The organism is Caulobacter sp. P4_E5 (genome assembly GCF_056401555.1).
Map to the genome: position 1 here is coordinate 1 of NZ_JBFUJD010000033.1, position 49138 is coordinate 49138.

A 49138-nucleotide genomic window follows, 5' to 3' on the forward strand; every position below is an offset into this window, starting at 1 on the left:
AGGTAAGGCACGAGCGTTCAGCCTCTTTCATCCTCCCCCTCAAAACCTCGCTTATTCTCTCTTCACCTCGTCGCGAGGAAAGGGCGCATGGCCAGCGACCGATTGCGGCGGCGGGGGGCGATCGAGCGGTGAAGGTCCGAGGGGGATACTCGGACGATCCGGGGACCTGGTTTCGCTGCCAGGCCCGCCCGCCGTCGGCGTGGTCGAGGATGAAGAGGCGTGTCTTGGCCTTTTGGCCCGTCTCCCTCGACCTCCGGGACCTTCCGGAAACGGAAGAGCCCGGGTCCCGGTAAGGCCTGAACAGGGCCACCCGGCRGGACGCTGGCGATTAACGGTCGCGCGGAGCGTCTGGCTTCGTCGAAACGGTACTTACAAACTCACACTCCGGGCGTTGCCCGGCGCTCCGCGTCCCTTTCCATCCCTTCAGCGGCCAGCCGCGTGAGGACGATGAAGCGCGCTTTTATCGACGACGAAGCCCTAGGTCCGTCGCTCCATTACCACGATCGGCGCGCCCTTGTAGTTGGCGTGGGTCTTCAGGGTGAAGCCGACCTTGGTGGCCAGGGCGATCGAGGGGGTGTTCTCGACGTCGATGATGCAGGGCACCACCGGCGGGGTCAGGGCTTCATCGATCCAGGCCAGGCCCGCGCGGACCGCTTCCGTGCCGAAGCCGTGGCCATGGGCCCAGGCCGCCAGCACCCAGCCCATCTCGGGCAGGCCATAGAGGCTGGGCTCGAGGTCGCGGCGCAGGTCGCCGAAGCCGACCTCGCCGACATAGCGGCCGGTCGAGGTCTCGCGCACCGCCCAGTAACCGTAGCCCAGCACCTCCCACAGGCCCCGGGCCCGCATCAGCCGGGTCCAGCTTTCCTCCTCGGTGAAGGGCCGGCCGCCCACGTGGCGGATCACCAGCGGATCGGCCCACATGGCCAGGCTGTCCTCGAAGTCGGCGAGCGTCGGCGGGCTCATCGTCAGGCGGGCGGTGGTCAGGGTTGGGACGCTCATGACGACTCGGGTTTGCGGCGGGTGGGCGGGGCAAGCTACACGGGCTGGCCGAGCAGGGAAGATCATGACTAAGCCCGAAGACGCCATCGCCGCCCGCCGCAAGCTGACCAACAAACTGATCGCCGCCAAGGACGCCGCTCGCCTGCGGCCGTTCTTCGACCCGCGGATCACGCTGATCGCCGGCGACGGCTCATTGCTGCTGGGGGCCGAGGACGTGCTGGCCGCCTTCGCCAGCCAGTTCGCCGAGAAAGGCTTCGGAGCCTATGTCCGCACGACCGAGGAGATCGCGCTGAACGCCGAAGGGACGCGCGCCGCCGAACGCGGCCGCTGGGTCGGCTCGTGGACGGATGCGCCGGAGCAGTCCGGGACCTATCTGGCCACCTGGAAGAAGGTCACCGGCCAATGGGTGATCGAGAACGAGCTGTTCGTGACCTTAGCCTAGCCAAAGACAGCTGGATTTCGTCGCATGACTCGGAATTAATTTCGCCAACTCCGACGGCGGCCTTACGCCTTCGTCCTCCAATAAGGGTCCTGGGAGGGAAAGCCTTGCTCAATCGCCGCCATATGATGTTCGCCACCGCCGCCGCGGGTTTCGCCGCCGCGGGCGGTCTGCCCTCGCTGGCCCTGGCCCGCGAAGGCGAAGTCGCCAAGCTGAACGCCCTGTTCGATGAGATCATGGCCAAGCAGCTGCGCCAGTCGCCCGAGACGGCGACCAGCCTGGGCCTCGACAGCGGCGACCTGGCCTGGACCAAGGGCCTGCTGACCGATCGCTCGTTCGCCGCCGTCGAGGCCGGCAAGGCCGAGACCGCCCGCCAGCTGGCCGCTCTGCGTGGCATCGACCGCCGCGCCTTCAAGGGCATGGACGCGGCCAACTACGACACCGTCGAGTTCGTGCTGGCCGTCCAGGACGAGGGCAACAAGAAGTTCAGCTACGGCGGCGGCGGTTCGGGCGCGCCCTACGTGCTGAGCCAGCTGACCGGCAGCTATCAGCAGATGCCGGACTTCCTCGACACCCAGCACAGCATCGAGACCAAGACCGACGCCGACGCCTATCTGACGCGGATGGAGGGCTTCGCCCGCCTGATGGACCAGGAGACGGCCCTGGCCAAGCAGGACATGGCCGACGGCGTGATCCCGCCGGACTTCATCATCGACAAGACCCTGATCCAGATGAAGGCCTTCGCCGACACCCCGACGGCCGACGCGCCGCTGGTCAAGTCGATCGCCCGCCGGACCAAGGAAAAGAACATCGCCGGCGACTGGGCGGGCGAGGCCTCGAAGGTCTACGAGAACTCGGTCCTGCCGGCCCTGAAGCGCCAGATCGCGCTGATGGAGAGCGTCCGCGGCAAGGCCGTGCACGACGCCGGCTGCTGGCGCCTGAAGGACGGCGGCGACTACTATGCCGTGTCGCTGAAGAACTACACGACCTCGACCCTGACGCCGGACGAGATCCACCAGCTGGGCCTGGACCTGGTGAAGTCGATCTCGGTCGAGGCCGATAAGCTGTTCAAGAGCATCGGCATGGCCAAGGGCAGTGTCGGCGAACGCATGGCCGAGCTGGGCAAGGACGTCTACGACAACACCGACCCGGCCAAGGAGCAGCTGATCAAGGACCTGAACGTCAAGGCCGCCTGGATCCAGAAGCAGCTGCCCGCCTATTTCGGCGCGCTGCCCAAGGCTCCGCTGGAGATCCGCCGCGTGCCCAAGGCCATCGAGGCCGGCGCGCCGGGCGGCTACTACAATTCGCCCTCGCTGGATGGAAAGCGCCCGGGCATCTACTGGATCAACCTGCGCGACACCAAGGAACAGGCCAAGTTCACCCTGACCACCCTGACGGTGCACGAGGGCGTCCCGGGTCACCACCTGCAGCTGTCGATCTCGAACGAGGCCAAGGGCCTGCCGATGATCCGCAAGGTCATCGGCTTCTCGGGCTACACCGAGGGCTGGGCGCTCTATGCCGAGCAGCTGGCGGTCGAGATGGGCATCTACAAGACCGACCCGCGCGGTCACCTGGGCATGCTGCACGACGCCCTGTTCCGCGCCGTCCGCCTCGTGGTCGACACCGGCATGCACTACAAGAAGTGGAGCCGCGAGCAGGCCATCAAGTACATGGCCGAGACCATGGGCGACGAGGAAAGCGGCGCGACCACCGAGATCGAGCGCTACGTCGTGTGGCCGGGCCAGGCCTGCAGCTACATGATCGGCAAGATCACCTGGCTGCGCGCCCGCGCCAAGGCCCAGAAGGCGCTCGGTAAGAAGTTCGACATCCGCGAATTCCACGACGCGGGCCTGCTCTCGGGCATGACCCCGCTGACGGCGCTGGAACGGGTGATCGACGACTACATCGTCAGCAAGGGCGGCAAGGCCTGAGGCTGAAGGACGACGCGTTTCTCCTCCCCCTCTGGGGGAGGGGGACCGCCGAACGGCGGTGGAGGGGCCCTGGGCGTTTCAGCTGCCCTACGCTTCGCGACCCCCTCCGTCTCGGCGCGTATTCGCGCCGATCCACCTCCCCCTAATGGGGAGGAGAAAAGCTTGACTACCCCCAGCTCTCCGAGGCCCCCGCCCGCCGCGCCACGGGTTTGATCGGCGCGCCGGGGCGCAGGGCGGGGCCGGGCTTGTCGACGGGCTTGCCGTAGAGCCAGCCCTGGGCGAAGTCGACGCCGGCCTGACGGACGATCTCCTCGACCTCGACGGTCTCGACCATCTCGGCCACGGTGCGGATCTTCAGGTCGCGGCACAGCTCGACCAACCGCCGCACCAGCGCGCCGTCGCGGCCGTTGTCGGCCAGCTCGCGGACGTAGCGGCCGTCGATCTTGACGATATCCAGCTGCAGCTGTTGCAGATAGGCGAACGACGAGGAGCCCGCGCCGAAGTCGTCCAGGCAGACCAGCGAGCCCATCGCCCGCAAGCCCTGGATATGCTGGTTGGCGACGGCCAGATTGTCGATCGCACAGGTCTCGGTGATCTCGAAGATCAGCCGGCCCTTGGCCTCGTCATGCTTGGCCAGCAGCCGGGCGACATGGTCGACGAAGGTCTCGTTGCCGATCGTGCGGCCCGAGACATTGACCGCCAGCCTCAGCTTGCCGTCGGGATCGTTGGCCAGCTTCTTGACCACCTGCTCGACGATCGCGTGGTCCAGCTCCTCGATCAGGTCGAATTCCTCGGCCATGCGGATCAGGGCGAACGGGCTGCCGCCGTCCTCGAACCGCACCAGGGCCTCATGGTGATGGGCCAGGCCCGTCGTCAGCGACACCACTGGCTGATAGGCCAGGGTGAAGCGCCGCTGGCTGACCGCCACGCCCAGGGCGCCGGCGCGGGCCAGGGTCCGCTTGACGGAGCGGTTCATCGCCTCCGACAGCGTCATCGGCGGCATGTCCTTCAGGCCCTCGCGCAGGAAGTCGTCGAGAGCGTAGCGCAGGGCCCGCATGGCGCGCGCCGAACTGGCGCCGCCTTCCAGCGGTACGACATGGGCGCTGGCCTCGGCGCTGACCATGCGGGTCAGGCGCTTGATCATGTTCTCGGGCCGGTCGTCCTTGGCCCGCAGCAGGGCGAAGCGGTCGGGGGAGAGGCGGGTGGCGGCCGAACCGCCGTGCGACTCGGCGCGGATGGCGCTGGCGACGCGGATGTCGAGGGCGGCGGCCTCGCCGGGCGTCAGGCCTTCGCGCATGACCCCGAGGCCGGCGAACTCGACCATGGCCAGTTCCAGCTCCAGGCCGGTGACGCGGGCGGCCTCGAACAGGCCCCTGGCGATGTCGTCGAACGACTCGCGCGGCGACAGGCGGCCGGCGGGCAGGGACGGGCCCGTCGCCTGGGCGGCGGTGGCGGCGCACGAGACGCGGCCTTCGTTCTCGGGCAGGGCGCGCAGGATGACGCGGACGTGGCGCTCCTCCTGGCCGGCCAGGCGCAGCACCACGGGGCCGCGCCGCACGCCGTCGTCGGCGCAGCTGACCATGGCGTCCATCAGCGACCGGTCGTCGGGATGGAACAGGTCGGACCAGGCCTGGCCCATCAGGCCGGTCTCGTTCAGGCCCATGACCTTCTGGGCCGCGCCCAGCGCCAGGCGCACGCGGCCGCTCTGCAGCTCAACGAGAAGGTCGGCGCTGGCGAATGCCAGGCCGAGAAGGCGACGCGGATCGATCGACAAGACGGCAGTCCCCCAAGACGCGGCCACGCTGGCACGAACGGGCTTAAGGACCGGTTGCGGTCGTGAAGGGCGGCGTCCGAAATCCGGATCTCGGCGCGCGGCCTTTTAGCCTACGTAAGAAACGGTCGTTTCTATGGATGAGAACATCTTGCGAACCTGGAACAAAGCATGTACGCCTTTGAACATGTTCCACAGGTCGTTGGGACGCGGCGCGGGAAGCGCCGATCGGGCGGCCGGAATCATGGGATAGAGGGCGGACAACAATGACCAGTCAGGCGGCTTTGAAACTCGTGGGCAAGGATGAAGGCGACAAGCAACGCGCGCTAGAGGCGGCTCTCGCCCAGATCGACCGCGCGTTCGGCAAGGGCTCGGTGATGAAGCTGGGCGAAAAGGGCAAGGTCGAAATGGAGTCGATCTCCACCGGCTCGCTCGGCCTCGACATCGCCCTTGGCATCGGCGGCCTGCCCAAGGGGCGGGTGATCGAAATCTACGGTCCCGAAAGCTCGGGCAAGACCACCTTGGCCCTGCACGTGGTGGCCGAATGCCAGAAGGCTGGCGGCACCGCCGCCTTCGTCGACGCCGAGCACGCCCTGGACCCGGGCTATGCGTTCAAGCTGGGCGTCAATCTCGACAACCTGCTGGTCTCGCAGCCCGACAACGGCGAGCAGGCCCTGGAGATCACCGACACCCTGGTGCGCTCGGGCGCCGTCGACATCGTGGTGATCGACTCGGTCGCCGCCCTGACGCCGAAGGCGGAAATCGAAGGCGAGATGGGCGACAGCCTGCCGGGCCTGCAAGCCCGCCTGATGAGCCAGGCGCTGCGCAAGCTGACCGCCTCGATCAACAAGGCCAACACCATCGTCATCTTCATCAACCAGATCCGTCACAAGATCGGGGTGATGTACGGCAGCCCGGAAACCACCACGGGCGGCAACGCGCTGAAGTTCTACGCCTCGGTGCGTCTGGATATCCGCCGCACCGGCTCGGTGAAGGTCCGTGACGAGATCATCGGCAACAACGTCCGCGTGAAGGTGGTCAAGAACAAGGTGGCCCCGCCGTTCCGCGAGGTCGAGTTCGACATCATGTACGGCGAGGGCATCTCCAAGCTGGGTGAGATCATCGACCTGGGCGTCAAGGCCGGGATCATCGACAAGGCCGGCTCGTGGTTCTCGTACGGCAGCCAGCGCATCGGCCAGGGCCGCGACAATGTCCGCGAGTTCCTGAAGACCAATCCCGACGTGGCCAAGGACATCGAGGCCGCCGTCCGCAAGTCGTCGCAGAAGATCGAGGAAGAGCTCCTGGTCGGCGGCCCCGAGGACGGCGAAGAGGAATAGTCCTCTTCGAGGGTTTCGCGGCCTTCGCCCGACCACGGGGCGTTCCCCGCCTTCAACACGCCCGCGGCCGGACCGCCGCGGGGGCCGCGATTTCAGGCCGCCTGGACCCCATGCCAGGCGGCCTACTCTTTGGGGCCCTTCGTTCGAGAGAGCTGGGCCAAAGGGCCGAAGAACCGGAAACCGGCGTGAGACGTGGCGAACCCGCGCCCAGCCCTGTCATCCCGGCCGAAGCGCAGTGGAGAGCCGGGACCGCCGGAAGCGCCGCGCTCGTGACGGTCCCGGATCGGCCTTCAGGCCGTCCGGGATGACAGCGGAGTATCCGCCCGCCACCCTTTTCCTCCCCATCCCGGGCCCCCATCTGCGAGTCGGTTTCCCCTTCGCGAAAAACCGCGCTATGCAGCGCCCGACTTCCGGCCCTTCGCCGGCGCCTAGACTTGAGACGCTCATGCCCAGCCTGAACGAGATCCGCAGCACCTTCCTCGACTACTTCGGCAAGGCCGACCATGCCGTGACGCCGTCGGCGCCGCTGGTGCCGCAGAACGATCCGACCCTGCTGTTCGTTAATGCCGGCATGGTGCCGTTCAAGAACGTGTTCACCGGCGCCGAGACGCCGCCGCATCCGCGCGCGGCCAGCTCGCAGAAGTGCGTCCGCGCCGGCGGCAAGCACAACGACCTGGACAATGTCGGCTACACCGCCCGCCACCACACCTTCTTCGAGATGCTCGGTAACTTCTCGTTCGGCGACTATTTCAAGGAACAGGCGATCCACCACGCCTGGACCCTGCTGACCCGCGACTTCGCCCTGCCCAAGGACAAGCTGCTGGTCACGGTCTACCACACCGACGACGAGGCCGCCGACCTGTGGAAGAAGATCGCCGGCCTGTCGGACGAGCGCATCATCCGCATCCCGACCAGCGACAACTTCTGGTCCATGGGCGACACCGGCCCGTGCGGCCCTTGCTCTGAAATCTTCTTCGACCATGGTCCCCACATCGCCGGCGGCCCTCCGGGCAGCCCGGACGAGGACGGCGACCGCTTCATCGAGATCTGGAACCTCGTCTTCATGCAGTTCGAGCAGCTGGCCGGCGGCGAGCGCGTCTCGCTGCCCAAGCCCTCGATCGACACCGGCATGGGCCTGGAGCGCGTCGCGGCCGTTCTGCAGGGCGTGCACAACAACTATGACGTCGACCTGTTCAAGGCCCTGATCGCTGCCAGCGTCGAGCTGACCGGCGTCAAGGCCGAAGGGGCCGAGGCTCCGTCGCACCGGGTGATCGCCGACCACCTGCGCTCGTCGTCGTTCCTGCTGGCCGATGGCGTGACGCCGTCGAACGAAGGCCGCGGCTACGTCCTGCGCCGGATCATGCGCCGGGCCATGCGCCACGCCTATCTGCTGGGCGCCAATGAGCCCCTGATGCACCGCCTGGCCCCGACCCTGGTGGCCGAGATGGGCCAGGCCTATCCGGAACTGCGCCGCGCCGAGGCCTCGATCGTCGAGACCCTGCGCCAGGAGGAAGAGCGCTTCCGCGTCACCCTGGGTCGCGGCATGGGCTTGCTGGACGAGGCCACCGCTAACCTGTCCGAAGGCGGCGTGCTGGACGGCGACACGGCCTTCAAGCTCTACGACACCTACGGCTTCCCGCTGGACCTGACCCAGGACGCCGTGCGCGCCAAGGGCCTGACCGTCGACACCGACGCCTTCGACGCGGCCATGGAAAAGCAGCGCCAGATGGCGCGCGCCAACTGGGCCGGTTCGGGCCAGCAGGCCGGCGCGGCCGCCTGGTTCGCGATCAAGGAAAAGGCCGGCGCGACCGCCTTCGTCGGCTATGAGAACACCGAAACCACCGGCGTGGTGAAGGCCATCGTCGACGGCGGCGTCGAGGTCGAGTCGGCCCGCGCCGGCCAGACCGTCGAGGTGCTGCTGGACCGCACCAGCTTCTACGCCGAGAGCGGCGGCCAGGCCGGCGACACCGGCGTGATCGAGGCCAACGGCCGCGAAAACCGCGTGATCGACACCCAGAAGCAGGCCGGCGAGCTGCACGTGCACCGCGTCGAGCTGTCGGGCGATCTGAAAGTCGGCGACCAGGTCGTGGYCTCGGTCGACGCCGAGCGCCGCCACACCACCCGCTCCAACCACTCGGCCGCCCACCTGGTGCACGCCGCCCTGCACCACGTGCTGGGCCCGCATGTCGCCCAGAAGGGCCAGCTGGTCGATGGCGAGCGCATGCGCTTCGACTTCAGCCACGGCGGCCCGCTGACGCCTGAGGAGCTCGACCGGATCGAGGCCGAGGTCAATGCGGTCATCCGCCAGAATGTCCCGGCCGAGACGAAGGAAATGGCCCCGCAGGAGGCCATTGAGGCCGGCGCTGTGGCCCTGTTCGGCGAGAAGTACGGCGACAGCGTCCGGGTGCTGACCCTGGGCAAGTCGCTGGCCGATGACGCCAAGGCCTATTCGGTCGAGCTGTGCGGCGGCACCCACGTGGCCCGCACCGGCGACATCGCCCTGTTCAAGATCGTCTCGGAGCAGGGCGTCGCCGCCGGCGTACGCCGCATCGAGGCCCTGACTGGCGAGGCGGCTCGCCGCTTCCTGCTGGACCAGGCCGGTGTGGCCAAGGCGCTGGCCGACCAGTTCAAGACCCCGGTCGCCGAGGTGCTCTCACGCGTCGACGCCCTGGTCGCCGAGCGCAAGAAGCTCGAGAAGGAACTGGCCGAGGCCAAGAAGCAGCTGGCCCTGGGCGGCGGCGGCGCGGCCTCGGGTCCCGAGGACGTCAACGGCGTGGCCCTGATCGCCCGCGTCCTGGACGGCGTCGGCGGCAAGGAGCTGCGCGGCGTGGCCGAGGAGTTCAAGAAGCAGCTGACCTCGGGCGTCGTGGCCCTGGTCGGCACGTCGGACGGCAAGGCCGCCGTCACCGTGGCGGTCACCGCCGACCTGACGGGCAAGTTCAGCGCCGCCGAGTTGGCCAAGGCCGCCGTGCTGGCCATGGGCGGCCAGGGCGCGGGCGGCAAGGCCGACTTCGCCCAGGGCGGCGCCCCGGACGACAGCAAGGCCCAGGAAGGCCTGGCGGCGGTCAAGGCGGCGTTGGCCGGCTGAGCTGATCGCCTAGTGCTGAAATGATGAGGGGACGCTGGTAGGCGTCCCCTTTTTCATGTCCGAAATGGCAGGTGCGTCGCTACCGACGATGTCCGCGTTCGGCCCTGAGTCGACGCTAGTGACTTCCGCTTTTGAGGCGTGCTGGCTTGCCGGATAACCTTCAGGGGCGCTGAGAACGCACCAACGGCGCTAGCGAGAAGCCTTGCCGTAGGCGTTGATCGCAGCCGCCATCTCGGGGCTTGCGTCAATGACAGGTGCGGCCGATGGCGCATTCCCCGCCAACCGGGCCTCCGCTTCCGCTGACAGCGTGACGGTGTCGCGCGGGTTAGGCGAAGGGGCTTCCACCTTGCCGAGGTCAGCCTGGAGGCGACCGCGATAGTCTTCGACCGAGCTCGGGCCCTTGCTGTCAGGAATACCGACCTGCAGCGAGGCGACGATCGCCTGGTCAGTCTCATTTAGGCCGTCGAACGCTTCGAGCGCGCGACGCTGCGGGGCCGGCGGAACAGCGTCGGATCCGGGCCACGCCGCACGGGTGAATGTGTTGAGCGCGGACTGGATCGTCTTCGCGAACGGAGATTCGGTGAGCGCGGGCGCCAGGGTCGCTCGTTCGGCATGCCCGGCCTGCACGTAGCGATTGGCCAAGGCGTGGTAGGCGCCCAGCTGCTGATCCACGCCGACCGAGCCCGAGGTGTCGTTCAGCGCTGCCGCGGCCGCCGCTACGCCGCCGGGATAGGCGATGCTGGACTGCCCAGCGGCGGAGGTCGAAATCTGCGATATGTGCATCCTGAGGCGAGATTCTCAGGCGCCGGTGAAGGCAAGGTGAAAGAACGCTACCGTGGACGTTTTGCCGCAGACGTTCCGGCAATTGCGAAGCTTCGCTGCTCCCCGTTAAGGTGGCGCTTTGTTGAGGGGAGCGCCACGTGGGAAGTTTGGGCCTGGTCCATTGGACCATCTTAGTCATTGCTCTGGCGACGTATGTTGTTCCGACCGCCAATATCCTGAAGCGCACGGGCTTCAGCCGATGGTTCACGCTGCTTGCTTTGATACCGTTGGTGAATGTCATTTGCTTCTGGATCTTCGCCTTCGCGCAGTGGCCGCGAGATCGGGCCTAGCCACCCTCAGACGCTGGCCCCAATCCACGACCGCCCGCGCAGCGACGACCGTGACGCCGCGGCTTGACGAAACCTCGGCTTGCGCCTCAATTGAATTACGGCTGTAGTTTTATTCTGGAGAGGCACATGATGTCGATGACACGTCCGTGGCGCAGGGCGGCCGTCGCCGTCGGTCTATTGCTGGCCATCGCCGGTTGCGGACCAAAGGGCGGCGAGGCCCAATCCCTGAAGGACCGATCGCTGGCGCCGCCGTCGCTGTGGCGGGTCGAGGTGGTCGAGGACTCCGGTGGCAAGACGGGCGCGATCGACGTCTGCGCGCACCCGGAACTGATCAGCTCGTTCTCCCGTGTCGAGCCGCGGGTGAACGGCGAGGATTGCCGGCCCTACGGCAAGGCCGCCAAGGACAGCGCCGATGAGCATGTCAGCCGCTGCGAGGCGGGCGGCGCGCGCTACGGCCTCTATGTTACGACGACGCGCAAGACGCCCGACGACTTCACCGTCCGCTTCGCCCTGCAGCCGCTGCAGGCCGCCGGCGGCAAGGTAGTCCAGGCCCGCCGCTATCACCGCCTGGGCGCCTGCCCGGCCGGCTGGAAGGCCGGCGACCAGGGCAAGTCCGGCGGTCCGCCCAGCTCCAGCCTGCTGACGGGACAGGGGCCGGTGACGCGGTAGTGACGAGCTAGAGCGGATGTCATCCCGGAAGCCTCGCAGAGGCTATCCGGGACCGCCGGAAGCGCTGAGTTCGTTGTGGTCCCGGCTCTCCGCTACGCTACGGCCGGGATGACACGGTTCCTCGATGTACCGTCAGGCCCTCGCGCCCCGCCCCACCCGCGCCTTGCGCTTCTTCCACCAGATCACCACGCCGGTGACGCTGAGCGCGGCGACGACCAGGCCGGTGAGTGAAATGAGAATCCGACCCGGCAGACCCAGGATCCGGCCCGAGTGCAGCGGGAACTGGGCCTGGACGAAGATGTCGGCGGCCGTGCCCACCCAGGGCAGGCGCTGGCCCGCGAGCTGGCCGGTCTGTCCGTCGAAATAGAGATAGGGCGGTCCGACGCCGGCCGCGCCATGGTCGCCGCCCGGCTCGAAGAAGCCGACGCCATAGACCCCATAGGCGGGAGCGTAGAAGGCGTCGCCGGCCGGCGTCGTCCAACCGCGCCTGGCCGCTTCGGCCTTGGCTGTGGCGATCACCTCGGCATAGGTCTTCCTGGCCAGGATCGGCTGGTCCAGCGGCGCGGGCGTGCGCAGCTCGAACGGTCCCGGCGTGGTCTTCGAGACCTTGGACAGCACGGGATAGAACACCTCGCTGTAGAGGTTCAACGAGAAGGCCGTGAAGGCCACGGTGAACAGCACGCCCCAGATCCACAGGCCGAAGGCCCGGTGGATGTCGAAGTTGATCCGATAGGCGCTGGCCTTGGTCTTGATCTGCCAGGCCGGCTTCCAGCGGCTGGCGAAACTCTTGCCGGTCTTGCCACTCTTGCCATTTTGGGCCGAGGCCCGCGAGGGCAGTGTCAGGTAGAAGCCGACGAAGCAGTCGATCGTCCAAAGGACGGCGATCACGCCCATCAGCCAGACGCCCCAGCGGTCGATGCCCCACATCGCCGGAATGTGCAGCGTGTAGTGCAGCACATAGAGGAACGAGACGAAGGTCTCGCTGGTGATCGGCCAGGCCGCGCCCCACTGTCGCCGGCCCTGCTCGACGCCGGTGACCGGGTCCAGGAACACCTGGTTATAGCCGGGGGCGAACAGCTTGCCGGTGGCCGGATCGCGCCGGGGCTCGACCCCGAAGGCGTAGGTCTCGCCGGGCTCGGGATCCAGCGGGATATAGGTGACCTGCACGCGCGGGTCGCGGGCCTCGATGCGCTTGGCCAGCTCCAGCGGCGGCAGGCGCGGGCCGTCGGTGCGGGCGTGCATTAGGTGGGGATTGAGCAGGTCGTCCAGTTCGTGGTCCCACGAGATGACCGCGCCGGTGACGCCCGAGACGAACAGGAAGCCGGCGATCAGCAGCCCCACCCAGCGGTGGAGGAAGCCCAGCAGCGGCCGGACAACCCGCCGGGGCGCGGCCCGGCCGGTCTGGCTGGCGATGGCGGGCGGGGTGCGCGCGTCCATGGGGCGGGTCCTAGAAGGCGTAGTCCAGGCGCACCGACACGCTGCGCGGCGCGGCATAGTACGACTGGGTCCACATCAGGCTGGTGAGATAGGTCTTGTCGGTGGCGTTCTTGACGTTCAGCGACGCGCGCACCTTGTCGGTCACGTCGACGCCCGCCATCAGGTCCAGCACGCCATAGGCCTTCTGCCGGATCACCACGATGTCCTGGGTCTCGACGTCGTCCTGCCAGCGCAGCTGGGCACCCAGGGTCAGGTTGCGCAGCGACGGGATGGTGTAGGTGGTCGAGGCCTTCAGCGTCTTGCGCGGGGTGTAGACGCGAGCCTTGTTCCCGTCGTCGTCCTTGATCGACAGGTCGGTCCAGCCCAGGCTGACGCGCCACTGGTCGTTGATCGCCCCGACTGCCTCCAGCTCGTAGCCCTTGGCCTTGGTGTCGACGCCCGCATAGTAGTTCTTGAGCGTGTCGGCGAAGGTCCCGGCGTACTCGGCCAGGCCGTCCTGGCGCGAGGTGAACACCGCGCCGGTCACGTAGAGGCGCTTGTCGAACCACTCGCTCTTGAAGCCGGCCTCGTAGCTCTTGCCGTGGGCGGCGGCCAGGGTCTGGTGGTTGACGTCGATCTCCGACTGCGGATTGAAGATGTCGGTGTAGTTCGCATAGAGCGAGACGTTGGCGTTCAGGTCATAGACCGCGCCGACATAGGGGCTGACCTTGTCCTCGTCGCGCGGGGTGTCGACGCCGTACGAGAAGCCCTTGGACTTCAGCTTCAGGGCGTTGAAGCCGGCCACCACCTTCAGCTTGTCGGTCACGGAGAGGTGGGCGGCGGCGTAGAAGCGGCTCAGGCGGTCCACTTGGTTGGAGGCCAGATAGGCGCCGGGGAAGGTCGGCTCGGCCACCTGGACGCGGCCCCAGTCCTGGACGGCCGGATAGACGATCGCGTCGGCCGAGAAGTCCTCGTACTCGAAGCCGTGCGAGCGCGAGGTCTGGCCGCCGATCACCAGCTGGTGCGTGCGGCCGAACAGCTGGAACGGTCCCGAGGCGTAGGCGTCCAGGATGTAGTTCTCGTAGATCGACGGATAGACGCCGGCCATGCCCTGGACGCCCAAGCCCGTCGCCTTGTCGGGATTGCCGTAGGCGTACAGCAGCTTGGCGTTCTCCTCGAACCGCTTGAACGTGCCGATCGTCTTGACCTGCCAGCCGTTGTCGAAGCGCCAGGCCAGCTCGGCGAAGGCGGTCTGGTCGCGGACGTTCCAGTGGGTCCAGTCGGCCCCGGTCGAGGCCGAGCGCGGATAGTCGATCCGGGTCCCGTCGCTATAGACCAGGGGCAGGGCGCCCCAGTTGTTGCCGCGCGCGCGGTTGTCCTGCATCGACCAACCGACCGTGGCGGTTAGTTTCGGCGTCGCGTCCCAGGCCAGCAGGGCGCCGTAGACGTTCCGGTTGACCTTGTAGTGGTCCAGATAGCTGTCGCGGTCCTGGTTGGCGTAGATCACCCGGCCGGCCAGGGTCCCCGAGGCGTTCAGCGGGCCCGAGACGTCGGCCTCGAGCCGGTAGTCGTTCCACGAACCGTATTGCGCCGCCGCCGAGGCCTGGAAGCCGTGGGTCGGGCGCTTGCGCACATAGTTGATCGTCGCCGACGGATTGCCGGTCCCGGTCATCATGCTGTTGGCGCCGCGCACCGTCTCGACGCGCTCGAACAGCACCGTGTCGAGGTCGCCGAACTGGATGCCCCAGATCAGCGGCAGGCCGATGCCGTCGGCCTGGAAGTTGGTGATGTCGAAGCCGCGCGAGTTGTAATAGGTGCGGTCGGTCTCGACCTTCTCGACATTGACGCCGGTGACCTGGGCCAAGAGCTGGTTCACGTCGGTCAGGGCGAAGTCGCGGATCCGGTCCTGGTTGATGATCGTCACCGACTGCGGGGTCTCGCGCAGACTCATGTCCAGGCCCGTGACTGCCGAGGTGCGGGTGCGCGCGCCGGTGATCACCACGCGGTCCACGTGATTGGCCTCCGCGGCGTCCGCGCTGGTTTCCTCCGCCTGGGCGAGGCTGGAAACACCGGCGGCGGCGAGGGCGGCGCCGGCCAGCAGGAGGGCGCGGAAGGAGGGGAACATGCAAGGCCTCTATGCGAACGCGAATGACTCGCAAACGCATCTATCGGCCGAGGGAAGCGGTGTCAAACGCGCGGACGGCTTAGGACGGCGATTTAGCGGATGAGGGGGCGCAGCAGCAGCGCCGCCACGGCCAGGGTGACCAGCGACAGGGCGGTGGTCAGGGCCACGGTGCGCGCCGCGCCTCGGGGGAAGACACCATAGGCGCGGGTCTGGATGAAGACGTTCACGGCGGTGGGCGCGGCCGCCAGCAAGGTCGCGCCGGCGCGGAAGGCGATCGGGGCCGGGGTCAGGCCGATGGCCAGCCAGGCCAACAGCGGGAAGGCGACCAGCTTGGCGACGGCGGCCAGGACGACCGGACCGGCGGCGGGCGAGGCCTCGCCCTCGGTCTCGCGCAGGCCCAGAGCCGCGCCCAGGGCGACCAGGCCGACCGGGCTGCCCGAGGCCGCGGCCATGCCGACGGCGCGGTCCAGCGGCTCGGGCAGGGCCAGGTCCAGCAGGGCCAGGGCGACGCCCGCCAAGGCTGCGGCGACCACGGGGTTGCGGAACGCCTGGATGGTCGAGCGCCAGACCGAGCGGCCCGCCGCCCAGCCCAGCAGGCCCACGCCGGTGGCGGCCATCACCACGAAGTCGATGGCGACGACACCAGCGACCAGACGGGCGGTCTCGGCGCCCAGGACGGCGGCGGTGATCGGCAGGGCCAGGAAGGCGCTGTTGCCGACGCCGGACGCCATGCCGGCCCCGGCCCGCTCGGCCTTGCTCCAGCCCAGCAGGCGGCCACCCGCGACGATCGCGAACATCACCGCCAAGCCGGCGCCGGCATAGGCGACCAGGCCCGCGAGGAGCTCAGGTCCGGGCCGTCCCAGTCGCGACAGCGAATGGATCAGCAGCGCCGGAAAGCCGACCCAGTAGACATAGGCCGACAGGCCCTGGGTCATTCGCGCATCCAGCAGGCGCAGGCGCGTCAACGCCACGCCCGCCCCGACCAGCAGGAAGAACGGCCAGACCCGGGAAAGGACGTCGATAACGAGGGCGGTCACGCGGAGGGCTTTAGCCCTGGCGCTCGTCGCCCGGCAAGCGGATGTGCACCAGCTTCCAGGTGAACAGCGCCTTGCGCTCGAAGGTGAAGATCGTGACCTTGCCGCTGCCGTCCGGACGCTTGACCGAGATGCGCACCCGGTTCGGGTCCCAGTAGGCGATACCCGGATAGGGGCCCTTGATCGTGTCCCGGACCTGACCGGTCAGCGAGCCGTCGCGGGTCATCGCCGGCGGGGCCTTGCCGGGAGCGTAGCCGCGGGTCAGGGCCGAAACCCCGGCCACGGTCAGGTAGCGGTCGACCTTGGGCTCGGGCGGGGCGAGCGGCTCGATGGCCTTCTTGAAGACGCTGAGCGGATCGCGCCAGATTGACGGCGACTCCGGACGAGCGGCCGGGGCGTCGATGATCAACTGGCCCGTCAGGCTGCGGCGCACGGCGGGAAAGTCGACCAGCTCGCCGATCGCCTGCACGTCCTCGTACTGGGCGGCGGCCTTCAGGGCCCGGAAGGCGAACCAGGGGGCCGTCGCGAAGGCGGCGGCGAAGACGAAGATCGCCAGAACGATCAGGTCCCAGATCCGCTTCTGCAGGGTCATGCCGCCTCCGAAAGGTTAACGCGGCCATAGATCAAGCATTCGCCCGCACGCCGCAAGGGCGCTCGCGCGTTGGGGGCGGTTGGGGCGTGGCCCAAAAAAGAACGCCGCTTCCGGGGGGCGGAAGCGGCGTGAAAGGAGATCCGGTCGGGGAGGAGTTCTCGACAGCGGATCAGGGAAGGCGACCTCGCGGAGCGACGTCGACTTAGGTGCGATTGAACGCTTCATGGTTGCATATGTCAATTATCGCCTGACGATTGTTTCGCCGCGACAACCCGCGCCTCGCCTCACGGGCGTCGGGCTGGTATTGGCGATCCTCGGGGGACGTCAGTATCGAGAGTAACGACACGTGTTGTGCCGTCCCAAGGCGCTGTTGCGCGCCGCCGCCGTCGTGGCCGCTTTCCTGATCCCCGCCATCGCCCATGCCGGCAGCCTCGACGAGGCCGTCCTGGCCGAGATCAACCATGTCCGCACCCATCCCGACGACTACGCCCGCGAACTGCGCCGCGCGCCTGACTGGGTGTTCGAACAGGAGGAGCCGGGGGCGGTAGAGGAGGCGATCGACTTCCTGGAGCGCCAGCAGAGCCTGGCACCGCTGAAGGCGGATCGTCGCCTCGACGCCGCCGCGCGCCAGCACGCCCAGGCGCAAGGCGCGCGGGGCGACGTGGGCCACGGCCCGGCCGGCGGGCTGGGCGCGAGGTTGCGGGAGAACGGCGTATTCGCCGGCCTCTGCGCCGAGAACATCTCGTACGGCCACGACGACGCCCGGGCGATCGTTCGCCAGCTGATCATCGACAGCCGCGTCGCCGGCCGGAGCCACCGGCGCAACATCTTCTCGTCCGGCTATAGCGCCGCCGGGGTGGCCTGCGGCGAGCACCGCCAATGGGGCTCGATGTGCGTGATCGATTTCGCCGGGGCGATGACCCAGCGCTAAGCGCCTGAAATGAAAAACGCCCCCGGGGATGATCCCGGGGGCGTTCTTTTTTTCTTCCCCCTCAGGGGGAGGAGCGCGAAGCGCGGAGGGGGCCAGTAGTCATCTCACTTGCCCCCACCGGGTCGCGTTCGCGACCGTCCGCCCCCGGAGGGGGCGGAAGAAATCAGGCCATCGCCTTCTTCAGGTTCTCGTCGATCTTGTCGAGGAAGCCTTCGGTGGTCAGCCAGCCTTGCTTGTCGCCGACCAGCAGGGCCAGGTCCTTGGTCATGAAACCGCTCTCGACGGTGTCGACGCAGACCTTTTCCAGGGTGTGGGCGAAGTCGGCCAGCGCCTGGTTGTTGTCTAGCTTGGCGCGGTGAGCCAGGCCGCGGGTCCAGGCGAAGATCGAAGCGATCGAGTTGGTCGAGGTGCTCTCGCCCTTCTGGTGCTGGCGATAGTGGCGGGTGACGGTGCCGTGGGCGGCCTCGGCTTCCACCGTCTTGCCGTCCGGGGTCATCAGCACCGAGGTCATCAGGCCCAGCGAGCCGAAGCCCTGGGCGACGATGTCCGACTGCACGTCGCCGTCGTAGTTCTTGCAGGCCCAGACGTAGCCGCCCGACCACTTCAGCGCCGAGGCGACCATGTCGTCGATCAGGCGGTGCTCGTAGTGGATGCCGGCGGCCTTGAACTTGTCGGCGTATTCGGCGTCGAAGATCTCCTGGAAGATGTCCTTGAAGCGGCCGTCATAGGCCTTGAGGATCGTGTTCTTCGTGGAGAGATAGACCGGATAGTTGCGGTTCAGACCGTAGGCGAACGAGGCGTGGGCGAAGTCGCGGATCGACTCATCCAGGTTGTACATGCCCATGGCGACGCCCGAGCCCGGAGCCTTGAACACTTCGTGCTCGATGGTCTGGCCGTCTTCGCCGACGAACTTGATCGACAGCGTGCCCTTGCCCGGGAACAGGAAGTCGGTGGCCTTGTACTGGTCGCCGAAGGCGTGACGGCCGACGATGATCGGCTGGGTCCAGCCCGGCACCAGACGCGGCACGTTCTGGCAGATGATCGGTTCGCGGAAGATCACGCCGCCCAGGATGTTGCGGATCGTGCCGTTCGGCGACTTCCACATCTTCTTGAGATTGAACTCGGTGACGCGTTGTTCGTCCGGCGTGATGGTCGCGCACTTGACGGCGACGCCGTGCTTCTTGGTCGCCTCGGCGGCGTCGATCGTCACCTGGTCGTTGGTGGCGTCGCGGTTCTCGACCGACAGGTCGTAGTAGTCGAGTTCGAGATCCAGGTACGGGAAGATCAGCTTATCCTTGATGAGCTTCCAGATGATCCGGGTCATTTCGTCCCCGTCCATGTCGACGACGGGGTTAGCGACTTTGATCTTGGCCATTTCGGGGTTGTTCCTCTGGCGGTGGCGCGCCTGTGGCGATCTGGCGCACAGGGCCAGGAAGCGGCGCGGACCGGGAGGCTATAGACTGTTGCATCGCGACGGAAAAGCCGATCGGTTGGGACGGCGTCAGTAACTTCAGCGTTCAAGGATGGGAATCCAGACGGTCGGCCTTGTGAGGCTGGTCATGGAGGGGGTTTGAACAATAGTCCCGGAGCGATCGCTGGGGTGACCGCGCCTTTGGCGCGGCGGCTGCTGACCATGGTGGCGATCCTGTCGATCGCCGTGACCGGCGTCGCCACCGCGGCGGCCTTCGTCTTCGTGCGCGAGAGCGCCGCCGACACCCAGACCCGGCACCTGGCCGAGTATGTCGGCGAGCGGGTCAAGACCGAGGACCGCCTGTTCTCCGACTTGGTCAAGGTGCACGACGCGGCCTCCGAGGCCCTCACGCGGCGCTTGGCCATGGAGGACGACCCCGCGGTTCATGACCAGTTCGAGCGCCTGTTCCCCGAGAAGGGCGACGGTACCCGGCGCTCGGCGCCTGGCCTGTTCGACGGCGCGCGGATCAGTAACCGCTACGTCTATGGAGTCGGGGCCTATCTGCCGGACGCCGGGACCATGAGCTTGCCCGAGCAGGCCCTGTTCGTCGCCGCCACAGACGTCGTGGCCGGGACCGGCGAGGCCGAGATCCGGCACTACGACAATTTCTACTTCTTCACGCCCAGGACACGCCTAGTAATGTTCGGCCCGCGTCGGCCGGACAGGCTGATGTTCTATCGGAGCGAGGCCCCGCCGACCCTGAACATCGCCAAGGAGGAGATGACCCTCCTGACCCTGCCGGAGAACAATCCGGACCGGGTGATGAAGTGCACCAAGCTGCGGCGGCTGATCTCGGACCCCAGCGGCCGAGGCCTGAACGCCGCCTGCATGACGCCCTTCTACTACAAGGGCCAGTTCATGGGGGCGTTCGGCACCAGCCTGTCGCTGGACTCGTATCTGCTGCGCGCCGTGGCCGACGCCCTGCCGGGCGGCCACAACCTGATCGTGGCCGATGACGGCGAACTGGTGGCCGCCCAGGGCGTGGCCCGTAACGGCGTCGTCGACGTCGGCGTGCTGCGCCGGTTCGAGGCCGAGAACGACCTCAAGCGCCTGATCGCCCATATCAAGACCCAGAAGCGCGACGTCGGCACCGTGCTCTCGCCCAAGGGCGATCGCGTGGTGGCCTATGGCCGCCTGGTCGAGCCGGGCTGGTGGTTCTTGATGACCTTCCCGTCGGGCGACATCGTCTGGTCGTCGCTGAAGACCGCCTCGTGGGTGCTGCTGTTCGGCTTTGTCGGCGTGGCGTTGCAGGTGCTGCTGCTCTACGGCCTGACCAACCGGATGGTGGCCGCGCCGCTGGAAGCGCTGGCCGAAGCCCAGCAGCAGGGCGACCCGAAGGCGGCCGAGCCGTTCGAGCGACGGCCCGACGAGATCGGTTCGCTGGCTCGCGCCCTGCGTCGCCAACGCGAGCGCAACGAGGAGCTGCGCCGCTCGCTGGAGGTCCGCGTCGCCGAGCGCACCGCCGAGCTGGAACGCGCCAACCAGGCCAAGTCGGTGTTCCTGGCCAACATGTCCCACGAGCTGCGCACACCCCTGAACGGAGTGATCGCCATCGGCGACCGCCTGGCCCACGAACAGGATCCGGAGGCCCGCCGGGAGTTGGCGGCCCTGGTCTCGTCGTCGGGACGCCTGCTGGAGCAGGTGCTGGGCGACATTCTCGACGTCTCCAAGATCGAGGCCGGTCAGTTCCAGYTGACTCCCGCGCCGTTCGACCTGACCCAGCTGGTGCGCGGCATGGCCGAGCTGCACGCCGCCGCCGCCGAGGCCAAGGCCTTGGCTTTCCGCTGGTCGGTGGCGCCCGACGCGGCCGGAACCTACGAGGGCGACGCCGGCCGGATCAGCCAGATCCTCTCCAACCTGCTGGCCAACGCCGTGAAGTTCACCGCCGAGGGTGAAGTCTCGCTGGAGGTCGACCTTGTCGGCGAGGCGGTGCGTTTCACCGTGCGCGACACCGGCGTCGGCTTCGACGGGGCCGTGCGCGATCGCCTGTTCAAGCGCTTTGTCCAGGCCGACCAGTCGATCACCCGCCAGTTCGGCGGCACGGGGCTAGGCCTGTCGATCTGCGCGGCCCTGGCCGAGATGATGGGCGGCCGCATCGAAGCCGACGCCACGGCGGGCGCGGGCGCCCGCTTCGAGGTCGTGCTGCCGCTGCGGCGCTGCGCCGACGTGGCCGAGGTCGCGGCCGAGGAGGGCCGCGAGGTCTCGCTGGAGGGCATGCGGGTGCTGGTGGCCGAGGACCATCCGACCAACCGCAAGGTCGTCGAGATCGTGCTGGAGCCGTTCGGCGTCGACCTGACGATGGTCGAGGATGGCCAGGCCGCTCTCGACGCGCTGGAAGCCGGCCGCTTCGACGCGGTGCTGATGGACATGCAGATGCCGGTGATGGACGGGCTGTCGGCCACCCGCGCCATCCGGGCCCGGGAGGCGGCCTCGGGCGCGCCGCCGATCCTGGTGGTCATGCTGACCGCCAACGCCATGGAAGAACACATCGCCGCCGCCGAGGCCGCCGGCGCGGATCTTCACCTGGCCAAGCCGCTGCATCCGGCCCAGCTGCTGGAGGCCCTGGCGCGGGCGCAGCGGCGGTAGGGCTAGAACTCTTCCAGCACCGCGCGGCCGACCTCGGCGATCAGCGCCTCGCGCTGGGTCGCGTCGGCGGACGAGCCGGTTAGGAAGATCACGAACGCGATGCGGCGGCCGTCCTTCAACTCGACGACGGCCAGGGCGCGGCTCGCGGGCGTGGCGCCCAGCTCCGACCGCGCCGAGCCCGCCGCCTGGGCCAGGCGCGCGCCCTTGGGCAAGGCAAGCGCCAGATAGCCGGCGTCGTGGCCCAGCAGCCGGTCGAAGTCGGGCGCCAAGCCCAGTTCGCGGAAGGCGAAGGCCTCCAGCAGCCGGGCCATGGCCACCGGCGTGGCGGTGTCGCGCGGATCGTCTCGGCGCTGTCGCCCGGCGCGGGCCCGGTCGGAGACGGGGACGGCCTCGATCGCCGCGCGCCAGGCCGCGTCGCCCTTCCATTCGGCGCGGAACGAGCCGAGGCCGCGCGCCTCGGTCGCGATCTGGCGGCGATAGCGATCGACGCTGACGCCTTCGATGCGCTGCACGTCCAGCCAGCCGTTGACCGCGCCCGGCCCGCCGATGCGCTGGGTCAGCACGTCGAGGGCGGTGGTATCGCCGTGCAAGGCCAGGGTTTCCAGGTCGGCGACGCTCCAGGTCTGGCGGCCGGGCCAGGCGTCGGCGACGGCGCTGGGCGGCGGCGAGAGGTCGACGTCGCGGACCGTGATGATTTCTCCCGGCGGCAGGCGGCCGACCGCGGCCTCGGCCATCACCGCCGCCAGGATCGGGACCCGCGCTGTCGGGCCGAGCGGGAAGGCCTGGTCGCCGTTGAACGTCCAGAGTTGGCGGGTGATCAGGTCCTCGACCGCCACACCCAGGGTCGCGGGCGCGGCCCGAGCGGCGATCGCCTCGATCCGACCCTGCAGCCGCTTGGGCTTCATCCGCGGCTCCTGCTGGCCAAGCATCGGCGCCTCACAGGCGGCGAGCAGCGGCAGGGCGAGAAGGGCGGTCAGGAGCGCGCGGCGTAGCATCCCGGCTAAACGCGGCCGTAAGGCTTTCGGCTGCTGAACACTTGCATCCGGCGCGGTCTCGGCGGCAAAGGACGCGGATGACCGACGAAGCCGCGACCAAGCCCGTCCCGCCCTGCGTGATCCTCAACGAGCCGCAACTGGCCGAGAACATCGGCGCGGTGGCTCGGGTGATGGCCAATTTCGGGCTCTACGACCTGCGCCTGGTGCGGCCGCGCGACGGCTGGCCACAAGAGCGGGCCTGGGCCAGCGCCTCGGGCGCGAGCTGGCCGCTGGACGACGCCAAGGTGTTCGACAGCCTGGAGGCGGCCATCGCCGACCTGAAGCTGGTCTACGCCACCACGGCCCGGCCGCGCGAGACGCGCCTGCCGGTCTACACCCCGCGCGAGAGCGCCGGCCACCTGACCGAGGAAGTCGCCCAGGGCCGCGCCGTCGGCCTGCTGTTCGGCGGCGAGCGGGCGGGCTTGGAGACCCACGACATCGCCCTGTGCCAGGCCATCGTTTCGATCCCGATCGACGAGCGCTTCCGCTCGCTGAACCTGGCCCAGGCCGTGTCGATCAACGCCTACGAATGGAAGATGACCCAGGACGACCGGCCCTGGAAGAAGTTCGAGCAGAACGTCGAGGAGCCCGCCGACCAGGCCACGCTGCTGGGCCTGTACGAGCATCTCGAAGGCGAGCTGGACAAGGCCGGCTTCTATCATCCGCCGGAGAAGAAACCGTCGATGGTCCGCAACCTGCGCGTCCCCCTGGCCCGCGCCCGCCTGACCGACCAGGAGGTCCGCACCTTCCGCGGCGTGATCACCGCGCTCAGCAAGGGCCGGGGCCGCGTCCTGGCCAAGCTGGCCGAGAAGGCGGCGAAGAAGGACAGCTAACGCCCGGCCAGGAAGGCGTTGACCGCCGCGTACAGCGCGTGGCGGCCAGTTTCCAGGTGCAGCAGGTGCGTGCCCTCGGGGATCTCGACGAAGCGACGCTCCAGGCCCGGTGGCAGCTCGGTGAAGAACCGCTCGGCGTCCTTCGGCGTCGACGAGCTGTCCCAGGCCCCGCGCACCACCATCACCGGGACACGCAGCCGCGACGGGGCGTAGGGCGGCTTGCCCGACCACGCGTCGATGACGTCGGCGGAGGGGCCTGACGGGATCTTCACGGCGGGCGGCGAACGATCGGCGGCGCCCGGGTTCGAAGCCAGATAGGTCGCGGCCCAGGTCGGGAAGTCGGCTTCTTCCAGCACCGGCGGATGAGCGGCGGGCACGTCCTTGACGAAGCGCCGGTGTTGCTGGTCGTTGGTGACCAAGTTCCAAGCGTTCGGTTCGGCCTCGCGCGGGCCGTCGCGGCGCAGGATCGGGCCGAACAGCACCAGGCGCTCGACGCGTTCCGGATGCAGCTCGGCGAACCGCGCCGCTGGCATGGTCCCCCACGAATGGGCGATGATCGAGACGGTCTTGGCGCCGGTCTCCTCGCGGATGAAGGCGACGGCCCGTTCGATTTGGCGGACGGCGTCCTCGGTGCGGCCCACTGGCGCGCCGGCCTGCGGACCAGCCATTTCCGGATAGCGTTCCGAGCCGCCATAGCCCGCGAAATCCAGGCCGAAGGCGTCGTAGCCTTGGTCGTTCAGCGCGTCGGCCCACGACCGCCCGCCGAACTTGAACATGATCGACAGGGCCGAGGGAAAGCTCGCGCCGTGGACATACAGCACCGGATGGGAACGATCGCCGGAGGCGGGCGGCTGCTCGCGAACCAGCAGGCTGGGCCGCCAGTCGGGCGCGGGCGCGCCGGGCAGGACGTGCTGACGTTCGGCGGCGGAAGCGATCGGCGCGGTCGCCAGCGCCAGGATCGCAGCGAGCATGGCGTAAGGGGCTTGGGGCATGGGCGTCTCCTTCGCCCCTCCGATGCCACGGCGCGCGCGGAAGATGGTTCGACGAAGCTTGAACTGTGGCGGTCGCCGACCGTGGCGAGGGCCTGATCGGGGCTCGACCCGGGCGGTTCAGGACGGCAAAGTCGCGCCGACTCGCTCTTGAGGAGACCCTAAGATGAAGACCCGCGCCGCCGTCGCCTTCGAGGCCAAGAAGCCGCTGGAGATCGTCGAGGTCGACCTGGAGGGCCCGAAGGCGGGCGAGGTGCTSGTCGAGATCAAGGCCACCGGCRTCTGCCACACCGACGCCTATACGCTGGACGGCCTGGACAGCGAGGGCCTGTTCCCCTCGATCCTGGGCCACGAGGGCGCGGGCGTGGTGGTCGAGGTCGGCCCGGGCGTCACCTCGGTGGCGGTCGGCGACCACGTGATCCCGCTCTACACGCCCGAATGYCGCCAGTGCAAAAGCTGCCTCAGCGGCAAGACCAATCTCTGCACGGCGATCCGCGCCACCCAGGGAAAGGGCTTGATGCCGGACGGGACCAGCCGCTTTTCGTACAAGGGCCAGACCATCCACCACTATATGGGCTGCTCGACCTTCTCGAACTACACGGTGCTGCCCGAGATCGCCGTGGCCAAGATCCGCCGCGACGCGCCGTTCAAGACCGCCTGCTATTGCGGCTGCGGCGTGACGACCGGCGTGGGCGCGGTGGTCAACACCGCCAAGGTCGAGCCGGGCGCCAACGCCGTGGTGTTCGGCCTGGGCGGCATCGGTCTCAACGTCATCCAGGGCCTGAAGCTGGTCGGCGCCAACATGATCATCGGCGTCGATCTGAACCCGGACCGCGAGGAATGGGGCCGCAAGTTCGGCATGACCCACTTCGTCAACCCGAAGACCATCGACGGCGACGTCGTCGCCCATCTGGTGGCCCTGACCGACGGCGGGGCCGACTACACCTTCGACGCCACCGGCAACACCACGGTCATGCGCCAGGCGCTGGAGGCCTGCCACCGCGGCTGGGGTGAGAGCATCATCATCGGCGTGGCCGAGGCCGGCAAGGAGATCGCCACCCGCCCGTTCCAGCTGGTCACCGGCCGGGTCTGGAAGGGCACGGCCTTCGGCGGCGCGCGCGGCCGCACCGACACGCCCAAGATCGTCGACTGGTACATGGACGGCAAGATCCAGATCGACCCGATGATCACCCACGTCCTGCCGCTGGAGGACATCAACAAGGCCTTCGACCTGATGCACGCCGGCGAGAGCATCCGGACCGTGGTGACGTTCTAGAAAAGAGACTCCCCCCACCTGACCCGCTGCGCGGGTCGTCCGCCCCCAAAGGCGGGCGGAAGGTTCGCGATCCTTCTTCCCCCTTCGGGGGAGGAGCGCGAAGCGCGGAGGGGGCGAGTGACAGGAGTGAGCATGACCGTCGAGATCCTCAACACCCACCGCCTGCATGGCGGGACCCTGCGCTACTGCCGGCACGCCAGCACCAGCACTGGCACGCCGATGAAGTTCACGGTGTGGCTTCCTGATGGTGTGGGGCCGTTCCCCTATCTCGTCTGGCTGTCGGGCCTGACCTGCACCGAGGACAATTTCACGGTGAAGTCGGGGGTCTATGAACACGCCGCCAAGCACGGCCTGGCGATCGTCGCGCCCGACACCAGCCCGCGTGGAGACGGCGTCGCCGACGATCCGGCCTATGACCTGGGGCAGGGGGCGGGGTTCTATGTCGACGCCACCCAGGCGCCGTGGGCGCCGCACTTCAAGATGTACGCCTATGTCACCGGCGACCTGCTGATGGCCGTCGACGACGCCTTCCCGCTGGACCCGGCGCGGCGGGGGATCTTCGGTCACTCGATGGGCGGCCACGGCGCCCTGACCATCGCCCTGCGCAATCCGGACCTGTTCAAGTCGGTCAGCGCCTTCTCGCCGATCGTCTCGCCGCTGAACTGCCCGTGGGGCGACAAGGCGATGACCGCCTATCTCGGTCCCGACCGCGCCGCCTGGCGAGCCCACGACGCCTGCGCCCTGATCGAGGATGGAACGGGTGAGAGCTTCGACGAGATCCTGATCGACCAGGGCCTGGCCGACAGCTTCCTGGACAGCCAGCTGAAGCCCGAACTGATCGAAGCCGCCGCCGCCCAGGCCGGCCGCAAGGTCACGGTCCGGCGGCAGGAAGGCTACGACCACAGCTACTTCTTCATCTCGACCTTCATCGGGGATCACGTGAGCTGGCACGCGCGAAGGTTGTGATTTTTTGGCGTCAGTGTGGATGAAGGTCGCCGACTCAGGCGATGATCGAACAGGTGCTTGATTGATCGCAGCGCCTGTTTCGGCGTTCATGTCGGAAGCGAGGGTGACATGTCCGTACTACGCGATGACATCGCTGCATTCGACGTCATGAAAGCTGATCTTGAAGCTCAGCACTTTGGTGAGTGGGCGGTCTTTCATGCTGGCGTCCTRGCCTTCCTCCGGAAGAGCTTCGACGAGGCGGCGACCGAAGCCATGGAGCGCTTCGAGGAAGGCCCATATCTGATCCGGCAAATTGGAGTGGCGGCGGTCAATTTGCCCGCGTCTGTCATGTATCGCCCAGCGCATGGCTAAGACCCAAGCCGGCTTCAAGGATGGGAAAGGCGAAATCGCRCCGGACCTGCTCGTCAAGTTGGGTCCAACTCTATTGGTCGACATAGGCCTCAAGCCTCTAACTCAGACGGCTGACGGACCTGAACTGCAGTTCAAAGGACTAAGAGCGCTCGTCGACACCGGGGCTGGCGACAACTGCATCGACAGCGGCATAGCGGGTCTCGCGCGATTGCCCGTGATCGACCAGCGCATCGCCAGCGGTATCGGCGATGCGACCCGCGTGAATATCTATATGGCGCGACTCTATATCCCTTCCCTGAAACAGATGCTGTTCCAGCCGTTCGCGGGCGTCGAGCTTGAGTCTGGCGGGCAATGGCATCAGGCTCTTTTGGGGCGAACGTTCCTGCGTCCATACACCCTGCGCTATATCGGTCCGACCGGCGAGGTCGAGATCTCCCACGACGATTGACTCCCCGTCGTCATTCCCTCATAAACCGCGCCTTCCCGCCGCCGGCTCGCCGGACGGCGCGGATATCGTATGACGGATTGACCCGACGCCGCCGTTGAAATCGCACCTCTTTCGAGGGGAGCCGGCACGGATCGAATAAAAGAGTGACTTATGTCCAAGCGCCATAGCGCCAAGTACAAGATCGACCGCCGCATGGGTGAGAACCTGTGGGGCCGTCCCAAGTCCCCGGTCAACTCGCGCTCGTACGGCCCCGGCCAGCACGGCCAGCGCCGCAAGCAGAAGGTTTCGGACTTCGGCCTGCAGCTGCGCGCCAAGCAAAAGCTGAAGGGCTACTACGGCAACCTGACCGAGAAGCAATTCTCGCGCACCTACGAGGAAGCCGCCCGCCGCAAGGGCAACACCTCGGAAAACCTGATCGGCCTGCTGGAATCGCGTCTGGACGCCATCGTCTATCGCGCCAAGTTCGTCCCGACCCCGTTCGCGGCCCGTCAGTTCGTCAACCACGGCCACGTCCTGGTCAACGGCAAGCGCGTCAACATCGCGTCGTACCGCTGCAAGCCGGGCGACGTGATCAGCGTCCGTGAAAAGTCGCGCAACATGGCCCTGGTGCTGGAGTCGCTGGCTTCCAACGAGCGTGACTTCTGCGAGTACGTTCCCGTCGAAGTGAAGGCCATGTCGGCGACCTTCGTCCGTGCTCCGGAACTGTCGGAAGTTCCGTATCCGGTGAAGATGGAACCGAACCTGGTTATCGAATTCTACGCTTCGTAAGCGTCGGATCCGAACCCACCGAAAAGGCCCCGGAGCGATCCGGGGCCTTTTTTGTTGCGCCCTTAAGGGGCGCGGCGCCCTTGAAAGCCCCGGCCGGCGATCCCAGCTTAATCGGGCGGGACCGGGCCCCTCTGGCGAGTGATGCAAGCACTCGTGATGTCGGACCGCATCGGGTGTTCTCGATGTCCTGGGTCCGGCCGCCTTCAGCCCCCCTCCCCAAAGGCGCCGCCGGCATCGAGGACACCCGATCCATCCTTTTGGACCGGAGGTTCTGGAATGCCCCTTTTGATGTGCCCCAACTGCGACGGCTCCATGCAGGCCGTGCAGCGCGCCGGCGTCGAGTTCGACATGTGCCCGCGCTGCCGAGGCGTCTGGCTGGACCGAGGCGAGCTGGAAAAGCTGATGGCCCTCGAGCGCGAGGAAGCGCAGGCGGCCCAGGCCGATCCGCGGCCCTATACGCGTCCCGACCACTATTCCGATCATAAGCGCGACCATGGGCGTGATGGCGATCACAAGCGCTACGACGACGATCGGCGGCCCTACGGCCAGCACGGCCAGCACAAGAAAAAGCGCTTCGACCTGTTCGACATTTTCGACTGACGATTAGACCGATGAACCACTTCAAGACCTACATGCTGCTGGCGGGCCTGACGGCCCTGTTCATGGGCGCGGGCTATCTGATCGGCGGGCCGACCGGCATGCTGATCGCCCTGGTCTTCGCCCTGGCCCTGAACGCCTTCTCGTACTGGAACGCCGACAAGATCGTGCTGCGGACCTATGGCGCGCGGGAGGTCGACGAAAGCCATCCCGAGCCGCTGATTCATTTCTATGTGAGCGATGTCGTGGCGATGGCGGCCAAGGCGGGCCTGCCGCGCCCACGCGTGACGGTGATCGACAGCGACCAGCCCAACGCCTTCGCCACCGGCCGCGATCCGGCCCACGCCGCCGTCGCCGCCACCACCGGCCTGCTGCGCCTGCTGACCCGCGACGAGATCCGCGGCGTGATGGCCCACGAACTGGCCCACGTGAAGAACCGCGACACCCTGACCATGACCGTGACGGCCACCATAGCCGGCGCGATCTCGGCCCTGGCCAATTTCGCGTTCTTCTTCGGCGGTTCGCGCGACGAGGAGGGTAACGGCGGCGGCCTTGGCGGGATGATCGGCGCGATCGCCATCGCCATCCTGGCCCCGATCGCGGCCATGCTGGTGCAGATGGCCATCAGCCGGGCCCGCGAGTACGAGGCCGACCGCATCGGCGCGGCGATCGGCGGCGACCCGGCCGCCTTGGCCCGAGCACTGGAGAAGATCGAGGCCTATGCGCGCGGCGGCTATGTCAACTATGACGCCGAGCGCAATCCGGCCACGGCCCACATGTTCATCATCAACCCGCTGAACGGGAAGGGCGCGGACAGCCTGTTCTCGACCCACCCCTCGACCCAGAACCGCGTCGAGGCCTTGATGCGCCTGGGCGTCGGGCAGGGAACGCGGCGGGAGGCGGCGACGCTGGTTCCGCCCAGCGAAGGTCCCGGCGCTGGTCCCTGGGGCTGAGCTACTATCCCTGTCATCCGGGCGAAGCGCAGCGTAGACCCGGGACCGCAAAAGGCTCTGAGCTTCCGGCGGTCCCGGCTCGGCGCGCTTCGCGCTTGGCCGGGATGTTAGTTTCTACGGCTCCACCGACGGAACCTCCCCATACTCCCACGTCCACGGCGCGCCGATGTCGCCCAGCGCGGCCTTGACCAGCGGCGGGAAGACCTTCTGGCCCACGCCGCTGTTGGTCAGCAGCACCACGCAGCGCTTGCCCTTCTCGACGCAGACCAGATGATTGTCGGTGATGTCGTTGTGGCCGCCCTTGTAGAAGGCTCGGCCCTGCGGACCGTCGAACACCACGACGCCGATCCCGGCCTTCAGGCCGATCTTGGCGTTGTCGGGATTGTCCTTGATCAGGAACGGCGGGAACTGGCTTCGGCTGACGATCGGAAAGCTGCCGTTGTCCAGCTCGGCCCGCGCCTTGGCCGACAGCCCCCAGCCCGAGACCATCGCCGCCGCCAGCTTCGACATGTCGGTGATGGTGGTGTCCAGCGAGCCGGCCGCCTTGACGCTGGAGCGGTCGTCGTGGGCCTCCCACTTGCCGTCCGCGTGCTGGCCGTCGGCTAGATTGGCCTTGAAGTCGTCGCGCCAGATCATGCTGGAGCGGGTCATGCCCAGCGGCCGGAACAGCCGCCGGTCCATCTCGTCGCCGACCTTCAGGCCTAGGCTCTGCTCGATGACGAACTGGGCCRGGTTCACGCCCTCGTTCGAATAGGCGTAGCGGCTGCCAGGCTCCAGGTTGAAGCGGAATTTGTTCTCGGGGTCGTAGAACCGCTGGTCGGCCAGGCCCGAGCTGTGGGTCAGCAGGCGACGGATCGTGATCGTCTTCCAGCGCTCGTCGACGGCGAGGTCGGCATAGCGGGGATAGTCTGGCAGGGGCTTGGGCAGGTAGTCGGCGATCGACTTGTCGAGATCGATCCTGCCATCGTCGACCAGCATCAGGACGTAGTAGGCGAACGTCGCCTTGGTGATCGAGGCGGCGTACATGATCGTGTCGGGCGTCAGCGGGGCGCCCTTCTCGCTGCGCACGCCCTTGGTGACCACGTGGACGACCTTGCCGTGGTCGATGACCGCCATGGCGACGCCGGGGATCTTGCCAGCGGCCATCAGCCGGTCGATCTCGGCGTCGAGCTTACGGTAATCGGCGGCGGAAGCGGGGGCGGCCAGGACGCTCGCCAAGGACGCGGCCAGCAAGGCGGAACGAACACGCACGATACGCTCCCCCGGAGCGCGGAGCGCTCCAAAATGTTTCAATGCCGAAGCCCGGCGGGCTTCGGGGGGCTGGTCAGGTCGCCAGCGGTGGGCGATCTTCAGCGCAGTTTAGGCGGTTCGTACAGAGGTCGATGACGGGCGGGGTTTCACGCAGAGGTTTCGTGCTCGCCGGAGCGGCCCTGGGCCTGGCCGGCTGCGCGACGACGCCCGCGCTGATGACCGCCGCGCCGGGCGAGACCTGGCCGGAGCTGGAGCCGCTGCTGGCCGCCGAGGCGGGGACCGAAGCCCTGACGATCCGCGTGAGTTCGAGAGGTTGCGCGGCCAGAGCCGATTTCGTGTTCCGGGTCGACCGCAAGGCCGGCCACGCGGTGGTCGCCTTCGCCCGACGACGGCTGGAGACTTGCAAGGGTTTGGCCGGTTGGGCGGACCTGGTGTTCGGCTATGAAGAGCTGGGCCTGACGCGCGGCGAGCGCATCGTCATCGCCAATCCCATCACCCCTTCGGCGTGAAGCGCGCAATCATCCAGGGCATCACCCGCGCCGGGCGCTTGGCGGCGATGTCGATCAGGACCCAGTCGGTGCGGCTCTGGGCGCACATTTCGCCGTCAGGGCCGTCGATGCGGGCGTAGCGTTCGAAACGCGGGCCTTTCAGCTCGCCGACCCAGGTGTAGCCGGTGGCGATCTCGTGCGGCAGCAGCTCGCGGCGATAGTCGACTTCGTGGCGGCGGCAGATCCAAGACCAGCCCGCGCGCTCTTCCGGCGTCGCCCAGGCTTCCCAATGGGCGATGGCCAGGTCCTGGACCCAGCCCAGATAGATCACGTTGTTGACGTGGCCGTTGGCGTCGATGTCCGACGCCTTGGACGTGAAGGTCAGCGAATAGGCGTCCGAAGGCGGGACGAAAACCCGGCTCACGCGCGTCCCCGCGCGTTCTTTTTTGAGAGTGAGCCTCCCGGGCGGCGAACCGCTTCGCACTTCGCCTGGAGGCTCACGCGCGTGCCCGCGTAGTCTTCACAGGCTGCGAGCTCCTAAGGCTCACGCCGCCAGAACGCCCTGTTCGGTCAGGAAGGTCTTCAGCTCGCCCGACTGGAACATCTCGCGGATGATGTCGCTGCCGCCGACGAACTCGCCCTTGACGTACAGCTGCGGGATGGTCGGCCAGTCGGTGAAGGTCTTGACGCCCTGGCGCAGGTCGTCGTCCTGCAAAACGTCGACGCCGACGAACGAGACGCCCAGGTGGTCGAGGATCTGCACGACGACCGACGAGAAGCCGCAGCGCGGCTGGTCCGGCACGCCCTTCATGAAGACCACGACCGGATTTTCGGCGACGGTCTTGGCGATGAAGTCCAGGGCGGGGGAGGAGGCGACGTCGGTCATGCGGATAGTCCTAGGGCGAAGGCTTTCAGCTAGGCGCCGCAAGGCCCTTGGTCAAGAGGGGAGGGCTCAGGTGCGACCCTCCGCCTTCTCGCGCTCCTGGGCCGAGAAGCGGGCCATCTCGATCTGGGCGCAGACGCCGTTGGGCAGGTCGCGCTCGACCACGGCGGCCAGGCGCTCGACCTCGGCGCGGGTGTCGGCGGTGATCCGGACGGTGGATAGCGACGGCTCGGTCAGGGCGTAGCCCAGGCAGATGTCCTCGCCGCTCCAGCCCTGGGTGGCGTGCAGGAACTCGTAGCCGCCGATGTCGGCCAACGGATCGGACCGGCGGCGCCACAGCGACGGCTTGGGGCCGGCCAGCTCGCCGCCCTCGCGCAGGGCCTGGGGCCAGAAGTCCTCGCCGATCACCGCGAAGTCGTGCTGGGACGCGTGGCGGATGCGATGACGCTCGGCCCAGCCGGACGACAGGTTGAACGGCGAAGAGACCGCCGTGATCAGGCCGCTCTTCAAGAGGCCGGGATCGATATCGCCACGACTGGCGATGCCCACGCCGCGCACCGCGCGGCTGTGGTGCAGCGAGCGCAGGCCCGCGTCGAAGGCGAACGGCAAGGCGGGTCCCAGCGGGTCGTTGACCAGGACGAGATCGAGGTAGGAAAGACCCAGGCCCTCGAAGGCCGAGCCCAGCAGGCTGTCGACCGCCTGCTGACCCAGGGCGGCGGCGTCGCCGCGCACGCGCCAGGTCAGGAACAGAAGGTGGCGCTCGACCGAAGCAAAGGCCTCGGCCGCGCCGCGCAACAGCTCCGGCGAGTCGCCCTCGACCTGGAAGCTGTTGATGCCGTTCTCCAAGGCCGTGAACACCAGGGCGCGCCAGTCGTTGGCCCGCAGGCGCGAGCCGTCCGCCAGGCGCAGGGTGAGCGCCGAAACCGCCATGCCGGTCGCGCCGAAGGGGCGGTAGCGCACGGGCTCTCCTATTCGGCCGGGGCGGCGGTTTCGAGGGCCAGGGCGTGCAGCGTCCCGCCCAGCACGTCGGCCAGGGCCTTGTTGACCAGCTGATGCTGGCGCACGCGATTCAGGCCTTTGAAGGCGGGGGAGACGATGCGGGCCTTCCAGTGGTCATTGTCGCCGGCCAAGTCGGTCAGCACGATCTCGGAATCCGGGAAGGCCGCGGTGAGGCGGGCTTCGAGGTCGGCATGGGACATGGGCACGGTGGCGGCTCCGGTGCTTGGAGGGTCTATGTGGCCGTGATTCCTTAAGAACGGGCGTATTTTGACAGCGCTCGTCTTAGGGGTCGCGGCGGATGTCGGAGATTTAATTGAATTCGCCGCGCGGCGCACGGCATGTAGGCGTCATGACCTGTCTTTCTCGCCGCTCCTTGGCGTTCACCGCCGCCGCCGTCCTGTCCTTTGCGATCGCCGCGCCGGCCCTGGCGGGCCCTGGAGACAAGGCGATCGACGACGTCCGCGTTCTCTCGGCCGATGACATGCAGGGCCGCGCGCCGGGCACGCCGGGATCGGAGAAGGCGCGCGCCTACATCCTGTCGCGCTTCGCGCAGATTGGGCTGTCGCCGGTCGGCGACAAGTTCGAGCAGCCGTTCACCTACGCCAAGCGCGACGGCTCGACCGTGCAGGGAACCAATCTGGTGGCCCGGATCAAGGGGACGGGCGGCGGCAAGGCGATGGTCGTCTCGGCCCACTACGACCACCTGGGCGTCCGCGACGGCCAGATCTACAACGGCGCCGACGACAACGCCTCGGGCGTGGCGGGCCTGCTGGCCGTGGCCGAGGCCTTCAAGGCCAAGCCCCCCAAGCACGACGTGATCCTGGCGGTGGTCGACGCCGAGGAGGGCGGCCTGCGCGGCGCCAAGGCGTTCGTCGCCGCGCCGCCGGTCCCGCTGGCCAGCATCGCGCTGGACGTCAATTTCGACATGCTGAGCAAGAACGCCAAGAACGAACTCTACGTCTCGGGGACCGCGCCGTTCCCTTACCTGAAGCCGATCCTGGTCAAGGTGGCCACGACCGCGCCGGTGACCCTGAAGCTGGGCCACGACACCGACGCCGACGGCAAGGACAACAACTGGACCAACCAGTCTGACCACTACGCCTTCGCCGAGAAGGGTGTGCCGTGGGTCTATTTCGGGGTCGAGGACCACCCCGAATACCACAAGCCGACCGACGACTTCGCGACCGTGCCGGAGGACTTCTTCAAGCGCTCGGTGGCGACGGTGGTCCAGGCCAGCCTGGCCCTGGAACGCGACCTCGACGATGTAGCCAAGGCGTCGGGGCGCTAAGTCCTCGGTTTTACTCCTAATTCACGGCGCGGCGAATTGCCGCCCGGGCTGGCGGGCAAGCGTCACCTCTCCTTAATCTGGAGGGCGGCAACGTCCAGCCCGAAGGAGCCGTCGACATCACCCTGGCCGTCTTCCGAGACCGGATCTTCAGGACCGCGCCGACGGTGGGCTTCATCGTGGCCGCGGCGATCACGGCCGACTATGTCTTCAACGTGCTGATCTCGCGGTCGCCCGCGGCGTTCACGCCGGTCACCACCCTGCTCATCGCCATGATCGTCGCGTCGCCGCTGTCCTATTGGCTGACCGGCCAGCGGATGCGGCTGGAGCGGATGCGCGACGACCTCGCCGCCAGCGTCGCGGCCAAACAGGGCGCGATCGAGGAGGCCGAGCAGGCTCTCACCAAGTTGCGCGAGGCCGAGCGCCTCTATCGGCTGCTGGGCGACAACCTGACCGACCACGTGGCCCTGTGGACGCCGAAAGGCGAGCGCCTCTACAGCTCGCCCAGCATCGAGCGGATCACCGGTTATTCGGCCGACGAATTCTTGGCCCTGCCGCCGACCGCGATGGTCAGCGACGCGGACTTCAAGCGTGTCCAGGGCATCATCCGAAGCCTGACGCCCGGCGGCCCGCCGATCAGCGCCGACTACGAGTGCTTCCGCAAGGACGGGACGGCGATCTGGCTCGAGAGCGCCTATTCGCGCCTCGGCGACGGCTCGAACATCCTGCTGGTCACCTCGCGCGATATCACCGAGCGCAAGCGCCTGGAGCTGGACATCGCCCAGGCCCTGGACTTGGCCGAGACGGCCTCGGCGGCCAAGTCCGACTTTCTGGCCAACATGACCCACGAGCTGCGTACGCCGCTGACCGCGATCCTGGGCTTCGCCGAGGTGCTGCGCCGGTCGCGCGGCCTGACCAAGACCGCCGCGCGGCAGGTCGGCCACATCCTCGACGCCAGCCACACCCTGCTCAGCGTGGTCAACGACGTGCTCGACTTCTCGCGGCTGGAAGCCGGCGGGCTGGAGCTGGATCCGGGACCGTTCGACCCGGCGGCCATGGCCTCGTCCTGCGCGGCCCTGGTCGAGGAGCGCGCCGCCGCCAAGGGCCTGAAGGTCGTGGTCCGGATCGGCAAAGGTCTGGAGCCCATGAGCCTGGACGGCCCACGCCTCAGCCAGGTGCTGCTGAACTTCCTGTCCAACGCCGTGAAGTTCACGGCCCACGGCGCGATCACCGTCGCGCTTAGCCAGACGGTCGACGGCGACGACGAAGGCCATTGGGCCGTGCTGCGCGCCGAGGTCAGGGACACCGGCATCGGCATCGCGCCCGAGCATCGCGAGAACATCTTCGACCGCTTCTCCCAGGCCGACGCGGCGGTCTCGCGCCGGTTTGGCGGCACGGGCCTGGGCCTGGCTATCTCACGTCGGATCATCGAGCGGATGGACGGCCGGATCGGCGTCGACAGCGTCGAGGGGCAGGGCTCGACCTTCTGGTTTGAGGTGCGGGGCCCGCTAGCGCGGCTAACCACGGCCGAGGCCGACGACACGCCCTTGTTCGACGCCGAGGCCGGGGTGCGGCTGCTGCTGGTCGAGGACAACGCCGTCAATCGCGAGCTGATCCGCGCGATGCTGGAGCCGTTCGGCGTCGGCGTAGAGACGGCCAATGACGGCGTCGCCGGCGTCGAGGCCATGCGCCAGGGCCACTACGATCTCGTCCTGATGGACGTACAGATGCCGGTGATGGACGGCCTGACCGCCACCCGCGAGATCCGCGCCATGGAAGGCGCGCGGGGCGTGGCTACGCCGATCGTGGCCATGACCGCCAACGTCCTGCCCGAACAGATCGCCACCTGCCTGGCGGCGGGCATGGACGATCACCTGGGTAAGCCGATCAACCCGACCAAGCTGTTGGAGGCCGTGGCGCGCTGGTCGGGCCGGGCCCACGCGGCCTAGGGCCGCTCGGCCTTTGAAACCGACGCGCGGCCGAGGTGTTTTCCCCTGATGCGCCGTCAAATCTCCGTCGAAGTCGGTCCTTTGCGCCTGTCTGCGCTCGCGGCGGGCTCGTCCGATCGCCCGGCTATTGTCCTGCTCCACGGCTGGCCGCTTTGCAGCGCGGTCTGGAGCCCCGTCCTGGAGCCCTTGAGCCAGGAACATTTCGTCCTGGCGTTCGACCTCCCCGGGACCGGCAAGTCGACCGGCGAGCCGGTCCCGACCCTGAAGGCCGACATCGCCAAGACGATCATCGCCGGCGCGGAAGCCGCCGGCGCCAAGACCATGATCGTGGCGGGCGTCGACGTCGGCGGCATGATCGCCTTCGCCGCCGCGCGCGATTTCGGCGATCGGCTCGCCGGCGCCGTGATCATGAACACGGTGTTGCCCGGACTCGACCCGTGGGAGGACGTGCTCGCCAATCCGCGGATCTGGCATTTCGCCCTACATCAGATTCCCGGCCTTCCGGAGACGCTCGTTTCCGGACGTGAACGGCCCTACTTCGACTTCTTTCTGGATGCTTTGGCGGGCGACAAGGCGAAGATCGACGAAGGCTTCCGCGAAGCCTGTGTTCAGCAATATTCCACACCGACAGCGCTTCGCACCGGTTTCGACTGGTATCGCGCCCTGCCTCGGGACGCCGAACACAACGCCGTCCCCAAGGCGATCGACACGCCGATCCTGTACATGCGCGGCGGCGCCGATCCTCACCCGATCGAACCGTATCTGGAAGGCCTGCGCAGGGCGGGCGCTACTCAGGTGCGAGGGAAGACGATCGCCGGCAGTGGTGAACTCCTGTCGATCGAGGCGCCGGAGCCATTCGCCGCGGCCCTGCTCGAATTCGCGCGCGACGTTTTGGAGCGACGGACGTAGAAAGGTCGTGGCGAGCCGCGACCGCTCGCCGGCGATGTAAAGGCCCGTGACTTGATCAAGCAATACGGCTGGTCCGACACGCTGCGACAGGCCTTCGAGCCGCACGCGCGCGCCGGCCATGGCCCCGGCCGTATCGTCGCCCAGCACCGTGACAGCTATGATGTGGTCACCGAGGAGGGGGAACTGCGCGCCAAGCTCGCCGGCCGTCTGCTGCACGAGGCGCGCGAGGCAGGCCATCCGGCCGTCGGCGACTGGGTGGCGCTGTCGCCTAACCCAGCGGACGGCGCCGCCACGATTCATGCCGTCTTGCCGCGCCGCACCGCCTTCGTGCGCCGGGCGGCCGACAGCGTGCAGACCCTGCAGGTCATCGCCGCCAACATCGATGTCGCCTTCATCGTCACCTCGCTGAACGCCGACCTCAATCCGCGCCGCATCGAGCGCTACCTGGCCGCCGCCTGGCAGAGCGGGGCGCGGCCCGTGGTGGTGCTGACCAAGTCCGACATCACCGACGACGCGCAAAGCCAGGCCGATGCGATCGCCGCCTTGGCGGCCGGCTGCCCGGTGCTGACGGTGTCGGCGCGGTTGGGACTGGGCCTGGACGCCCTCCTGGCCCAGGTGGCGCCCGGCGAGACCTGCGTGCTGATCGGCTCGTCCGGCGTCGGCAAGTCCACCCTGGTCAACGCCTTCTTGGGCGAGGATCGCATGGCGACCCGCGCAATCCGGGAGTCCGACGACCAGGGGCGCCACACGACCAGCCATCGCCAGCTGGTCCTGCTGCCCGGCGGCGGGCTGATCCTCGACACGCCCGGCATCCGGGAAGTTGGCCTGATCGACGCCGAGGAAGGCCTTAGCGTGGCGTTCGACGACGTCGAGCGCCTGATAGAAACCTGCAAATTCAATGACTGTGGTCACGCCAACGAGCCCGGCTGCGCGGTGCGCGCGGCGCTGGCGAACGGCGCGCTCGACCCCGCCCGCTGGGCCAACTTCCAGAAGCTGGGCGCCGAGCTGGCCGAGGTCGAAGCCCGAGCCGACCGTATCGCCAAGGACACTGAGCGTCGCCGCTTGGCCGGGCTGCAGAAGACGTACCGCGCCGCGAAAAGGGACGCCCGAGGCGGGGATTGAACGCCTCGAGCGCGCCGGAAGTGTTCTTCAGAATGTAGCCCTCGACTCGGGCGAACCGGACTAAGTGACGATTCCCACCTCATGAGAGATGCCCATGCCCGCGTTCACCATCGTTACGACCAGTGCGACCCAAGGCAGCAATGCGGTGGAGGTGAGCACGCTGAGCGACGACTTCATCAATGAAAGCGAAGCCCTGGGGTACTCGCGCCGCATGGCCGAGGAGATGGTGGGCATGGCCCATCAACTCTCGCTGGACTTCGACTTCAGCACCGTCGGCCTCTACGACGGCGACTTGATCGACGAGGAGATCGATCCGGAGCATGCCGCCTTCCTCGGCGCATGGGTTCTGGACGAAGAGGGTGTCGCGTTCGTCGGCGCGGATGAATTTCGCGAAGGTCCAGCCGAGCCGGACGCCGATTAGCGGACGCCGAGCATCCGCTCCCCGCGCGCGCTGACGCGGGTAGCGGTGAGTTCGAACCCCTTTAGTCGACGCAGATCGCCGCCGTGGCCTTGCCGTTCACGACCTTGGCGTAGCAACCGAACTGGCGATTGGTCTTCTGGCAGGCGCCGGTGACCGGGCCTTGGGGCTCCAGATTGCCTTCCAGGACACACGCGCCCTCGCACTGGCTCTTGTCGGTGCAGGCCTTGCCGGCGTCGGCATAGGGGACGACGCAGGTCGGGATCTGGGCCTTGCCCACAGGCTGGACCGCGCCGCCCTTGGCCGAGCAGGCGCTGGCCAGGGTTTCCGCCGTCGGGGCGGCCGGTTCGGCGGTCGGCGCGCAGCCGGCCAGGAGCAGGGCGGCCACGGCCGTCAGGGCGAGGATACGCATGGGTACTGGGTCTTTCCGTCAGGCCTTGGGGGCGTTCATATAGCCCGGCAGCCAGGCTTCGTGGGCCGCGCGCAGGGTGTCCAGCGGGATGCTGAACAGCTCGCGCGAGGCGAAGGCGTCGCCGCCGGCCGCGCCAGCGACGATCGCGTGGACGCCGGCTTCCTTGGCCGCTTCCAGCACCGCGTCCGGATCGGGCGTGGCGATCAGGTAGCGTGCCTGGTCCTCGCCGCACAGGTAAGGGTGGGCGTGGGTGGGGCTGGTGGCGTTCAGGGTGACGCCGACCTTGCTGGCCAGGGCGATGTCGGCCGCGGCGACCAGCAGGCCGCCATCCGACAGGTCGTGGACGCCGGCTACCAGGCCCGAACCGATCAGGCCGCGGACAAAGTCGCCGTTCTTGCGTTCGACGGCCAGGTCGACCGGCGGCGGCGCGCCGTCCTCGCGGCCCAGGATCTCGCGCAGATAGATCGAAGCGCCCAGCTCGCCGTGCGTCTCGCCGATCAGCACCAGGGTGTCGCCCTCCGCGACGTTCCCGAAGCCGGTGCGCAGGTCGTAGTCTTCCAGCAGGCCCACGGCGCCGACGGTCGGGGTCGGCGGAATGGCGACGCCGTTGGTCTCGTTGTAGAGGCTGACGTTCCCCGACACGACCGGGAAGTCCAGCGCGCGGCAGGCCTCGGCCATGCCGTCGGTGGCGCGGACGATCTGGCCCATGGTCTCGGGCTTTTCGGGGCTGCCGAAGTTCAGGTTGTCGGTGATGGCGATCGGCAGGGCGCCGGCGGCCGTCAGGTTGCGCCAGGCTTCCGCCACCGCCTGCTTGCCGCCCTCGTAGGGGTCGGCCTGGACGTAGCGCGGGGTGCAGTCGCTGGTGACCGCGATCGCCTTGCCGGTGCCGTGGATGCGCACGATGCCGGCGTCGCAGCCGGTGGCGCTGTCTTCCAGCGTGTCGGCCATCACGTGGCGGTCGTACTGCTCCCACAGCCAGCGCTTGGAGGCCATGTCGGGGCAGCCGACGATCTTTAGCACCGCCTCGTTCCAGTCGATCGGGGCGGGGATCTGGCCGGGGTCCAGGCGCGGGTCGAGCTTGGGCTGGACCCATGGACGGTCGTACAGCGGCGCGTCGTCGAACAGCGGGGCCAGCGGCACGTCGCAGACCGTCTCGCCGTGGTGCTTGAGGACGAGCCGGCCCGTGTCAGTGGTGTAGCCGATGACCGCGGCGTCCAGGCCCCACTTTTCGAAGATGGCGTGGCCGTCCTGCTCGCGGCCGGGCTTCAGGACCGCCAGCATGCGCTCCTGGCTTTCCGACAGCATCATCTCGTAGGCGCTCATGCCCTCTTCGCGCTGCGGGACCATGTCCATGTTCAGCTCGATGCCGACCCCGCCCTTGCCGGCCATCTCGACCGACGAGGAGGTGAGGCCCGCCGCGCCCATGTCCTGGATGGCGGCGACGGCGCCGGTGGCCATCAGCTCCAGCGTGGCTTCGATCAGCAGCTTCTCGGCGAAGGGGTCGCCGACCTGGACGGTGGGACGTTTCTCCTCGGAGTCCTCGGAGAACTCGGCCGAGGACATGGTCGCGCCGTGGATGCCGTCGCGGCCGGTCTTGGAGCCGAAATAGACGACTGCCAGGCCCGGCCCGGGGGCGGCCGAATAGAAGATCTTGTCGGCGTCGGCCAGGCCCACGCACATGGCGTTGACCAGGATGTTGCCGTTGTAGCCCCGGTGGAAGTTGGTCTCGCCGGCGACCGTGGGCACGCCCACGCAGTTGCCATAGCCGGCGATGCCGGCGACCACGCCGTCGACCAGGCGCTTGGTCTTCGGGTGGCTGGGATCGCCGAAGCGCAAGGCGTTCAGCAGGGCGATCGGTCGCGCGCCCATCGTGAAGACGTCGCGCATGATACCGCCCACGCCCGTCGCCGCGCCCTGGTAGGGCTCGATGTAGGAGGGGTGGTTGTGGCTCTCCATCTTGAAGATGATGGCGTGACCATCGCCGATGTCGATGACGCCGGCGTTCTCGCCCGGGCCGCAGATCACGCGCGGGCCGTCGATCGGGAACTTCTTCAGCTGGTTCTTCGACGACTTGTACGAGCAGTGCTCGGACCACATCACCGAGAACACGCCCAGCTCGACGAGGTTGGGCTCTCGGCCCAGTCGCTTCAGAACGACGTCGTACTCGGCGGGTTTCAGGCCGAACTCGGCGGCCAATTCGGCCATGGGCTTTTGGGGCGTGCTCATGGGCGCGCCTTCTACCCCGGACGTACGGATTCCGCCACAGTCCGCCTGAGACTTCTTGCCGCCGAAGCGCGTGCGAGGCTCAGAAGCTCTTGATGACCGTCTCCAGATGGATCGCGCCCACCGCCAGCCAGTGGTCGATCACCGCGCCGCCCTTCTCGACCGAACCCAGACGTAGCGAGACGCCGATCACCACCGCGCCGAACAGGGCCAGCAGCACGATCGTGGCGCGCAGCAGGGGATGAACGGCGGAGCGCTTGCGGCGCTTGGCCCAGACGGGCACGCCGCTGACATAGGTGTCGGGAAACCGGACGTCCGGATCGGTCATGGTCTTGATAACGATCGCCGCGCGGCGCCCCACCCGCGACGAACTCCCCCAAAATCTTCTGAAACGGACGTTGGATCGAATGAGACGGTAATTCCAGCGTCCTCGCCTGACTCGCGATCGTTAACCCTATGTCTCTATCCAAGGGCGCAGATTTTCGCGGCGAACGGCGCTAAGACGGGAGATCCTTCCGGAGACGCCCATGCGACCCAGCCTCGACCGCCGCGCCGTTCTCGCCGCCCTGGCCGCCGCGCCGCTGATCGCGGCCAGCAAGGATCGGGAGGTGCGGGTGCGGATGGTCACCGAGAAGGGGACGATCGTCATCGCCCTCTATCTGGATCGCGCGCCGGTCACCGCGGCCAACTTCCTGGCCTATGCCGATAAGGGGCTGATGGCCGGCGGGGCCTTCTATCGGACCGTCTCGCCGAAGAACGACAACAACCCGGCCGCTATCAGCGTCATCCAGGGCGGACTGGGCGACGGCGGGCGTCCGCTGCCGCCGATCGTCCACGAAACCACCAAGCGCACGGGCCTCTCGCACAAGGACGGGGTGATCTCGATGGCGCGCAACGCGCCGGGCTCGGCGACCTCTGAGTTCTTCATCTGCCTGGGCGACAATCCGGCCCTGGACTTCGGCGGCGCGCGCAACAAGGACGGTCAGGGCTTCGCGGCGTTCGGCAAGGTGGTGGAGGGGATGGACGTGGTCCGCGCCATCCACGACGCGCCGACGGTCAGCAAGGCCGACGACCCTTACATGAAGGGTCAGATCATCGAGAAACCCGTGCGAATCCTGGAGCTTAGCCGGAAATAAGGCGTCTTTGCCGTAGGAACGGGGCGAGTCCGGGGCCGTTTTTCCATCGTGCGCCGTGAGCGTGCGGTGAAAAAGGAGAAAGCCCGATGGCTGACAACAACCGGAACCCGCAGCAGCAACAGCAGGACCAGCAGCGCCGAGCGCCCGGCCAGCAGCAACAGCAGGGCCAGCCGCGCCAAGACGAGCAGGGCCGCAATCCGGGCGGCCAGAAGAACGACGACATGGAACGGCGCGGCGAGCGCTGATTCGAAGACCATCTCTCCGTAGGGGAAGGGCCGGCGCGGTCATCGCCGGCCCTTCTTGTTTTTGAAGATGCTCCCCCGCGACGCGGGGGAGCTGTCGCGGAGCGACTGAGGGGGCTAATGCGGCGTAGGCCGAGCTCGCCCCCTCCGGTCCTCCGGACCACCTCCCCCGCAGCGCGGGGGAGGAGCTTCCTTCTCCCTACTTCACGTCCACGATCGGCAGCTCGATGAAGCTGGCCGTGTCGCCGGCGTGGAACACCCGCTGCGTGGCCTTCACATAGTCGGCCGGTTTGGCGAAGAAGATGTTCGGCACGAAGGTCTGCGGATTGCGGTCGTAGAGCGGGAACCAGCTGGACTGGACCTGCACCATGATCCGGTGACCCGGCTGGAAGGTGTAGTTCGCGGTCGGCAGGATGAACTGGTACTTCAGCGGCGTGTTCGACTTGAGCGCCTTGGGATCGCTGAAGCTCTCGCGATAGCGGCCGCGGAAGATGTCCATGCCCACGGCCAGCTGGTAGCCGCCCAGCTCGGGCTGGTTGGGGACCTCGTCCGGATAGACGTCGATCAGCTTGACCACCCAGTCGCTGTCGGTGCCGCTGGTCGAGGCGACCAGGTTCACCTTCGGCACGCCGGCGATCTTCAGCGGCGCCTTCAGCGGCTCGGTCGTGTAGGTCAGCACGTCCGGACGGCCGTCGACACCGCGCTGGTCGGTGACCAGCCACTGGGTCCACCGGCTGCGATCGTTGAATTGCAGCGGGCGCGGAATGTACGGCACGGGCTTGGCCGGGTCGGAGACGTACTCGTCATAGGCCGCCGCGCCCTTGGCCGCCGCCGGAGCGGTGAAATCCAGCCCGCCATTGGCCTCTAGATAGAGGTTCTTGGTCGCCTTGTTCGCCGTTCCCCCTTGGGGCCAGCTGGCGTAGCGGTTCCACTTGTTCTGGCCCGGATCGTAGATCAGCACCGGCGGGGTGTCGGCCTTGGGGCCGTCCTTCAGGTACTGGTCGAAGAAGGGCCGCAGCACGTCGCGGCGGAACTGCAGGGCGGTGTCGCCGTCCCACTTGAACGGACCCAGGTTGAAGGCGTCGTAATTGACCTGGCTGTGCCGCCACGGGCCCAGCACCAGGTAGTTCTTGTCGTTGCCGGCGTCCTTGGACTCCAGGGCCGGGTAGGCGTGCACCGCACCCCACATGTCCTCCTGGTCCCACAGGCCCTGGATCCACATGGTCGGCACCTTCAGCGGCGTCTTCTCCATGGTCTTGTCGAGGGCCTGCTCGCTCCAGAAGCTGTCATAGGCCGGGTGCTCGCTGAGCTTCTTCCACCAGGGCAGCTTGTCCAGGCCATGGTTCTTGGCGTAGTCGCCGGCCGAGCCCTCGCGCAGGAAGTTGGTGTAGTCGTCATAGCCCTGGCGCTGGACGCTCTCGCCCGCGCCGCGGACGGTGGTCTGGCCGGTGAAGTAGTCGAAGTTCGGCTGGCGGAAGGCGCCGAAGTGGAACCAGTCGTCGCCCATCCAGCCGTCGACCATCGGGCTCATCGGCGCGGCGACCTTCAGGGCCGGGTGCGGATTGACCAGGGCCATGACGACCGTGAAGCCCTCGTACGACGAGCCCAGCATGCCGACCTTGCCGTTGGTCTCGGGCACGTTCTTCACCAGCCAGTCGATGGTGTCGTAGGCGTCGGTGGAGTGGTCGACCTCGGACGAGTTCAGCGGCCCCTTCAGCGGCCGCGTCATCACGTAGTCGCCTTCCGAGCCGTACTTGCCGCGGATGTCCTGGATCACCCGGATATAGCCGCCGTCGCCGACGAAGACCTCGTCGCCCATGGCGAGGGTCCCGTTGATATGCGGGCTGTCGAAGCGCGCGGTGCGCTTGGCGGCGTTGTAGGGCGTGCGGGTCAGCAGGATCGGCAGGCTCTTGCCGCCCTTGGGGATCACGATGACGGTGTACAGCTTGGTCCCGTCGCGCATCGGAACCATGACGACGCGCTTTTCGTAGTCGTAGCCGACCTTGGCGGCGACGTACTTGCCGTCGATGTCGGGGGTGAGCGGCGGGGTCTGCGCTTGAGCGGCGACGACCGCGACGGCCGAGATGGCCACGGCGGCCAGCAGGCCCGCGCGCAGGGTGGAAACGAGACTCATGGATTGGCCCTCCTACTGAGGCGGGCACCTTAGGAGCGGTTTTTCGGGAGTGCTATAGTGTAACGCTAAGGCCTGTCATCCCGGGCGGAGCGCAGCGTAGACCCGGGACCGCAAAAAGCGCCGCGTTTCCGGCGGTCCCGGCTCGGCGCGCTACGCGCTTGGCCGGGATGACAGTTTTTACGCGCTCTGGAAGATGCTGCGGAACAGCACCGCGCCGTCCTCGGAGCCGAGGTCGGCGTCGAAGGCGCGGTCGGGGTGGGGCATCAGGCCCAGGACGTTGCCGCCGGCGTTGACGATGCCGGCGATCGCGCGGGCCGAGCCGTTCGGGTTTTCCTGGTAGCGGAACACCACCTGGCCTTCGCCCTCGATCCGGTCAAGGGTTTCCTCGTCGGCGAAGTAGTTGCCCTCGCCATTGCCGACGGTCATGACCGCCTGGCGTTGCTCGCCATAGCCGGCGGTGAAGCGGGTCTGGCCGTTGACGATGTCCAGGCCGACCGGCTTGCAGACATATTTCAGGCCGGCGTTGCGCAGCAGGGCGCCGGGCAGCAGGCCGACTTCCGTCAGCACCTGGAAGCCGTTGCAGATGCCGACCACGGCCACGCCCTTGGCGGCGGCCGAGACGACTTCCTTCATCACGGGGCTCTGGGCGGCCATGGCGCCGCAGCGCAGATAGTCGCCGTACGAGAAGCCGCCGGGCAGGACGATCAGGTCCAGGTCGTCCGGCAGCGCCGTCTCCTGGTGCCAGACCATTTCGACACGCGCTCCGGCGGAGCGCTCGATGGCGACCTTGCAGTCACGATCGCAGTTCGAACCCGGGAAGACGACGACGGCGGCTTTCATGGCGCGGGCCTGTAGCATCGTTCGGGCGGGATGTCAGGCGCCGAACGTTCTTCAACTGTCATCCGGGGGAAGACCCGGGACCGCCACAAGCTCGGAGCTTCCGGCGGCCCCGGCTCGGCGCGCTTCGCGCTTGGCCGGGATGACAGGTTTTTTACGCGCACTCGTCCAATTCCGGCTCCACCGGCTCGCCCGTCGGGGCCGGGAACGGGGACTTGAACGTGAAGGCCGCGGGCGTGGGGCCGTGGGCGGCGATCAGGGCCACCTTCTCCAGGGCTTCCGCGACGGTCGGCTCGTGGCCGACCGGGACCCACCAGAGGGCCATGTAGAAGTCCATGTGCTCGAACCACTCGCGGCGGCGGCGCATGATCTCGACGTGGGCGCTGCGATAGACGTAGGCGCCCAGCGAGGGGATGTCTTCCCAGACCGACAGGTTGGGGATGTAAAGCGGGTCGCCGCCGATCGACAGGTCGGTGGCGTTGTTGCCGTCGCCCTTCAGGCGCCAGACGAAGCCCGGCGAGGATTCGGCCAAGGCGTTGATGCGGTCGAGATTGTCCGCGAAATCCTTGATCATGGGGTGGTCGATCGGCGCCCGCAGGCGTCCGACATTGACCTCGGCCAGGTGGAACTTCGCGATCATCGACGGTCTCCCTTTCGCCATCTCGCCGAACATCGTGTGGCGAAGCTGCGATCGGAAGGGGGGGGCGGAGAAAAATTCAGAAGCGAAGCTTGTCAGAAAAGAGAGGGCGGCTGACGCGCCAACGGTTGCACATGTTCTTCAGCATTGGCCAGTCACGTCCGACATCGAGATTCATCGTCTTCATGATATCAGGCCTAAAATAGGTGTCTTCGTATTCTCTTATGATGTTTTGCAAGTGATCGCGGGCTAAATTATCAATCAGAAGGCCTTGCTCAACGCCAACGGCGATCATGTCAAAATAGTTGAAGATCGTAGCGATGTCGGACCGAAAGGCATTAGGATCGCTTTGAAACGCGCCGTCTTGATGTGCTTTGCGCAAGCTTCGCGCGCTTGCATCGATGATCGGATCGATATTGTAATCAACACACATGCGTAGAGTGCGGTCACGTTTATTCTCTTGGCGAATCCTTATGATCTGCCAGGTACCGATTCCCACACCTGTCACGGCCRCCAAGGCAGCCAGCGCATTCCAGACGGCCATACCGTCAAGCTTAACGCCTAGATTGTGGCGATGTCGATGCGGTAGCTTTCGATGACCGTATTGGCCAGCAGCTTCTCGCACATGGTCTTGACCTCGGCCTTGGCCTTTTCGGCGTCGGTCTCGGCCAGGTCGAACTCGATCACGCGGCCGACGCGGGCGTCCTTCACCGAGGGCCAGCCCAGGCCGTGCAGGGCGTTCTCGACAGCCTTGCCCTGAACGTCGAGCACGCCGGGCTTCAGGAACACGTGGACAGTGGCTTTCATCGCGTCTGACCTTTTCGCGACCCTCTCCCGAAGGGAGAGGGTGGGGCCCATGCGCGAGCATGGGAGGGTGAGGGGTTACGGGGCCGTCCGGACAGGGTGAAACCCCCCATCCTCCCACGCGCCAGGGCGCGCAGGCCCCTCCTTCTCCGCTGGGAGAAGGGGTCTCTTCTAGTGCACGCCGCCCTGAATGACGGTCGGCATTTCCTTCATGATACCGAGGCGGCGGGCCACCTCGGTATAGCTCTCGATGACATTGCCCATGTCGCGGCGGAAGCGGTCCTTGTCCAACTTCTCGTTGGTCAGGGCGTCCCACAGGCGGCAGCTGTCGGGGCTGATCTCGTCGGCCAGGATGATCCGCGAGAAGTCGCCCTCGTAGATGCGGCCGAACTCGATCTTGAAGTCCACCAGCGTGATGCCGACGCCGCTGAACAGGCCCGACAGGTAGTCGTTCACCCGCAGGGCCATGGCCATCATGTCGTCGATCTCCTGGGTCGCGGCCCAGTTGAACGCGGTGATGTGCTCTTCCGACACCATCGGGTCGTTGAGCTTGTCGTCCTTGTAGTAGAACTCGATGATCGAGCGGGGCAGGGGCTGACCCTCGGTCAGGCCCAGGCGCGTGGCGATCGAGCCGGCGGCGATGTTGCGCACCACGACCTCGAGCGGAACGATCTCGACCTCCTTGATCAGCTGCTCGCGCAGGTTCAGGCGGCGGATGAAGTGGTTCTGGACGCCGATCGTGTTCAGGCGAGTCATGATGTACTCGCTGATCCGGTTGTTGATGACGCCCTTGCCTTCCAGCACGGCCTTCTTCTGGGCGTTGAACGCCGTCGCGTCGTCCTTGAAGTACTGGATCAAGGTGCCCGGTTCGGGGCCCTCGTACAGGATCTTGGCCTTGCCTTCGTAGATCTTCTTGCGACGGGTCGTCATGGCTCTCGTCGAGGCCCTTCTGGAAGCGCGCGCCCGGCCCTGGCGGGAAGAAAGTTCCCGGAGAAACGAAAAGCGCGCGCGGCGGATAGCTGCGCGCGGCGTTCGACTCAAGGCCGCTCACTAAAAAATGTCCCTTGGAACCTACCTGAATGAGCGCGGCCGCGCAAACAAAGGACAGTTATTTGGTCTATGGTTCGAACGGAAACATCGGCTGCGGCCTATCCGCCGATTGCGGCGGAGACCGCCACGGGATATGCAGCCGGCGTAGGAGCATTGATAGCCGAAAGTGGACGCCGGTTTCGGCGGCCATCATGCTCAAAATGTTTAGAATTATGGCCTGTCGCGGCCGGATGAATTCATCTGGCCGCGACAGGCTGGCGACTTTGGGGCCTTCATGACCACCTTCGACGAACGCGAACAGGGTTTCGAACGTAAGTTCGCGCACGACAACGAACTGGAATTCAAGGCGACCGCGCGCCGCAACCGCCTGCTGGGCGAATGGGCGGCCGGCCTGATGGGCCTGGCGACCGTCGAGGAGTACGCGCGCGCCGTGGTGAAGTCCGACTTCGAACAGCCGGGCGACGAGGACGTGCTGCGCAAGGTCTTCGAAGACCTCAAGGGCTCGGGCGTCTCGGTGTCCGAGGGCGAGGTCCGCATGAAGATGGACGAGCTGCTGTCCCATGCCCGCGAGCAGATCAAGGCCGGCGAGTAACCGCCACCTCTGATACGTTCCGAACGAGGCCGCCCCACCGGGCGGCCTTTT

The 49138-nt window shown here is 67.6% G+C and carries 48 protein-coding genes and 1 pseudogene; 24 read left to right on the forward strand and 25 right to left on the reverse strand.

The features are described 5' to 3' along the window. Positions 1 to 477: 477 nt before the first annotated feature. A complete protein-coding gene (locus AC1DSO_RS12110; RefSeq protein ID WP_477069054.1) occupies positions 478 to 999 on the reverse strand; it encodes a GNAT family N-acetyltransferase in 522 nt (173 codons plus the stop codon). Between the two features lie 64 nt (positions 1000 to 1063). On the opposite strand from AC1DSO_RS12110, the gene AC1DSO_RS12115 reads away from it, so the two are divergent. Both AC1DSO_RS12115 and AC1DSO_RS12120 read left to right on the forward strand, forming a co-directional pair. Next, the gene (locus AC1DSO_RS12115) at positions 1064 to 1441 is read left to right on the forward strand and encodes a nuclear transport factor 2 family protein (RefSeq protein WP_477069055.1); all 378 of its coding nucleotides are present in this window, start codon (positions 1064 to 1066) and stop codon (positions 1439 to 1441) included. Between the two features lie 104 nt (positions 1442 to 1545). Then, entirely contained in the window at positions 1546 to 3369 is a 1824-nt protein-coding gene (locus AC1DSO_RS12120) for a DUF885 domain-containing protein (RefSeq protein WP_477069056.1), read from the forward strand. On the opposite strand, the gene AC1DSO_RS12125 is transcribed toward AC1DSO_RS12120, so the two are convergent. Together AC1DSO_RS12125 and AC1DSO_RS12130 are read right to left on the reverse strand one after the other, a co-directional pair. Continuing rightward, positions 3347 to 3451, reverse strand: a complete 105-nt coding sequence (locus AC1DSO_RS12125) for a hypothetical protein (protein WP_477069094.1) — start codon at positions 3449 to 3451, stop codon at positions 3347 to 3349. The two genes, AC1DSO_RS12120 and AC1DSO_RS12125, sit on opposite strands and share 23 nt — an antisense overlap. Positions 3452 to 3535: 84 nt before the next feature. Next, positions 3536 to 5143: an EAL domain-containing protein gene (locus AC1DSO_RS12130; RefSeq protein WP_477069057.1), complete on the reverse strand. Its 1608-nt coding sequence runs from the start codon at positions 5141 to 5143 to the stop codon at positions 3536 to 3538. Between the two features lie 263 nt (positions 5144 to 5406). Here AC1DSO_RS12130 and recA point away from each other — a divergent pair, with 263 nt between their 5' ends. Next, a complete protein-coding gene (gene recA, locus AC1DSO_RS12135) occupies positions 5407 to 6477 on the forward strand; it encodes a recombinase RecA (RefSeq protein ID WP_477069058.1) in 1071 nt (356 codons plus the stop codon). A gap of 445 nt (positions 6478 to 6922) precedes the next feature. Beyond that, positions 6923 to 9565 carry an alanine--tRNA ligase gene (alaS, locus tag AC1DSO_RS12140; protein WP_477069059.1) on the forward strand — a complete coding sequence of 881 codons (2643 nt, stop codon included), beginning with the start codon at positions 6923 to 6925 and terminating at the stop codon, positions 9563 to 9565. 189 nt (positions 9566 to 9754) lie between these two features. On the opposite strand, the gene AC1DSO_RS12145 is transcribed toward alaS, so the two are convergent. After that, positions 9755 to 10348, reverse strand: a complete 594-nt coding sequence (locus tag AC1DSO_RS12145; protein ID WP_477069060.1) for a hypothetical protein — start codon at positions 10346 to 10348, stop codon at positions 9755 to 9757. A 455-nt stretch (positions 10349 to 10803) separates the two neighbouring features. Here AC1DSO_RS12145 and AC1DSO_RS12150 point away from each other — a divergent pair, with 455 nt between their 5' ends. Continuing rightward, on the forward strand, positions 10804 to 11346 hold the full coding sequence (locus AC1DSO_RS12150) for a hypothetical protein (protein WP_477069061.1): 543 nt from the start codon (positions 10804 to 10806) through the stop codon (positions 11344 to 11346). 132 nt (positions 11347 to 11478) lie between these two features. On the opposite strand, the gene AC1DSO_RS12155 is transcribed toward AC1DSO_RS12150, so the two are convergent. The 4 genes from AC1DSO_RS12155 to AC1DSO_RS12170 form a co-directional block, all read right to left on the reverse strand. After that, positions 11479 to 12783: a PepSY-associated TM helix domain-containing protein gene (locus tag AC1DSO_RS12155; protein WP_477069062.1), complete on the reverse strand. Its 1305-nt coding sequence runs from the start codon at positions 12781 to 12783 to the stop codon at positions 11479 to 11481. A 10-nt stretch (positions 12784 to 12793) separates the two neighbouring features. After that, on the reverse strand, positions 12794 to 14887 hold the full coding sequence (locus tag AC1DSO_RS12160) for a TonB-dependent siderophore receptor (protein ID WP_477069063.1): 2094 nt from the start codon (positions 14885 to 14887) through the stop codon (positions 12794 to 12796). 92 nt (positions 14888 to 14979) lie between these two features. Next, positions 14980 to 15924 carry an AEC family transporter gene (locus AC1DSO_RS12165; RefSeq protein ID WP_477069064.1) on the reverse strand — a complete coding sequence of 315 codons (945 nt, stop codon included), beginning with the start codon at positions 15922 to 15924 and terminating at the stop codon, positions 14980 to 14982. Between the two features lie 10 nt (positions 15925 to 15934). Next, on the reverse strand, positions 15935 to 16513 hold the full coding sequence (locus AC1DSO_RS12170; RefSeq protein ID WP_477069065.1) for a DUF2939 domain-containing protein: 579 nt from the start codon (positions 16511 to 16513) through the stop codon (positions 15935 to 15937). Between the two features lie 346 nt (positions 16514 to 16859). Between AC1DSO_RS12170 and AC1DSO_RS12175 the strand changes: the two genes are divergently transcribed. Continuing rightward, positions 16860 to 17444: a CAP domain-containing protein gene (locus AC1DSO_RS12175; RefSeq protein WP_477069066.1), complete on the forward strand. Its 585-nt coding sequence runs from the start codon at positions 16860 to 16862 to the stop codon at positions 17442 to 17444. 163 nt (positions 17445 to 17607) lie between these two features. Here the strand turns inward: AC1DSO_RS12175 and AC1DSO_RS12180 are convergent, their stop codons facing one another. Continuing rightward, a complete protein-coding gene (locus AC1DSO_RS12180; RefSeq protein ID WP_477069067.1) occupies positions 17608 to 18819 on the reverse strand; it encodes an NADP-dependent isocitrate dehydrogenase in 1212 nt (403 codons plus the stop codon). A 195-nt stretch (positions 18820 to 19014) separates the two neighbouring features. Here AC1DSO_RS12180 and AC1DSO_RS12185 point away from each other — a divergent pair, with 195 nt between their 5' ends. After that, positions 19015 to 21501 (forward strand): ATP-binding protein, encoded by a 2487-nt coding sequence (locus AC1DSO_RS12185; RefSeq protein ID WP_477069068.1) that lies wholly within the window; start codon positions 19015 to 19017, stop codon positions 21499 to 21501. 2 nt (positions 21502 to 21503) lie between these two features. On the opposite strand, the gene AC1DSO_RS12190 is transcribed toward AC1DSO_RS12185, so the two are convergent. After that, entirely contained in the window at positions 21504 to 22406 is a 903-nt protein-coding gene (locus AC1DSO_RS12190; protein ID WP_477069069.1) for a serine hydrolase, read from the reverse strand. A 167-nt stretch (positions 22407 to 22573) separates the two neighbouring features. Here AC1DSO_RS12190 and AC1DSO_RS12195 point away from each other — a divergent pair, with 167 nt between their 5' ends. Further along, positions 22574 to 23368 carry an RNA methyltransferase gene (locus AC1DSO_RS12195; RefSeq protein ID WP_477069070.1) on the forward strand — a complete coding sequence of 265 codons (795 nt, stop codon included), beginning with the start codon at positions 22574 to 22576 and terminating at the stop codon, positions 23366 to 23368. Here AC1DSO_RS12195 and AC1DSO_RS12200 read toward each other — a convergent pair. Beyond that, positions 23365 to 24360, reverse strand: coding sequence for an alpha/beta hydrolase (locus AC1DSO_RS12200; RefSeq protein WP_477069071.1), 996 nt, complete (start codon positions 24358 to 24360; stop codon positions 23365 to 23367). The genes AC1DSO_RS12195 and AC1DSO_RS12200 overlap by 4 nt on opposite strands. Before the next feature lie 163 nt (positions 24361 to 24523). Here AC1DSO_RS12200 and AC1DSO_RS12205 point away from each other — a divergent pair, with 163 nt between their 5' ends. The 7 genes from AC1DSO_RS12205 (at position 24524) to htpX (ending at position 29716) form a co-directional block, all read left to right on the forward strand. Then, positions 24524 to 25633: an S-(hydroxymethyl)glutathione dehydrogenase/class III alcohol dehydrogenase gene (locus AC1DSO_RS12205; protein ID WP_477069072.1), complete on the forward strand. Its 1110-nt coding sequence runs from the start codon at positions 24524 to 24526 to the stop codon at positions 25631 to 25633. Positions 25634 to 25765: 132 nt separating this feature from the next. Continuing rightward, positions 25766 to 26599 (forward strand): S-formylglutathione hydrolase, encoded by an 834-nt coding sequence (fghA, locus tag AC1DSO_RS12210; protein WP_477069073.1) that lies wholly within the window; start codon positions 25766 to 25768, stop codon positions 26597 to 26599. Between the two features lie 108 nt (positions 26600 to 26707). Next, positions 26708 to 26950, forward strand: coding sequence for a hypothetical protein (locus AC1DSO_RS12215; RefSeq protein WP_477069074.1), 243 nt, complete (start codon positions 26708 to 26710; stop codon positions 26948 to 26950). Beyond that, complete coding sequence (locus AC1DSO_RS12220; RefSeq protein WP_477069075.1) at positions 26943 to 27398, forward strand: hypothetical protein; 456 nt, start codon at positions 26943 to 26945, stop codon at positions 27396 to 27398. The genes AC1DSO_RS12215 and AC1DSO_RS12220 overlap by 8 nt, the downstream gene beginning before the upstream one ends. Before the next feature lie 150 nt (positions 27399 to 27548). Continuing rightward, a complete protein-coding gene (gene rpsD, locus AC1DSO_RS12225) occupies positions 27549 to 28166 on the forward strand; it encodes a 30S ribosomal protein S4 (RefSeq protein WP_056046771.1) in 618 nt (205 codons plus the stop codon). Positions 28167 to 28442: 276 nt separating this feature from the next. Continuing rightward, positions 28443 to 28766 carry a TFIIB-type zinc ribbon-containing protein gene (locus AC1DSO_RS12230; RefSeq protein ID WP_477069076.1) on the forward strand — a complete coding sequence of 108 codons (324 nt, stop codon included), beginning with the start codon at positions 28443 to 28445 and terminating at the stop codon, positions 28764 to 28766. An 11-nt stretch (positions 28767 to 28777) separates the two neighbouring features. Next, positions 28778 to 29716 (forward strand): zinc metalloprotease HtpX, encoded by a 939-nt coding sequence (gene htpX / locus AC1DSO_RS12235; RefSeq protein WP_477069077.1) that lies wholly within the window; start codon positions 28778 to 28780, stop codon positions 29714 to 29716. Positions 29717 to 29830: 114 nt separating this feature from the next. Here htpX and AC1DSO_RS12240 read toward each other — a convergent pair whose 3' ends face one another. Beyond that, positions 29831 to 30967, reverse strand: coding sequence for a serine hydrolase domain-containing protein (locus tag AC1DSO_RS12240; RefSeq protein ID WP_477069078.1), 1137 nt, complete (start codon positions 30965 to 30967; stop codon positions 29831 to 29833). A 161-nt stretch (positions 30968 to 31128) separates the two neighbouring features. Between AC1DSO_RS12240 and AC1DSO_RS12245 the strand changes: the two genes are divergently transcribed. Continuing rightward, a complete protein-coding gene (locus AC1DSO_RS12245) occupies positions 31129 to 31476 on the forward strand; it encodes a hypothetical protein (protein WP_477069079.1) in 348 nt (115 codons plus the stop codon). On the opposite strand, the gene AC1DSO_RS12250 is transcribed toward AC1DSO_RS12245, so the two are convergent. The 4 genes from AC1DSO_RS12250 to AC1DSO_RS12265 all read right to left on the reverse strand — a co-directional run bounded on the left by AC1DSO_RS12250 (position 31460) and on the right by AC1DSO_RS12265 (position 33543). Further along, positions 31460 to 31879, reverse strand: coding sequence for an acyl-CoA thioesterase (locus AC1DSO_RS12250; RefSeq protein WP_477069080.1), 420 nt, complete (start codon positions 31877 to 31879; stop codon positions 31460 to 31462). The two genes, AC1DSO_RS12245 and AC1DSO_RS12250, sit on opposite strands and share 17 nt — an antisense overlap. A 120-nt stretch (positions 31880 to 31999) precedes the next feature. Next, on the reverse strand, positions 32000 to 32341 hold the full coding sequence (gene grxD, locus AC1DSO_RS12255; RefSeq protein ID WP_047404976.1) for a Grx4 family monothiol glutaredoxin: 342 nt from the start codon (positions 32339 to 32341) through the stop codon (positions 32000 to 32002). A gap of 66 nt (positions 32342 to 32407) precedes the next feature. After that, on the reverse strand, positions 32408 to 33298 hold the full coding sequence (locus AC1DSO_RS12260) for an aldo-keto reductase family protein (protein WP_477069081.1): 891 nt from the start codon (positions 33296 to 33298) through the stop codon (positions 32408 to 32410). 8 nt (positions 33299 to 33306) lie between these two features. Continuing rightward, the gene (locus AC1DSO_RS12265) at positions 33307 to 33543 is read right to left on the reverse strand and encodes a BolA/IbaG family iron-sulfur metabolism protein (protein WP_047404972.1); all 237 of its coding nucleotides are present in this window, start codon (positions 33541 to 33543) and stop codon (positions 33307 to 33309) included. Between the two features lie 143 nt (positions 33544 to 33686). Between AC1DSO_RS12265 and AC1DSO_RS12270 the strand changes: the two genes are divergently transcribed. The 5 genes from AC1DSO_RS12270 (at position 33687) to AC1DSO_RS12290 (ending at position 39023) form a co-directional block, all read left to right on the forward strand. Then, on the forward strand, positions 33687 to 34625 hold the full coding sequence (locus tag AC1DSO_RS12270) for a M20/M25/M40 family metallo-hydrolase (protein ID WP_477069082.1): 939 nt from the start codon (positions 33687 to 33689) through the stop codon (positions 34623 to 34625). Between the two features lie 116 nt (positions 34626 to 34741). Further along, positions 34742 to 36571, forward strand: a complete 1830-nt coding sequence (locus AC1DSO_RS12275; RefSeq protein ID WP_477069095.1) for a PAS domain-containing hybrid sensor histidine kinase/response regulator — start codon at positions 34742 to 34744, stop codon at positions 36569 to 36571. Positions 36572 to 36619: 48 nt separating this feature from the next. Beyond that, a complete protein-coding gene (locus AC1DSO_RS12280) occupies positions 36620 to 37480 on the forward strand; it encodes an alpha/beta fold hydrolase (RefSeq protein ID WP_477069083.1) in 861 nt (286 codons plus the stop codon). A gap of 51 nt (positions 37481 to 37531) precedes the next feature. Next, positions 37532 to 38602: a ribosome small subunit-dependent GTPase A gene (gene rsgA, locus AC1DSO_RS12285; RefSeq protein ID WP_477069084.1), complete on the forward strand. Its 1071-nt coding sequence runs from the start codon at positions 37532 to 37534 to the stop codon at positions 38600 to 38602. A 94-nt stretch (positions 38603 to 38696) separates the two neighbouring features. Beyond that, positions 38697 to 39023 (forward strand): hypothetical protein, encoded by a 327-nt coding sequence (locus tag AC1DSO_RS12290; RefSeq protein WP_056046748.1) that lies wholly within the window; start codon positions 38697 to 38699, stop codon positions 39021 to 39023. A 61-nt stretch (positions 39024 to 39084) separates the two neighbouring features. Here the strand turns inward: AC1DSO_RS12290 and AC1DSO_RS12295 are convergent, their stop codons facing one another. The 3 genes and pseudogenes from AC1DSO_RS12295 to AC1DSO_RS12305 all read right to left on the reverse strand — a co-directional run. Continuing rightward, positions 39085 to 39432 carry a hypothetical protein gene (locus AC1DSO_RS12295; RefSeq protein ID WP_477069085.1) on the reverse strand — a complete coding sequence of 116 codons (348 nt, stop codon included), beginning with the start codon at positions 39430 to 39432 and terminating at the stop codon, positions 39085 to 39087. A gap of 18 nt (positions 39433 to 39450) precedes the next feature. Next, positions 39451 to 41658: a phosphoribosylformylglycinamidine synthase subunit PurL gene (gene purL / locus AC1DSO_RS12300; RefSeq protein WP_477069086.1), complete on the reverse strand. Its 2208-nt coding sequence runs from the start codon at positions 41656 to 41658 to the stop codon at positions 39451 to 39453. Between the two features lie 121 nt (positions 41659 to 41779). Then, a pseudogene (locus AC1DSO_RS12305) lies at positions 41780 to 41983 on the reverse strand (hypothetical protein); the annotation flags it as partial. Positions 41984 to 42182: 199 nt separating this feature from the next. On the opposite strand from AC1DSO_RS12305, the gene AC1DSO_RS12310 reads away from it, so the two are divergent. Together AC1DSO_RS12310 and AC1DSO_RS12315 are read left to right on the forward strand one after the other, a co-directional pair. Further along, positions 42183 to 42791 (forward strand): peptidylprolyl isomerase, encoded by a 609-nt coding sequence (locus tag AC1DSO_RS12310; RefSeq protein ID WP_477069087.1) that lies wholly within the window; start codon positions 42183 to 42185, stop codon positions 42789 to 42791. A gap of 86 nt (positions 42792 to 42877) precedes the next feature. Continuing rightward, the gene (locus AC1DSO_RS12315) at positions 42878 to 43036 is read left to right on the forward strand and encodes a hypothetical protein (RefSeq protein ID WP_477069088.1); all 159 of its coding nucleotides are present in this window, start codon (positions 42878 to 42880) and stop codon (positions 43034 to 43036) included. A 196-nt stretch (positions 43037 to 43232) separates the two neighbouring features. Here the strand turns inward: AC1DSO_RS12315 and AC1DSO_RS12320 are convergent, their stop codons facing one another. From AC1DSO_RS12320 to purC, 6 genes are all read right to left on the reverse strand, one after another. After that, the gene (locus AC1DSO_RS12320) at positions 43233 to 45167 is read right to left on the reverse strand and encodes a CocE/NonD family hydrolase (protein WP_477069089.1); all 1935 of its coding nucleotides are present in this window, start codon (positions 45165 to 45167) and stop codon (positions 43233 to 43235) included. A gap of 177 nt (positions 45168 to 45344) precedes the next feature. Continuing rightward, positions 45345 to 46007 carry a phosphoribosylformylglycinamidine synthase subunit PurQ gene (gene purQ, locus AC1DSO_RS12325; protein ID WP_047404951.1) on the reverse strand — a complete coding sequence of 221 codons (663 nt, stop codon included), beginning with the start codon at positions 46005 to 46007 and terminating at the stop codon, positions 45345 to 45347. 151 nt (positions 46008 to 46158) lie between these two features. Next, complete coding sequence (locus tag AC1DSO_RS12330) at positions 46159 to 46644, reverse strand: DUF3291 domain-containing protein (protein ID WP_477069090.1); 486 nt, start codon at positions 46642 to 46644, stop codon at positions 46159 to 46161. 76 nt (positions 46645 to 46720) lie between these two features. Further along, a complete protein-coding gene (locus AC1DSO_RS12335; protein ID WP_477069091.1) occupies positions 46721 to 47185 on the reverse strand; it encodes a DUF4760 domain-containing protein in 465 nt (154 codons plus the stop codon). 17 nt (positions 47186 to 47202) lie between these two features. Further along, complete coding sequence (purS, locus tag AC1DSO_RS12340; RefSeq protein ID WP_477069092.1) at positions 47203 to 47448, reverse strand: phosphoribosylformylglycinamidine synthase subunit PurS; 246 nt, start codon at positions 47446 to 47448, stop codon at positions 47203 to 47205. 168 nt (positions 47449 to 47616) lie between these two features. Further along, on the reverse strand, positions 47617 to 48375 hold the full coding sequence (gene purC / locus AC1DSO_RS12345) for a phosphoribosylaminoimidazolesuccinocarboxamide synthase (RefSeq protein ID WP_477069093.1): 759 nt from the start codon (positions 48373 to 48375) through the stop codon (positions 47617 to 47619). Positions 48376 to 48769: 394 nt separating this feature from the next. On the opposite strand from purC, the gene AC1DSO_RS12350 reads away from it, so the two are divergent. Continuing rightward, a complete protein-coding gene (locus tag AC1DSO_RS12350; RefSeq protein ID WP_047404943.1) occupies positions 48770 to 49087 on the forward strand; it encodes a DUF1476 domain-containing protein in 318 nt (105 codons plus the stop codon). Positions 49088 to 49138: the final 51 nt, after the last annotated feature.

Excerpts from the sequence above, each read along its gene's own strand:
- AC1DSO_RS12200 (WP_477069071.1), bottom strand. The coding sequence starts at position 24,360 with ATGCCCCAAGCCCCTTACGCCATGCTCGCTGCGATCCTGGCGCTGGCG.
- htpX (WP_477069077.1), top strand. The coding sequence starts at position 28,778 with ATGAACCACTTCAAGACCTACATGCTGCTGGCGGGCCTGACGGCCCTG.
- AC1DSO_RS12295 (WP_477069085.1), bottom strand. The coding sequence starts at position 39,432 with ATGCGTATCCTCGCCCTGACGGCCGTGGCCGCCCTGCTCCTGGCCGGC.
- AC1DSO_RS12170 (WP_477069065.1), bottom strand. The coding sequence starts at position 16,513 with ATGACCCTGCAGAAGCGGATCTGGGACCTGATCGTTCTGGCGATCTTC.
- AC1DSO_RS12155 (WP_477069062.1), bottom strand. The coding sequence starts at position 12,783 with ATGGACGCGCGCACCCCGCCCGCCATCGCCAGCCAGACCGGCCGGGCC.
- AC1DSO_RS12110 (WP_477069054.1), bottom strand. The coding sequence starts at position 999 with ATGAGCGTCCCAACCCTGACCACCGCCCGCCTGACGATGAGCCCGCCG.
- rpsD (WP_056046771.1), top strand. The coding sequence starts at position 27,549 with ATGTCCAAGCGCCATAGCGCCAAGTACAAGATCGACCGCCGCATGGGT.
- purQ (WP_047404951.1), bottom strand. The coding sequence starts at position 46,007 with ATGAAAGCCGCCGTCGTCGTCTTCCCGGGTTCGAACTGCGATCGTGAC.
- AC1DSO_RS12230 (WP_477069076.1), top strand. The coding sequence starts at position 28,443 with ATGCCCCTTTTGATGTGCCCCAACTGCGACGGCTCCATGCAGGCCGTG.
- AC1DSO_RS12145 (WP_477069060.1), bottom strand. The coding sequence starts at position 10,348 with ATGCACATATCGCAGATTTCGACCTCCGCCGCTGGGCAGTCCAGCATC.
- AC1DSO_RS12180 (WP_477069067.1), bottom strand. The coding sequence starts at position 18,819 with ATGGCCAAGATCAAAGTCGCTAACCCCGTCGTCGACATGGACGGGGAC.
- AC1DSO_RS12315 (WP_477069088.1), top strand. The coding sequence starts at position 42,878 with ATGGCTGACAACAACCGGAACCCGCAGCAGCAACAGCAGGACCAGCAG.
- AC1DSO_RS12350 (WP_047404943.1), top strand. The coding sequence starts at position 48,770 with ATGACCACCTTCGACGAACGCGAACAGGGTTTCGAACGTAAGTTCGCG.
- AC1DSO_RS12160 (WP_477069063.1), bottom strand. The coding sequence starts at position 14,887 with ATGTTCCCCTCCTTCCGCGCCCTCCTGCTGGCCGGCGCCGCCCTCGCC.
- AC1DSO_RS12195 (WP_477069070.1), top strand. The coding sequence starts at position 22,574 with ATGACCGACGAAGCCGCGACCAAGCCCGTCCCGCCCTGCGTGATCCTC.
- AC1DSO_RS12320 (WP_477069089.1), bottom strand. The coding sequence starts at position 45,167 with ATGAGTCTCGTTTCCACCCTGCGCGCGGGCCTGCTGGCCGCCGTGGCC.
- purS (WP_477069092.1), bottom strand. The coding sequence starts at position 47,448 with ATGAAAGCCACTGTCCACGTGTTCCTGAAGCCCGGCGTGCTCGACGTT.
- AC1DSO_RS12190 (WP_477069069.1), bottom strand. The coding sequence starts at position 22,406 with ATGAAGCCCAAGCGGCTGCAGGGTCGGATCGAGGCGATCGCCGCTCGG.
- AC1DSO_RS12290 (WP_056046748.1), top strand. The coding sequence starts at position 38,697 with ATGCCCGCGTTCACCATCGTTACGACCAGTGCGACCCAAGGCAGCAAT.
- recA (WP_477069058.1), top strand. The coding sequence starts at position 5,407 with ATGACCAGTCAGGCGGCTTTGAAACTCGTGGGCAAGGATGAAGGCGAC.
- AC1DSO_RS12280 (WP_477069083.1), top strand. The coding sequence starts at position 36,620 with ATGCGCCGTCAAATCTCCGTCGAAGTCGGTCCTTTGCGCCTGTCTGCG.
- fghA (WP_477069073.1), top strand. The coding sequence starts at position 25,766 with ATGACCGTCGAGATCCTCAACACCCACCGCCTGCATGGCGGGACCCTG.
- AC1DSO_RS12310 (WP_477069087.1), top strand. The coding sequence starts at position 42,183 with ATGCGACCCAGCCTCGACCGCCGCGCCGTTCTCGCCGCCCTGGCCGCC.
- grxD (WP_047404976.1), bottom strand. The coding sequence starts at position 32,341 with ATGACCGACGTCGCCTCCTCCCCCGCCCTGGACTTCATCGCCAAGACC.
- purL (WP_477069086.1), bottom strand. The coding sequence starts at position 41,658 with ATGAGCACGCCCCAAAAGCCCATGGCCGAATTGGCCGCCGAGTTCGGC.
- AC1DSO_RS12330 (WP_477069090.1), bottom strand. The coding sequence starts at position 46,644 with ATGATCGCGAAGTTCCACCTGGCCGAGGTCAATGTCGGACGCCTGCGG.
- AC1DSO_RS12270 (WP_477069082.1), top strand. The coding sequence starts at position 33,687 with ATGACCTGTCTTTCTCGCCGCTCCTTGGCGTTCACCGCCGCCGCCGTC.
- AC1DSO_RS12150 (WP_477069061.1), top strand. The coding sequence starts at position 10,804 with ATGATGTCGATGACACGTCCGTGGCGCAGGGCGGCCGTCGCCGTCGGT.
- purC (WP_477069093.1), bottom strand. The coding sequence starts at position 48,375 with ATGACGACCCGTCGCAAGAAGATCTACGAAGGCAAGGCCAAGATCCTG.
- AC1DSO_RS12115 (WP_477069055.1), top strand. The coding sequence starts at position 1,064 with ATGACTAAGCCCGAAGACGCCATCGCCGCCCGCCGCAAGCTGACCAAC.